The organism is Geodermatophilus sp. SYSU D00879, assembly GCF_054050375.1.
Genome location: NZ_JBJGZF010000010.1, coordinates 1 through 56,261 on the forward strand (window position 1 = coordinate 1; position 56,261 = coordinate 56,261).

57 protein-coding genes (1 of these 57 running past the window's edge) are annotated in these 56,261 nt (G+C 75.6%); 33 read left to right on the forward strand and 24 right to left on the reverse strand.

What is annotated here, in order from left to right; genetic code table 11:
* A partial coding sequence (locus ACI79B_RS13930) for a DUF349 domain-containing protein (protein ID WP_457000167.1) occupies positions 1–1,401 on the reverse strand: 1,401 nt, incomplete at its 3' end.
* Positions 1,402–1,441: 40 nt separating this feature from the next.
* Here ACI79B_RS13930 and ACI79B_RS13935 point away from each other — a divergent pair.
* The 3 genes from ACI79B_RS13935 to dapF are packed head-to-tail and all read left to right on the forward strand — an operon-like array spanning position 1,442 to position 3,947.
* Positions 1,442–2,146 carry a hypothetical protein gene (locus ACI79B_RS13935; protein WP_456928987.1) on the forward strand — a complete coding sequence of 235 codons (705 nt, stop codon included), beginning with the start codon at positions 1,442–1,444 and terminating at the stop codon, positions 2,144–2,146.
* A complete protein-coding gene (gene miaA / locus ACI79B_RS13940; protein ID WP_456928986.1) occupies positions 2,143–3,060 on the forward strand; it encodes a tRNA (adenosine(37)-N6)-dimethylallyltransferase MiaA in 918 nt (305 codons plus the stop codon). The genes ACI79B_RS13935 and miaA overlap by 4 nt, the downstream gene beginning before the upstream one ends.
* Positions 3,057–3,947: a diaminopimelate epimerase gene (gene dapF, locus ACI79B_RS13945; protein WP_456928985.1), complete on the forward strand. Its 891-nt coding sequence runs from the start codon at positions 3,057–3,059 to the stop codon at positions 3,945–3,947. The genes miaA and dapF overlap by 4 nt, the downstream gene beginning before the upstream one ends.
* On the opposite strand, the gene ACI79B_RS13950 is transcribed toward dapF, so the two are convergent.
* The gene (locus ACI79B_RS13950; protein WP_456928984.1) at positions 3,944–4,147 is read right to left on the reverse strand and encodes a hypothetical protein; all 204 of its coding nucleotides are present in this window, start codon (positions 4,145–4,147) and stop codon (positions 3,944–3,946) included. The two genes, dapF and ACI79B_RS13950, sit on opposite strands and share 4 nt — an antisense overlap.
* 152 nt (positions 4,148–4,299) lie before the next feature.
* Between ACI79B_RS13950 and hflX the strand changes: the two genes are divergently transcribed.
* The 3 genes from hflX (at position 4,300) to ACI79B_RS13965 (ending at position 7,666) form a co-directional block, all read left to right on the forward strand.
* On the forward strand, positions 4,300–5,763 hold the full coding sequence (gene hflX, locus ACI79B_RS13955; RefSeq protein ID WP_456928983.1) for a GTPase HflX: 1,464 nt from the start codon (positions 4,300–4,302) through the stop codon (positions 5,761–5,763).
* A 114-nt stretch (positions 5,764–5,877) separates the two neighbouring features.
* Positions 5,878–6,624, forward strand: coding sequence for a phosphatase PAP2 family protein (locus ACI79B_RS13960; protein ID WP_456928982.1), 747 nt, complete (start codon positions 5,878–5,880; stop codon positions 6,622–6,624).
* Positions 6,596–7,666, forward strand: coding sequence for a hypothetical protein (locus ACI79B_RS13965; RefSeq protein WP_456928981.1), 1,071 nt, complete (start codon positions 6,596–6,598; stop codon positions 7,664–7,666). The genes ACI79B_RS13960 and ACI79B_RS13965 overlap by 29 nt, the downstream gene beginning before the upstream one ends.
* A 28-nt stretch (positions 7,667–7,694) precedes the next feature.
* Here the strand turns inward: ACI79B_RS13965 and lexA are convergent, their stop codons facing one another.
* Entirely contained in the window at positions 7,695–8,474 is a 780-nt protein-coding gene (gene lexA, locus ACI79B_RS13970; RefSeq protein WP_456928980.1) for a transcriptional repressor LexA, read from the reverse strand.
* A 235-nt stretch (positions 8,475–8,709) separates the two neighbouring features.
* Here lexA and ACI79B_RS13975 point away from each other — a divergent pair, with 235 nt between their 5' ends.
* The 5 genes from ACI79B_RS13975 to ACI79B_RS13995 all read left to right on the forward strand — a co-directional run bounded on the left by ACI79B_RS13975 (position 8,710) and on the right by ACI79B_RS13995 (position 15,931).
* On the forward strand, positions 8,710–9,345 hold the full coding sequence (locus tag ACI79B_RS13975) for a LysM peptidoglycan-binding domain-containing protein (protein ID WP_456928979.1): 636 nt from the start codon (positions 8,710–8,712) through the stop codon (positions 9,343–9,345).
* 118 nt (positions 9,346–9,463) lie between these two features.
* Positions 9,464–10,039 (forward strand): hypothetical protein, encoded by a 576-nt coding sequence (locus ACI79B_RS13980; RefSeq protein ID WP_456928978.1) that lies wholly within the window; start codon positions 9,464–9,466, stop codon positions 10,037–10,039.
* A gap of 511 nt (positions 10,040–10,550) precedes the next feature.
* The gene (gene nrdR / locus ACI79B_RS13985; protein ID WP_456928977.1) at positions 10,551–11,096 is read left to right on the forward strand and encodes a transcriptional regulator NrdR; all 546 of its coding nucleotides are present in this window, start codon (positions 10,551–10,553) and stop codon (positions 11,094–11,096) included.
* A 136-nt stretch (positions 11,097–11,232) separates the two neighbouring features.
* The gene (locus tag ACI79B_RS13990) at positions 11,233–14,100 is read left to right on the forward strand and encodes a vitamin B12-dependent ribonucleotide reductase (RefSeq protein ID WP_456928976.1); all 2,868 of its coding nucleotides are present in this window, start codon (positions 11,233–11,235) and stop codon (positions 14,098–14,100) included.
* Positions 14,101–14,476: 376 nt separating this feature from the next.
* Positions 14,477–15,931, forward strand: coding sequence for an FAD-binding oxidoreductase (locus ACI79B_RS13995; protein ID WP_456928975.1), 1,455 nt, complete (start codon positions 14,477–14,479; stop codon positions 15,929–15,931).
* An 86-nt stretch (positions 15,932–16,017) separates the two neighbouring features.
* Here ACI79B_RS13995 and ACI79B_RS14000 read toward each other — a convergent pair whose 3' ends face one another.
* Positions 16,018–16,290 (reverse strand): hypothetical protein, encoded by a 273-nt coding sequence (locus tag ACI79B_RS14000; protein WP_456928974.1) that lies wholly within the window; start codon positions 16,288–16,290, stop codon positions 16,018–16,020.
* 137 nt (positions 16,291–16,427) lie between these two features.
* Positions 16,428–16,733 carry a hypothetical protein gene (locus ACI79B_RS14005; RefSeq protein WP_456928973.1) on the reverse strand — a complete coding sequence of 102 codons (306 nt, stop codon included), beginning with the start codon at positions 16,731–16,733 and terminating at the stop codon, positions 16,428–16,430.
* Between the two features lie 223 nt (positions 16,734–16,956).
* Here ACI79B_RS14005 and ACI79B_RS14010 point away from each other — a divergent pair, with 223 nt between their 5' ends.
* The 5 genes from ACI79B_RS14010 to ACI79B_RS14030 all read left to right on the forward strand — a co-directional run bounded on the left by ACI79B_RS14010 (position 16,957) and on the right by ACI79B_RS14030 (position 23,587).
* Positions 16,957–18,756 carry a multicopper oxidase domain-containing protein gene (locus tag ACI79B_RS14010; protein ID WP_456928972.1) on the forward strand — a complete coding sequence of 600 codons (1,800 nt, stop codon included), beginning with the start codon at positions 16,957–16,959 and terminating at the stop codon, positions 18,754–18,756.
* On the forward strand, positions 18,753–19,868 hold the full coding sequence (locus tag ACI79B_RS14015) for a flavin-containing monooxygenase (protein WP_456928971.1): 1,116 nt from the start codon (positions 18,753–18,755) through the stop codon (positions 19,866–19,868). The genes ACI79B_RS14010 and ACI79B_RS14015 overlap by 4 nt, the downstream gene beginning before the upstream one ends.
* A gap of 26 nt (positions 19,869–19,894) precedes the next feature.
* On the forward strand, positions 19,895–21,262 hold the full coding sequence (locus ACI79B_RS14020; RefSeq protein WP_456928970.1) for a DJ-1/PfpI family protein: 1,368 nt from the start codon (positions 19,895–19,897) through the stop codon (positions 21,260–21,262).
* A 42-nt stretch (positions 21,263–21,304) separates the two neighbouring features.
* Positions 21,305–21,763: a hypothetical protein gene (locus ACI79B_RS14025; protein ID WP_456928969.1), complete on the forward strand. Its 459-nt coding sequence runs from the start codon at positions 21,305–21,307 to the stop codon at positions 21,761–21,763.
* 66 nt (positions 21,764–21,829) lie between these two features.
* Complete coding sequence (locus ACI79B_RS14030; RefSeq protein ID WP_456928968.1) at positions 21,830–23,587, forward strand: MFS transporter; 1,758 nt, start codon at positions 21,830–21,832, stop codon at positions 23,585–23,587.
* A gap of 72 nt (positions 23,588–23,659) precedes the next feature.
* Here the strand turns inward: ACI79B_RS14030 and ACI79B_RS14035 are convergent, their stop codons facing one another.
* A complete protein-coding gene (locus ACI79B_RS14035) occupies positions 23,660–24,244 on the reverse strand; it encodes a cytochrome d ubiquinol oxidase subunit II (protein WP_457000171.1) in 585 nt (194 codons plus the stop codon).
* Here ACI79B_RS14035 and ACI79B_RS14040 point away from each other — a divergent pair.
* Positions 24,183–24,857: an ATP-binding cassette domain-containing protein gene (locus tag ACI79B_RS14040; protein ID WP_456928967.1), complete on the forward strand. Its 675-nt coding sequence runs from the start codon at positions 24,183–24,185 to the stop codon at positions 24,855–24,857. The genes ACI79B_RS14035 and ACI79B_RS14040 overlap by 62 nt on opposite strands.
* A 69-nt stretch (positions 24,858–24,926) precedes the next feature.
* On the opposite strand, the gene ACI79B_RS14045 is transcribed toward ACI79B_RS14040, so the two are convergent.
* A complete protein-coding gene (locus ACI79B_RS14045; protein WP_456928966.1) occupies positions 24,927–25,139 on the reverse strand; it encodes a hypothetical protein in 213 nt (70 codons plus the stop codon).
* Positions 25,140–25,306: 167 nt separating this feature from the next.
* Between ACI79B_RS14045 and ACI79B_RS14050 the strand changes: the two genes are divergently transcribed.
* The gene (locus ACI79B_RS14050) at positions 25,307–25,504 is read left to right on the forward strand and encodes a hypothetical protein (protein ID WP_456928965.1); all 198 of its coding nucleotides are present in this window, start codon (positions 25,307–25,309) and stop codon (positions 25,502–25,504) included.
* Between the two features lie 13 nt (positions 25,505–25,517).
* Here the strand turns inward: ACI79B_RS14050 and ACI79B_RS14055 are convergent, their stop codons facing one another.
* On the reverse strand, positions 25,518–25,991 hold the full coding sequence (locus ACI79B_RS14055; protein WP_456928964.1) for a hypothetical protein: 474 nt from the start codon (positions 25,989–25,991) through the stop codon (positions 25,518–25,520).
* A 237-nt stretch (positions 25,992–26,228) separates the two neighbouring features.
* Here ACI79B_RS14055 and ACI79B_RS14060 point away from each other — a divergent pair, with 237 nt between their 5' ends.
* From ACI79B_RS14060 to ACI79B_RS14090, 7 genes are all read left to right on the forward strand, one after another.
* On the forward strand, positions 26,229–26,924 hold the full coding sequence (locus tag ACI79B_RS14060) for a SemiSWEET transporter (protein WP_456928963.1): 696 nt from the start codon (positions 26,229–26,231) through the stop codon (positions 26,922–26,924).
* A 55-nt stretch (positions 26,925–26,979) separates the two neighbouring features.
* The gene (locus tag ACI79B_RS14065; protein ID WP_456928962.1) at positions 26,980–27,825 is read left to right on the forward strand and encodes an SDR family oxidoreductase; all 846 of its coding nucleotides are present in this window, start codon (positions 26,980–26,982) and stop codon (positions 27,823–27,825) included.
* Positions 27,822–28,688: an alpha/beta hydrolase fold domain-containing protein gene (locus ACI79B_RS14070; RefSeq protein ID WP_456928961.1), complete on the forward strand. Its 867-nt coding sequence runs from the start codon at positions 27,822–27,824 to the stop codon at positions 28,686–28,688. Before ACI79B_RS14065 ends, ACI79B_RS14070 begins: the two co-directional genes overlap by 4 nt.
* 33 nt (positions 28,689–28,721) lie before the next feature.
* Positions 28,722–29,432 carry an ATP-dependent Clp protease proteolytic subunit gene (locus ACI79B_RS14075; RefSeq protein ID WP_456928960.1) on the forward strand — a complete coding sequence of 237 codons (711 nt, stop codon included), beginning with the start codon at positions 28,722–28,724 and terminating at the stop codon, positions 29,430–29,432.
* A complete protein-coding gene (locus tag ACI79B_RS14080; protein ID WP_456928959.1) occupies positions 29,429–29,671 on the forward strand; it encodes a hypothetical protein in 243 nt (80 codons plus the stop codon). Before ACI79B_RS14075 ends, ACI79B_RS14080 begins: the two co-directional genes overlap by 4 nt.
* Positions 29,672–29,733: 62 nt before the next feature.
* On the forward strand, positions 29,734–31,725 hold the full coding sequence (locus ACI79B_RS14085; RefSeq protein WP_456928958.1) for a DUF222 domain-containing protein: 1,992 nt from the start codon (positions 29,734–29,736) through the stop codon (positions 31,723–31,725).
* Positions 31,726–31,936: 211 nt separating this feature from the next.
* Positions 31,937–32,914, forward strand: coding sequence for an NAD-dependent epimerase/dehydratase family protein (locus ACI79B_RS14090; protein WP_456928957.1), 978 nt, complete (start codon positions 31,937–31,939; stop codon positions 32,912–32,914).
* A gap of 78 nt (positions 32,915–32,992) precedes the next feature.
* Here ACI79B_RS14090 and ACI79B_RS14095 read toward each other — a convergent pair whose 3' ends face one another.
* The 4 genes from ACI79B_RS14095 to ACI79B_RS14110 all read right to left on the reverse strand — a co-directional run bounded on the left by ACI79B_RS14095 (position 32,993) and on the right by ACI79B_RS14110 (position 39,010).
* Positions 32,993–35,080 carry a M14 family metallopeptidase gene (locus tag ACI79B_RS14095; RefSeq protein WP_456928956.1) on the reverse strand — a complete coding sequence of 696 codons (2,088 nt, stop codon included), beginning with the start codon at positions 35,078–35,080 and terminating at the stop codon, positions 32,993–32,995.
* Between the two features lie 160 nt (positions 35,081–35,240).
* Complete coding sequence (locus tag ACI79B_RS14100; RefSeq protein WP_456928955.1) at positions 35,241–37,358, reverse strand: phosphotransferase; 2,118 nt, start codon at positions 37,356–37,358, stop codon at positions 35,241–35,243.
* Entirely contained in the window at positions 37,355–38,149 is a 795-nt protein-coding gene (locus ACI79B_RS14105) for an SDR family oxidoreductase (protein WP_456928954.1), read from the reverse strand. The genes ACI79B_RS14100 and ACI79B_RS14105 overlap by 4 nt, the downstream gene beginning before the upstream one ends.
* Before the next feature lie 45 nt (positions 38,150–38,194).
* Positions 38,195–39,010, reverse strand: a complete 816-nt coding sequence (locus ACI79B_RS14110) for an alpha/beta fold hydrolase (RefSeq protein WP_456928953.1) — start codon at positions 39,008–39,010, stop codon at positions 38,195–38,197.
* 162 nt (positions 39,011–39,172) lie between these two features.
* Here ACI79B_RS14110 and mgrA point away from each other — a divergent pair, with 162 nt between their 5' ends.
* Both mgrA and ACI79B_RS14120 read left to right on the forward strand, forming a co-directional pair.
* Positions 39,173–40,204, forward strand: a complete 1,032-nt coding sequence (mgrA, locus tag ACI79B_RS14115) for an L-glyceraldehyde 3-phosphate reductase (RefSeq protein ID WP_456928952.1) — start codon at positions 39,173–39,175, stop codon at positions 40,202–40,204.
* 31 nt (positions 40,205–40,235) lie between these two features.
* Positions 40,236–40,796, forward strand: a complete 561-nt coding sequence (locus tag ACI79B_RS14120; protein ID WP_456928951.1) for a putative glycolipid-binding domain-containing protein — start codon at positions 40,236–40,238, stop codon at positions 40,794–40,796.
* A 6-nt stretch (positions 40,797–40,802) separates the two neighbouring features.
* Here the strand turns inward: ACI79B_RS14120 and ACI79B_RS14125 are convergent, their stop codons facing one another.
* Both ACI79B_RS14125 and ACI79B_RS14130 read right to left on the reverse strand, forming a co-directional pair.
* Positions 40,803–41,138, reverse strand: coding sequence for a VOC family protein (locus ACI79B_RS14125; RefSeq protein WP_456928950.1), 336 nt, complete (start codon positions 41,136–41,138; stop codon positions 40,803–40,805).
* Positions 41,139–41,205: 67 nt separating this feature from the next.
* Entirely contained in the window at positions 41,206–41,712 is a 507-nt protein-coding gene (locus ACI79B_RS14130; protein WP_456928949.1) for a MarR family winged helix-turn-helix transcriptional regulator, read from the reverse strand.
* Between the two features lie 88 nt (positions 41,713–41,800).
* On the opposite strand from ACI79B_RS14130, the gene ACI79B_RS14135 reads away from it, so the two are divergent.
* Positions 41,801–42,493, forward strand: a complete 693-nt coding sequence (locus ACI79B_RS14135; protein ID WP_456928948.1) for a GTP cyclohydrolase II — start codon at positions 41,801–41,803, stop codon at positions 42,491–42,493.
* Positions 42,494–42,496: 3 nt separating this feature from the next.
* Complete coding sequence (locus ACI79B_RS14140; protein WP_456928947.1) at positions 42,497–43,378, forward strand: dioxygenase family protein; 882 nt, start codon at positions 42,497–42,499, stop codon at positions 43,376–43,378.
* A 67-nt stretch (positions 43,379–43,445) separates the two neighbouring features.
* Here the strand turns inward: ACI79B_RS14140 and ACI79B_RS14145 are convergent, their stop codons facing one another.
* Genes ACI79B_RS14145 through ACI79B_RS14170 form a run of 6 tightly spaced genes read right to left on the reverse strand, consistent with a single transcriptional unit; the run spans position 43,446 to position 49,496 of the window.
* Positions 43,446–44,630, reverse strand: coding sequence for an alpha/beta hydrolase family protein (locus ACI79B_RS14145; RefSeq protein WP_456928946.1), 1,185 nt, complete (start codon positions 44,628–44,630; stop codon positions 43,446–43,448).
* A gap of 15 nt (positions 44,631–44,645) precedes the next feature.
* Positions 44,646–45,395, reverse strand: coding sequence for an SDR family NAD(P)-dependent oxidoreductase (locus ACI79B_RS14150; protein ID WP_456928945.1), 750 nt, complete (start codon positions 45,393–45,395; stop codon positions 44,646–44,648).
* On the reverse strand, positions 45,392–46,354 hold the full coding sequence (locus tag ACI79B_RS14155) for a fumarylacetoacetate hydrolase family protein (protein WP_456928944.1): 963 nt from the start codon (positions 46,352–46,354) through the stop codon (positions 45,392–45,394). Before ACI79B_RS14155 ends, ACI79B_RS14150 begins: the two co-directional genes overlap by 4 nt.
* Positions 46,354–47,292, reverse strand: coding sequence for a VOC family protein (locus tag ACI79B_RS14160; protein ID WP_456928943.1), 939 nt, complete (start codon positions 47,290–47,292; stop codon positions 46,354–46,356). The genes ACI79B_RS14155 and ACI79B_RS14160 overlap by 1 nt, the downstream gene beginning before the upstream one ends.
* Positions 47,293–47,346: 54 nt before the next feature.
* Positions 47,347–48,477 (reverse strand): FAD-dependent oxidoreductase, encoded by a 1,131-nt coding sequence (locus ACI79B_RS14165; RefSeq protein ID WP_456928942.1) that lies wholly within the window; start codon positions 48,475–48,477, stop codon positions 47,347–47,349.
* 20 nt (positions 48,478–48,497) lie between these two features.
* A complete protein-coding gene (locus tag ACI79B_RS14170; RefSeq protein ID WP_456928941.1) occupies positions 48,498–49,496 on the reverse strand; it encodes a cyclase family protein in 999 nt (332 codons plus the stop codon).
* Positions 49,497–49,581: 85 nt separating this feature from the next.
* On the opposite strand from ACI79B_RS14170, the gene ACI79B_RS14175 reads away from it, so the two are divergent.
* From ACI79B_RS14175 to ACI79B_RS14185, 3 genes are all read left to right on the forward strand, one after another.
* Positions 49,582–50,541 carry a LysR family transcriptional regulator gene (locus ACI79B_RS14175; protein WP_456928940.1) on the forward strand — a complete coding sequence of 320 codons (960 nt, stop codon included), beginning with the start codon at positions 49,582–49,584 and terminating at the stop codon, positions 50,539–50,541.
* An 85-nt stretch (positions 50,542–50,626) separates the two neighbouring features.
* Positions 50,627–51,874, forward strand: a complete 1,248-nt coding sequence (locus ACI79B_RS14180) for an MFS transporter (RefSeq protein WP_456928939.1) — start codon at positions 50,627–50,629, stop codon at positions 51,872–51,874.
* A gap of 85 nt (positions 51,875–51,959) precedes the next feature.
* A complete protein-coding gene (locus tag ACI79B_RS14185) occupies positions 51,960–52,331 on the forward strand; it encodes a VOC family protein (protein WP_456928938.1) in 372 nt (123 codons plus the stop codon).
* Positions 52,332–52,334: 3 nt separating this feature from the next.
* On the opposite strand, the gene ACI79B_RS14190 is transcribed toward ACI79B_RS14185, so the two are convergent.
* The gene (locus ACI79B_RS14190) at positions 52,335–52,490 is read right to left on the reverse strand and encodes a hypothetical protein (RefSeq protein WP_456928937.1); all 156 of its coding nucleotides are present in this window, start codon (positions 52,488–52,490) and stop codon (positions 52,335–52,337) included.
* 62 nt (positions 52,491–52,552) lie between these two features.
* Between ACI79B_RS14190 and ACI79B_RS14195 the strand changes: the two genes are divergently transcribed.
* The gene (locus ACI79B_RS14195; protein ID WP_456928936.1) at positions 52,553–52,942 is read left to right on the forward strand and encodes a hypothetical protein; all 390 of its coding nucleotides are present in this window, start codon (positions 52,553–52,555) and stop codon (positions 52,940–52,942) included.
* Between the two features lie 39 nt (positions 52,943–52,981).
* On the opposite strand, the gene ACI79B_RS14200 is transcribed toward ACI79B_RS14195, so the two are convergent.
* The 3 genes from ACI79B_RS14200 to ACI79B_RS14210 all read right to left on the reverse strand — a co-directional run.
* On the reverse strand, positions 52,982–54,448 hold the full coding sequence (locus ACI79B_RS14200; RefSeq protein WP_456928935.1) for a hypothetical protein: 1,467 nt from the start codon (positions 54,446–54,448) through the stop codon (positions 52,982–52,984).
* Positions 54,449–54,529: 81 nt separating this feature from the next.
* Positions 54,530–56,101, reverse strand: a complete 1,572-nt coding sequence (locus ACI79B_RS14205) for a Na+/H+ antiporter (protein ID WP_456928934.1) — start codon at positions 56,099–56,101, stop codon at positions 54,530–54,532.
* Positions 56,101–56,261, reverse strand: the 3' portion of a protein-coding gene (locus tag ACI79B_RS14210; protein WP_456928933.1) for a ubiquitin carboxyl-terminal hydrolase 14. 97 nt of this gene lie beyond the right edge of the window; the window shows 161 of its 258 coding nt (coding positions 98–258); its start codon lies beyond the right edge, outside the window — the gene reads right to left on this strand; the stop codon is at positions 56,101–56,103. Before ACI79B_RS14210 ends, ACI79B_RS14205 begins: the two co-directional genes overlap by 1 nt.

A 56,261-nucleotide genomic window follows, 5' to 3' on the forward strand; every position in this document is an offset into this window, starting at 1 on the left:
GTGGGTCTTGTAGACCGCTTCCCCCAAGTCGGAAACGTGCGGGTTCGCCGGCCCCGACCCCCCCCCCCCGCCGCCCCCCCCCCCCCCCCCCCGCTGCTCGACGGCTTGCATGCGGTCCTCCAGCGAGCGCATCGCGCCGCGCGGCACGTGGCCGATGGCGTCGTAGCGCTCCTGGATCCGGCGCAGTGCGGCCTGGGCGCCGCGCAGGTCGGTCGACGGGTCGAGCTTCTCGGCCTCGGCCAACAGCTCCTCCTTCGCCTGCTGGTTGGCCAGCTGCTCGGAGTTGCGCGCCTTGTCCGACTCGGCCCGGGCGGTGAAGAAGACGTCCTGCGCGGCCCGGAACTGCTTCCACAGGTCGTCGTCGCCGTCGCGGCCGGTGCGCGGCACCGCCTTCCAGCGGTCCATGAGCGAGCGCATCGCGGCGCTGGTCGGGCCCCAGTCGGTCGACGTCGACAGCCGCTGCGCCTCGGCGATGAGCTCCTGCTTGGCCGCGCGGGCCTCGCCGCGCTGGGCGTCGAGCGCCGCGAAGTGCGCGCCGCGGCGGCGGCCGAAGGCGTCCCGGGCGGCGGCGAAGCGCGACCACAGCGCCTCGTCGGTCTTCCGGTCGATCCCGCGGATCGTCTTCCACTCCTCGACGATCGCCTTGAGCCGGTCGCCGGCGGCCTTCCACGACGTCGACTCCGCGGCGATCTGCTCCGCCTCGGCGGCCAGCGCCTCCTTGCGGGCTACCTGCGCGGCGCGGGCCGCGGCCTTCTCGGCGCGCGACTCGGCGGCGGCGGAGTCGGCGGTGCCGACCATCGCGCGGGCGCGGGCGGCCAGCCCGTCGAGGTCGCCGACCGCGGTGGCGGTGGGGATGGTGTCGGCCAGCGCCTGCGCCTTGGCCTTGATCTCGTTCGGGTTGCCGGTGTGCGCCTTCAGCCGCGCCTCGAGCAGCCCGACCTCGGTGGCCAGGTCGTCGTAGCGGCGGGCGAAGTGCGCCAGGCCCGCGGCCGGGTCGCCGGCCTGCCAGGAGCCGACCGCGCGCTCGCCGTCGGCGGTGCGCACGTAGACGGTGCCGTCCTCGTCGACCCGGCCCCACTGCGCGGGGTCCGACGCCGCCTCGGCGGCCGGCGCGGTCACCACCCCGGCGGGCGGCGCGGCCTCGGGGGTCACCGCCTGGGGGATCACGGCCTCGTCGGTGGCGGTCTCCGGGGCGGCGGTCTCCGGGGCGGCGGTCTCCGGGGTGGCGGTCTCCGCGGCGGGGGTCTCGGGAGCGGCCTCCGCCGTCGGGTCGGCCAGCGCCGCCTCGTCGGGGGTGGGCGCGGCGGGGGTCCCGGCCTCCGGGGTGACCGCGTCGGGACCCGCCGTCTCGGGCGTGGGGACCTGCTGCGACCCGTCTCCGGGGTTCGTCGTGCTCGACACGCACCGCAGTGTCCCACGCCGCATCGGCGAGACTGCTCCGGTGAGCAGCAGTCCCGCCGCAGCCGTCCCGGTCGCCTTCTGCCCGTGCCCCCCGCTGCTGCTCCCCGAGGTCGCCGGACGGGCCGCCGCGGACACCGCCGCGCTGCGCGCCGCGTGCACCGACGCCGTCGCCGCGCTGGTGGCGGCCGCGCCGGGACCGGTGGTCGTCGTCGGCCCCGACGCGGAGGGCCGGCACGGCCCGGGCGACGCCGGGGACCTGCGCGGGTTCGGCGTGGACGTCGAGGTGCCGCTGGACGGGCAGGCGCGGCCGGGGGGCCGCCGGCTGCCGCTGTCGCTGACCGTCGGCGCGTGGCTGCTGCGCGGTGCGGGGCACACCGGCCCGCGGGTCGGCGTCGGCCCCGGCGACCTCGCCGCCGTCGTCGCGGAGCTGCCCGGTGCCGGCCTGCTGGTCATGGGCGACGGCTCGGCGCGCCGCAGCGAGAAGGCGCCCGGCCACCTCGACCCGGCCGCCGCGCCCTTCGACGCCGCCGTCGCCGCGGCCCTGGCCGCCGGGGACGCCGCCGCGCTCGCCGCGCTGGACCCGGCCGAGGGGCAGCGCCTGCTGGCGGCCGGCGTGCCGGCCTGGCGGGCGGCCGGTGCGCTGCTGGCCGGCCGGGACGTCACCGCCGAGCTGCGGTTCGACGACGCCCCCTTCGGCGTCGGCTACCTCGTGGCGTCCTGGACGGCCGCCGGGACCGTCCCGTGACGCCGCCCGTCGTCGCCGTCGTGGGGCCGACGGCGACCGGCAAGACCGCGCTGGCGGTGACCCTCGCCCAGCGGCTCGGCGGGGAGGTGGTCAACGCCGACTCCATGCAGCTCTACCGCGGCATGGACATCGGCACCGCCAAGCCGGACCCCGCCGAGCGGCAGGGCGTGCCGCACCACCTGCTCGACGTCTGGTCCGTGCGGCAGGCGGCGTCGGTGGCCGAGTACGCGCGGCTGGCGCGCGCCGAGGTGGACCGGCTGCGGGCGCGCGGGGTGCTGCCGCTGCTGGTCGGCGGGTCGGGGCTGTACGTGCGGGCCGTCCTCGACGACCTGGACATCCCCGGCACCGACCCCGCGGTGCGGGCCCGGCTGCAGGCCGAGCTGGAGGAGTCCGGCCCGGCCGCGCTGCACGCCCGGCTGGCCGCGGTCGACCCCGCCGCGGCGGCCGCGGTCCTGCCGTCGAACGGACGGCGGATCGTGCGCGCGCTGGAGGTCGTGGAGATCACCGGCCGGCCGTTCCGCGCGACGCTGCCCGAGCCGCGGCCGCACTACCCGGCGGTGGTCGTCGGCCTGGACCGCGAGCCCGCCGAGCTCGACGAGCGGGTCGCCGCCCGGGTGGATCGGATGTGGGCCGCCGGGTTCGTCGCCGAGGTCGAGGCGCTGGTGGCCGAGGGCCTGCGCGAGGGGCCCACCGCCTCCCGGGCGCTCGGCTACGCGCAGGTGCTCGCCCAGCTCGACGGCGAGCTCACGCCCGCCGAGGCGCGCGAGCGGACGGTCGGCACCACCCGCCGCTTCGTCCGCCGGCAGCGCTCCTGGTTCCGCCGGGACACGACGACGACGTGGTTCGACGCCGCCCGCCCCGACCTCGCCGACGCCGTCGGGGCGCTGCTGGCCGGCCGTACGATCGGGCGGTGAGCGACCGGTTCCTCCTCGGGCACGGCACCGAGAACGACTTCGTCGTCCTGCCCGACCCCGACGGGGACCGCTGGCCCGAGGACCGCCTCGACGCCGCCCTCGTGCAGCGGCTCTGCGAGCGCCGCGCGGGCCTCGGCGGCGACGGTGTGCTGCGGGTGGTGCGCAGCCGGCACGTGCCCGACGCGCCCGCCGTCCTCGGCGACGCGCTCGAGGCCTGCGAGTGGTTCATGGACCACCGCAACGCCGACGGCTCGCACGCGGAGATGTGCGGCAACGGCATCCGCCTGTTCCTGCACGCGCTGGTCACCGAGGGCCTGCTCGACCGCGCCGCCTGCGCCGACGGCGTGCTGGTCGGCACCCGGGGCGGCCCGCGGCGGGTCGGGGCCGGCGCCGACGGCGGCTACTGGGTCGACATGGGCCCGGCCCGGCCGTTCGGCCGCGGCGAGGCCACCGTCGGCGGGCAGGCGTTCCCCGGGCAGGCGGTGTCGATGGGCAACCCGCACCTGGTGTGCCTGACCGACGCCGACCTCGACGCCCTGGACCTCACCGCCCAGCCCGGCTTCAACCCGGGCCTGTTCCCCGAGGGCGTCAACGTCGAGTTCGTGCGGGTGCTCGCCGGCCCGGCCGAGGGCGCCGACGCGCACGTGCGGCTGCGGGTGCACGAGCGCGGCGTGGGGGAGACCCGCTCCTGCGGCACCGGCGCCTGCGCCACGGCGTACGCGGCGCTGGCGGCCGGCGCGGACGGGCCCGCGGTGCGCGGCACCGTCGTGGTCGACGTCCCCGGCGGCCGGCTCACGGTGGACGTCTCCCCGGAGACGACGGTGCTGCGCGGTCCCGCCGTCGTCGTCGCCGCCGGGGAGCTGACCCGGGAGTGGCTCGCCGGCTAGGGGTTGTCCGGGGTGTCCGCGCGGGTCTCGGGCTCGTCGGTGGGCGCCTCGGGCTTGTCGGCCGGGCCGGTGTTGCCGGTGCCGCGCGGCTCGCCGCGGCCGGTGTCCTGGTCGGCGCCCCCGAACGGGTTGCGCGGCGGGGTCAGGCCGGCCGGGTCGCGGCCGGGGTCGTCGGTGCCGGCGTCGCTGCTGGTGCTCACGGGGGTCCCTCCTCGACTGTGGTGTCCGTCCCGCCCTACCCGCCTCCCGGCGGGATGCACCTGACCCGTTCCGGTGTTGTAGGGGGCGTATGACGACTGCAGAGACGACAACCCAGGTGACCGGCGTGGCCTCGCGTGTCACGCTGGACGTGATGACGACCGCCCCCGAGAGCACCCCGCTCGACGACGACACGCTCGTCGAGACCCGTCCCGCGCCGGCCGGCCAGTGGGACGAGGACGACGACACGACCGGCTCCTACACGCTCGAGGCCCGTGGCGCACTGCGCCGCGTCGCCGGGCTGTCCACCGAGCTCGCCGACGTCACCGAGGTCGAGTACCGGCAGCTGCGCCTCGAGCGCGTCGTGCTCGTCGGTGTGTGGACCGAGGGCACCCAGGCCGACGCCGACCGCTCGCTGGCCGAGCTGGCCGCGCTCGCCGAGACCGCGGGCTCCCAGGTCCTCGAGGCCGTGAGCCAGCGGCGGGACAAGCCCGACGCCGGCACCTACGTGGGCTCGGGCAAGGCCAACGAGATCCGCGACATCGTGGCCGCGACCGGCGCGGACACCGTGATCTGCGACGGCGAGCTGACCCCCGGCCAGCTCAACGCGCTGGAGAAGATCCTCAAGGTCAAGGTGGTCGACCGGACCGCGCTGATCCTCGACATCTTCGCCCAGCACGCCACCAGCCGGGAGGGCAAGGCCCAGGTCGAGCTCGCCCAGATGCAGTACATGCTGCCGCGGCTGCGCGGCTGGGGTGAGTCGCTGTCCCGGCAGGCCGGTGGCCGCGTCGCCGGCGGTGGCGGCATCGGTACCCGCGGTCCCGGTGAGACGAAGATCGAGACCGACCGGCGGCGGATCCGGTCGCGGGTGAGCAAGCTGCGCCGCGAGATCGCCGGCATGGCGACCGCCCGGGCCACCCAGCGCTCGGGCCGCGACCGCAACGCCGTCCCCGGCGTGGCGATCGCCGGCTACACCAACGCCGGCAAGTCCAGCCTGCTCAACCGGCTGACCGGCGCGGGCGTGCTGGTGGAGAACGCGCTGTTCGCCACCCTCGACCCGACGGTGCGCCGGGCCCAGTCGCCCGACGGCCGCGAGTACACGCTCACCGACACCGTCGGCTTCGTGCGGCACCTGCCGCACCAGCTCGTCGACGCGTTCCGCTCCACGCTGGAGGAGGTGGCCGGCGCAGACCTGCTGCTGCACGTCGTCGACGGCTCCGACCCCGACCCGCTCGGCCAGATCGACGCGGTGCACGTGGTGCTGCGGGAGATCGACGCGGCGGCGGTGCCCGAGCTGATCGTCGTCAACAAGGTCGACGCCATGACCGAGGACGACGTGCTGACCCTGCGCCGGGCGCTGCCCGGTGCGGTGTGGGTCTCCGCGCGCACCGGCGAGGGCATCGAGCAGCTGCGCGAGGTCGTGGCCGCCCGGCTGCCGCACCCGGACGTCGAGGTCGAGGTGCTCGTGCCCTACGACCGCGGCGACCTGGTCGCGCGCGTGCACCGCGACGGCGAGGTGCTCAGCGAGGAGCACGAGGCCGCCGGCACCCGGCTGACCGCCCGCGTCGACGGCGGCCTGGCCGCCGCGCTCGAGCGGTTCGCCGTCCCGGTCGGCTGACCGCCCCCTCCACCCCGGACCGCCCGGGTGCCCGGCTCCGCGCCGGGTGCCCGGGCGGCTCGCCGTTCCGGCCCGTGAGGTCACGGGCGGGTCACGGCCCGGTACCGTGACCCGGTGACCAGCGGCGTGGTGCGGCGCACCTCCGGCGCGCCGGCCGGGCGCCCGGAGCGGGCCGCCCGGCCGCCCGCCGTGGTCGGTGCCGGCCGCCCGCCGTGGTGGCTGCTGGTCCTCGCGTTCGCGGTCACCGTCGGGGTCACCGTCGACCTGCTCAGCCGCGGGGTGCTCGAGCGGCTGGACCTCGAGGTCTCCGAGGTGGTCAGCGCCTGGGACCTGCGCGACTCCCCGGCGTACTGGCCGGTGTGGGCGGTCACCCAGATCGGCGGCCGCGGCACCATCCTCATCGTGCTGGCCGCCCTGGTCGGCTGGCTGTGCCTGCGGGAACGGACGCTGCTGCCCCTGCTGCGGGTGGTCACCGCGCTGGCCCTGCTCACCGTCGTCGTCTACGCGTTCAAATTCGGTACCGGCCGCACCGCGCCCGCCTATCCCGGCTCGTTCTTCCACCGCGACGGCGCCAGCTACCCCTCCGGGCACGTGGCCAACGCCGTGCTCATGTGGGGCGTGGCGCGCTGGCAGGCGGTCGAGTACGGGCTCGGTCCCCGGGTGCAGCGCACGCTGTGGTGGCTGGCCGTCGTCGGGCCGGTGGCCACGGGGATCGCGATGGTCTCGCTGGACTTCCACTGGGTCACCGACGCGGTGGTGGGCGCGGCCGTCGGCCTCCTGCTGCTGGGCGTGGTTCACGCACTCGACGCGCTGGTGCTGTCACGCTGGGCGAGTGCCCGAGCCGGCCGCCCGTCCGCGTAGCGCCGCCCGGCGGGTCCCGGCCGTCCTGCTGACGACGGTCCTGCTCGGCCTCCCGGTGGCCCCGGCCGCCGCCGAGGAGCCGGCCGCCCCCTCGGTCCGCTGCCAGGTGACCGATCCCCGGCTGGCCGAGCTCTCCGGCCTCGTCGACGTCGGCGACCGCGTGCTCGCCATGGTCGACGGCGGCGACCAGGTCGCCGTGTACGTGCTCGACGGCGCCTGCCAGGTGGTCGACGTGACCACCGCGCCGGTGGACCCCTACGACCCCGAGGACCTCGGCGTCGGCCCGGACGGCACGGTGTGGCTGGCCGACACCGGCGACAACACCACGGTCCGGACGACGGTCGCGCTCGTCGCGCTGCGGCCCGACGGCGGGACGGCGCTGTACCGGCTGACCTATCCCGACGGCCCGCGCGACGCCGAGGCGCTGCTGCTCGCCCCCGACGGCACGCCGTACGTGGTGACCAAGGAGGTGCTCGGGGCCAGCCACGTCTACCGGCCGGCCGCGCCGCTGGTCGACGGCGGCACGGTCGCGCTGGCCGACGTCGGCACGGTGGCGTTCACGCTCACCGGCACGCCCGGCGGTCCCGTGGGCCGGGCGGGGCAGCTGATGGTCACCGGCGGGGCGGTGGCCCGCGACGGCAGCCGGATCGCGCTGCGCACCTACACCGACGCCTACGTCTGGCCGCTGACCGGCGCCGACGTCCCGGGAGCGCTGGCCGGGGAGCCGGTGCGGATCGCGCTGCCCGAGGCGCCTCAGGGGGAGGCGGTGTCGTTCACCGCGGACGGGAGCGCGCTGCTGGTGGCCGGCGAGGGCGTGCCCGGGGACGTCACCACGGTGCCGGTCCCGGTGGGGTCCGCGCCGCCCGCGCCGGCGGGGTCCGACCCGGTCGACCCGTCACCGTCGGCGCTGCTCGGCGGGGACTCCGCGGGCCTGTCGCCGGTGACCGCGGGGGTGGCCGCGGCCGTCGTCGCGACCGCGCTGGTGTGGCTCGGCGGACGGCTGCGCCGCCGCCGGTCCGGCGGTCCGCCCGCCGGCGCCTGAGCTCCGGCGCCGGCGGGGGACCTGCGGCTCAGACCCGCCGCAGGACCGTGACGACGCGGCCAAGGATGGTGGCCTCGTCGCCGGGGATCGGCTCGTAGGCCGGGTTGTGCGGCAGCAGCCAGACGTGCCCGTCCCGGCGCTTGTAGGTCTTGACCGTGGCCTCGCCGTCGAGCATCGCGGCGACGATCTCGCCGTTCTCGGCGGTGGGCTGCTGGCGGACGACGACCCAGTCGCCGTCGCAGATCGCCGCGTCGACCATCGAGTCACCGGCGACGCGCAGCATGAACAGCGTGCCCTCGCCGACGAGCTCGCGGGGGAGCGGGAAGACGTCCTCGACGGCCTGTTCGGCGAGCACCGGGCCACCGGCCGCGATCCGCCCGACCAGCGGCACGTAGGTGGGCGCGGTCGAGCCGTCGGCGGCCGCGGCGGGCGCGGCCGGGGCGGCGTCGCCCGCGGTCTCACCGGGCAGCCGCACGTCGAGCGCGCGGGGCCGGTTGGGGTCGCGCCGCAGCCAGCCCTTCTTCTGCAGCACCGACAGCTGGTGGGCGACCGACGACGCCGACGACAGGCCGACCGCCTCGCCGATCTCGCGCACCGAGGGCGGGTAGCCGCGCCGCTCGATCGAGTCGCGGATGACCTCGAGGACCCGGCGCTGCCGCTGGGTCAGGCCGTCGCCGGCCTCGCCGCGGTCGGGGAAGGTGCGCACGGCGCCCGCGCCCTCCGCGCCGGCGCCGCGCTCCGCGGCCGGACGGCGGGTCGTCGTGCCGCCGCCCCGGGTGCCCTGGCCGGTCCCGCTCGTGCCCGCCACGTCTCCTCCTCGCCGGCCGCGTCCCGCGGCCCGTCCGTCGCCCTCCCGGCCCCAGGCCGGTCGGCGGGCGGTGCGCCCGCACGGACCGTAGCGCGCCGGCGCCGCAGGTTCAAACGTGTGTTCGAAGGACACGCCGCGCCGCTCTCGCACTCGTCGGACCCGTGCGGTAGACATCCGATCAGACGTTCGATCGAACACGCGTTCGATGCGGTCGACCCGATCAGGAGGAGCGGTCATGGGCAGCGTGCGGCAGGCAGTGCTCGAGTTCGACGCGGCGGTCCGGGTCCCGTGGCGGCCGCCGCTCCGCGGGGAGGGCGCGACGGCGGCCGCCGGTGCGGCCCGCTCCGCGTCACCGGCTCGCACCGACCGGCCGGCGCCGCGCGCCGCCCTGCCGGGCTCGGGTCCCCGGGTCACGGGGCACCTGCGGCCGGTGCCCGACCTCCCCGCCGCGGCGCCCACGCGCGCCGCCGGGCCCGCCGCCGAGGGGCCGCGCACCCGCCGCGACCCGGCCCGCCCGAGCGGTCGGCCGGTGCGCTCGGAGCCCGCCCGGGCCGCCGTCCGCGCGCGGTGCGCGCCGGCCCCGGCGCCGGTGCGGCTGACCCGCCGTGGGCGCCGCCTGGTCGCCGTGCTGGTCCTCGCCACCGGCGTCGGCGGCGCCGCCCTCGGCCGGGAGTTCCTCGCCCCCCAGGACGGCCTGCGCCTGGCCGGCGAGAGCAGCGTCGTGGTCGAGAGCGGGGACACGGTGTGGTCGATCGCCGCGGAGGTGGCCGGCGCCGACCAGGACGTGCGCGCGGTGGTCGACGCGATCGAGGCGCTCAACGACCTGGAGGGGGCGGTCGTCGTCCCCGGCCAGGTGCTCCGCGTGCCCTAGGCGTCCCGCCCGGCGTCGTCACCGCGGAGATGTGACGAGACCGCGCCGGTGAGTTCGTCAACCATGCAGGCGCCGTCGTTTACGGTCCGGAGTCGTCAGAACACTTACGGTCAGGAGCGTGTCAGCAGCCGTGAACAGCACCGCAGCGGTGACCTTCCGGTCCCCGCAGGACGTCGAGGTCCTCGTGGACGGCGCCTGGATGCCGGGCGCCATGCTCGGCTGGCGCCACGACGCGACCGGCGGCTGTGAGGCCCGCGTCCGGCTGCGCGACGCCGCGGGAGCGGACAGCTGGGTGGACCTCACCCTCGTGCGGCTGCCCGAGCGGCACCTGACGCTGGCCTCCGGCCCCGGGAACGGGGTCGCCGACCCGGCGGGGACCGTCGGGTTGCCGGCAGTGGACCGGCACGCGGGCGTCCCGGGTGCCCACGCCGCCTGGCGGGGCACCCGCCGGCACGGCGGGGACGTCACCGCCGAGCAGCCCGCCGTCCGCCCCGCCGCGGCCGGGCGGCACCGCGCGCCCGCCGGCTCCGGCCGGCACCGGGCGGCGACCGCCGAGATGCCGGTCGTCAGCTGCCCGGCTCCGGCCGGCGGTGCGGTCGCGGAGGAGTCGGACATGCTGACCCGCCCCATCCGCCTCGGCGACCTGGTGCCGCACCCCCGCGGTGGCCGCCCCGCCGTCCGCCCCACCGCCTGACCCCACCGCCTGACCCCATCGCCGGGGCGGGTCCCCGGCGGTCCTCCGTCACCTCCGCCGGCGTGCCGCCGGGTGTCCCGGAGAGGCGCCTGCGCGCCGTCCGGGCGTCCGTGCGTGCCCCGGCTCGCGGTGGCCGGTTACACCCGGACGTCCCTCCCCGCGCGCCGACACGCGCGGGGCCCGGCGTGTCGTGTGACGGGAGGGAGTCCTGCTCGCGCCTGGTCACCACGGGGTCACGACCGGGTCTCGGCGGAAGAGACACGCGGGCTCTCGTCTTGCAGATGTAGTGGAGCGCGGCCTACTGTCCCCCTACATCTAGTAGTTGCACCGATGGAAGTCCTCCACAGGCCGTCCTCAGGACCTCCACGGGGTGTCCACCGGATGTCCCCAGAGGGGTCCACAGACAACGCAGACGGGCGGGTCCGCCAGGACCGGACGAGCCCGCCGGCACCAGCCGCCCGAGCCGGGTCCCCGGTCCGCGCGGGTCATCCGCGGAGGGAGGTGAACCGCAGTGCGCTGCCCGTTCTGCCACAACCCCGACAGCCGGGTGATCGACTCGCGCGAGGCCGACGAGGGTGCCACCACCCGTCGCCGCCGCTCGTGCCCGGCCTGTGGTCGCCGGTTCACCACCGTCGAGGAGGCGGTGCTCGCCGTCATCAAGCGCAGCGGGGTGAGCGAGCCGTTCAACCGGACCAAGGTCGTCGCCGGCGTGCGGCGCGCCTGCCAGGGCCGGCCGGTCGACGAGGACCAGCTCCAGCAGCTGGCCCAGCAGGTCGAGGACGCCATCCGCGCCAGCGGGGTGGCCGAGGTCCCCAGCCACGAGGTGGGGCTGGCCATCCTGCAGCCGCTGCGCGAGCTCGACGAGGTCGCCTACCTGCGCTTCGCCAGCGTCTACCGCGCCTTCACCTCGGTCGAGGACTTCGAGAAGGAGATCACCGAGCTGCGGGCCCGGCACCACCGCGGCGGCACCCCGCCGCTGCCCGGGCTGCAGATCGAGCCGCCGGCGCCGCGCCGCCGGGGCTCCGCCCGCAGCCCCTCCACCACCCGCGACGGCTGACCGCCGCCCGCGCGACCAGACGTGCGCCGGCAGCGTCGCCGGCCCTCTCAGCACCACCGGAACCGTCAGCAGGACCAGATAGGAACAGGGTGGCTCTCTTCCCCAGCCGCCCGCACCACTCACCGAGGGAGAGCTCGTGACCGAGATCGAGGACCGCCCGGCAAGCCGTACGCGCCGGGCCGCCAAGGCGCCGACCAGGGGGAAGGGCCTGAAGGTCAAGCGGGTCTACACGACCGCCGGCGTCCACCCGTACGACGAGGTGACGTGGGAGCGTCGCGACGTCGTCATGACCAACTGGCGTGACGGCTCGATCAACTTCGAGCAGCGCGGCGTCGAGTTCCCCTCCGAGTGGAGCATCAACGCCACCAACATCGTCACCACGAAGTACTTCCGCGGCGCCGTCGGCACCCCGCAGCGGGAGAGCAGCCTGCGTCAGCTCATCGACCGGGTGGTGCTCACCTACGGCGCGGCCGGCCGCGAGCACGGCTACTTCGCCACCGAGGGCGACGCCGAGGTCTTCGAGCACGAGCTGACCTGGATGCTGCTGCACCAGGTATTCAGCTTCAACAGCCCGGTCTGGTTCAACGTCGGCACGAGCGCGCCGCAGCAGGTCAGCGCCTGCTTCATCCTCGCCGTCGACGACACGATGGACTCGATCCTCAACTGGTACCGGGAGGAGGGGCTGATCTTCAAGGGCGGCTCCGGCGCCGGCCTGAACCTCTCCCGCATCCGCTCGTCCAAGGAGCTGCTGTCCTCCGGGGGCACCGCCTCCGGCCCGGTCAGCTTCATGCGCGGCGCCGACGCCTCCGCCGGGACCATCAAGTCCGGTGGCGCCACCCGCCGCGCGGCCAAGATGGTCGTCCTCGACATCGACCACCCCGACATCGAGGAGTTCATCGAGACCAAGGCGCGCGAGGAGGACAAGATCCGCGCGCTGCGGGACGCCGGGTACGACATGGACCTCGGCGGCAAGGACATCACCAGCGTCCAGTACCAGAACGCCAACAACTCGGTCCGCGTCTCCGACGAGTTCATGCGCGCGGTGGAGGACGGCACCGAGTTCGGCCTGCGCGCCCGCCTCGACGGGTCGGTCATCGAGCACGTCGACGCCCGGGACCTGTTCCGCAAGGTCACCCAGGCCGCGTGGGAGTGCGCCGACCCCGGCATCCAGTACGACGACACGATCAACGACTGGCACACCAACCCCGAGACGGGCCGGATCAACGCGTCCAACCCCTGCTCGGAGTACATGAGCCTGGACAACAGCTCGTGCAACCTGGCGTCGCTCAACCTCATGAAGTTCCTGAAGGACGACGGCACCTTCGACGCCAGGACCTTCGTCAAGGCCGTCGAGCTGATCATCACGGCGATGGACATCTCGATCTGCTTCGCCGACTTCCCGACCGAGCCGATCGGTGAGACCACCCGCGCCTACCGGCAGCTGGGCATCGGCTACGCCAACCTCGGCGCGCTGCTGATGGCCACCGGCCACGCGTACGACTCGCGGGGCGGCCAGACCCTGGCCGCGGCCATCACCTCGCTGATGACCGGCACCGCCTACCGCCGCTCGGCCGAGCTCGCCGGCATCGTCGGCGCGTACGACGGCTTCGCCCGCAACGCCGACGCGCACGCCCGCGTCATGCGCAAGCACGCCGCGGCCAACGACGCCATCCGCCCGGTCGGCGCCGACGACGCCGACGTGCTGCGGGCCGCCACCGCCCAGTGGCAGGAGTGCCTGGAGATCGGCGCGGAGAACGGCTGGCGCAACGCGCAGGCCTCGGTCCTCGCCCCCACCGGGACCATCGGCTTCATGATGGACTGCGACACGACCGGCATCGAGCCGGACTTCTCGCTGGTCAAGTACAAGAAGCTGGTCGGCGGCGGGTCCATGCAGATCGTCAACCAGACGGTCCCGCGGGCGCTGAAGAGCCTCGGCTACCAGGACGAGCAGGTCGAGGCGATCGTCGAGTTCATCGCCGAGCACGGCCACGTCGTCGACGCCCCGAGCCTGCGCCCGGAGCACTACGAGGTGTTCGACTGCGCCATGGGCGAGCGGGCCATCTCCCCGATGGGCCACGTCCGCATGATGGCCGCGGTGCAGCCGTTCATCTCCGGCGCGATCAGCAAGACGGTCAACATGCCGGAGACGGCGACCGTCGAGGACGTCGAGAACATCTACTTCCAGGGCTGGAAGCTCGGCCTCAAGGCGCTGGCGATCTACCGCGACAACTGCAAGGTCGGCCAGCCGCTGTCCGACGCCAAGGCCAAGAAGACCGAGGCCAAGGTCGAGGTCGAGGTCGCTCCGGTCGCCGCGACGTCGCACCCGGTCCGCCGCCGGCTGCCGAAGAAGCGGCAGAGCATGACGACGTCGTTCAGCGTCGCCGGCGCCGAGGGCTACATGACCGCCGGGATGTACGAGGACGGCAGCCTCGGCGAGGTGTTCCTCAAGCTCGGCAAGCAGGGCTCGACCCTGGCCGGTGTCATGGACGCCTTCTCGATCGGCATCTCGATCGCGCTGCAGCACGGTGTGCCGCTGGAGACCTACATCCAGAAGTTCACCAACATGCGCTTCGAGCCGGCCGGCATGACCGACGACCCGGACATCCGGATCGCCCAGTCGGTGATGGACTACATCTTCCGTCGCCTGGCGCTGGACCACCTGCCGGTCGAGACCCGCGCGACCCTCGGCATCTTCACCGCCGAGGAGCGGGCGGCGCAGGTGTCGGGCACGTACGGCGGCTCGGCCTCGACGGCGGAGGTCGTCGAGGAGGAGGAGGTCGACGTCGAGGCGCTGCGCGGCTCGGTGCCGACCGAGGCGCCCACCAAGCCGGAGCCGGCCGCCGACAAGCCGGTCAAGGAGGCCCACTCCTCGGCCGAGCTGCTCGAGCTGGTCACGGGCAACGTCACCGACGCGCCGCTGTGCATGACCTGCGGCACGAAGATGCGCCCCGCCGGCAGCTGCTACGTCTGCGAGGGCTGCGGCTCCACCAGCGGCTGCAGCTGACCTGACCGGTCAGGGACGTCCCTGACCACCGAGGTCGCCACCGGCCCGGTCCCCTCGCGGGGCCGGGCCGGTGGCGTTCCGCGGGGCAGAGGACCGGTGGCGGCGAGGTGCCCCGGGTGCTCCGGCCCGCTCGGCTGACAGGGCGAGCGGGCCGGGGGACCCCGCACGGACGCCACCCACCGCACGGCAGGTACCCGGCACGACCCGGCGGCGCGCTGGGTCAGCCCCGGGTCACCACACGCCGGGACCCGCCGGTCGACCGGGGATCCGGGCAACGGGCACGGGTGTCCGGCCACGGATGAGGTGCGATGGTGCCGCATCGCTTCCCAGCGGTCACGGACCGCCGGAGGCGAGCTCGAGTCCGCAGGGAGTCGTCATGCCGCTCGATCGCGCTGTCCTCACCCGTCTCGCCCGGTCCGTCGCCGGTCAGGTGCTGCAACCGGCCGACCCGGGGTTCGCCGCGGCACGGGCCGGGGCCGTCTGGAACGGCGCCATCACGCGCCGGCCGGCGCTGATCGTGCGGCCCGGGTCGGCGGAGGAGGTGGCACGGACCCTCGCCGTCGTGCGCGAGGAGGGGGCGGACCTGACCGTGCGCGGGGGCGGTCACAGCGGAGCCGGGAACGCCGTGGCAGAGGACGCCGTCATGATCGACCTGTCCCGGATCGCCGGCGTCCGGGTGGACCCGGCGGCCCGCCGGGTCCACGTGGGAGGCGGCGCGACGCTGGCCGCCGTCGACGCCGCGACCGCGCCGCTCGGACTGGCCGTGGCCGGCGGCACGGTCAGCCACACGGGCGTCTCGGGCCTCACGCTCAGCGGCGGCCTGGGCTGGCTGACGTCCCGGCAGGGGCTGGCGTGCGACAACCTGGTGGCCGCCACCCTGGTCACCGCCGACGGGCGCACCGTGACCGCCTCCGAGGACACCGAACCCGAGCTCTTCTGGGCGCTGCGCGGCGCCGGCACCAACTTCGGGATCGTGACCGAACTCGTGTTCGCCCCGCACGAGCTCGACCCGCTGGCGAACGTGGGCATGTTCTTCTGGCGACCTGACGACGCCCTCGAGCCGCTCCGCTTCGTCCGTGAGTACCTGTTCGACCTCCCGGCCGGGGTCACCGGGGCCGTGGTCGGGATGTCCGCGCCGCCGGAGCCGTTCGTGCCCGAGGAGCACCGCGGAGCGCGGGGCGTCGCGGTCATGGTCGCCGGCTGGGGCAGCGCCGAGGAGCACGCCGCCGCGATCCGGCCGCTGCGCGAGCGCCACCCGCTGTTCGAGATGGTCACCCCGATCCCGCACGTGGCGCTGCAGCAGATGCTCGACGACGCCAACCCGTGGGGCATCCGCGCCTACGACAAGGGGCTGAACCTCGACCACCTGGGCGACGAGGCACTCGCGGTCGTCCTCGAGCGGCTCCCCCTCATGCGCTCGCCGCTCTCCTACGTGCCCATGTTCCCGCTCACCGGCAGGTACAGCGAGATCTCCGACGACGCGACGGCGTGGGGCAGTCCCCGGCGTCCGCACTGGGCGCTGGCCCTCCTCGCCCTCGCTGCCGACGACCAGACCTACGAGGCCGACCGCGGGTGGGTCCGTGACCTGTGGAACGCCTTGCGCCCCTACGCCCCCGACGACGGGACGTACCTGAACTTCGAGGCCGACACCGACGAGCGGCGGGTGCGCGCCTCCTACGGCGAGAGCAAGTACCGCCGCCTCGCCGAACTCAAGAGCGCGTGGGACCCGGAGAACGTCTTCCGGCACAACCCCAACATCCCGCCCGCCCCGGCCGGCGTCCCCGCGCCCCGTGAGCCCGTGCCGGCCCCGGCAGACGAGGTCGTCCGCTGACCCCGCGCACCTCCCCGCCGCGACCGTGGACCCGCGATGCGGCCACCGGGTCGCCGCCCGCCCGGAGCAGGCGGGCGGCGCGGAGGTCAGACGGCGGCCGGCTGGCCCGCGACGATCACGGAGTGCTCACTGACCTCGAACACGTCGTTGATCGCGTTGTCACCGACGAGCTGGTCGAGGACGCCCTCGAGTACCTCGCGGCTCGGCACACGCCACAGGCACAGGGCCCGGGCGTCGTCCGTCGAGGTGCAGGTCGACATGAGGTCGACGCCCTCGGGCAGGGTGCCGAGGTCGGCGGTCTCGATCATGTGCTCCCACCGGCCAGCGTCCCGGATGGTGTGGATGACTCCGAAGTACACGGCTGCCTCCCTGGTGCCGGATGGCTGTGGAACGCAGCACAGGGTGCGCGTGGAACCGGTCCGCGGACAGGGCCGTGGGGCTCTGCTGCGGGCCCCCCACCCGGGGGATCGGTCCGGGCGACGACCTGGGCCGCGGGTCAGGGCAGCCGCGCGAGCAGCGCCCGGGCGAGCGCCGCGGCCGCCGGGTCGGGCGGCCGGGACGTCGCCGCGGCGCGCAGCCAGCCCGCCAGCGGCGCGGCCAGCGCGGGGGAGAGGGCCGCGATCCACGCACCGGTGCCGGCCCGCGCCTCGGCCACGTGCTCGGTGCTCCCGTCGGGGAGGTGCGCGACCACCTCGGGGCGGGTCGCCAGCAGCCCTCCGGTCCGCCAGTCGCCGGGAGTCGTCCGGGCGGCGAGCGCCTCGAGTCGGTCGGCCGCCGTCCGCAGCAGCTGCTCGGGGTCCACGGCCGGATGGTGCCCGACGGGCCGCACCGTCGCGGAGCGTCTGGACAGCCCGCACCCGGCGGCGGTGGACTACCAGTCCGCACAGGAGGCGCCATGACCGCGGAGCACGTCGTCGAGCCTGCCCGCGCCGGTGCGCGCGGCGCCGCGGACTCCCTCGGATCCCCTCACGTCGCCGGCGGCACCCGGAGCTGAGACTCCACGCTCACCGACAGGAGGACGTCCCGTGGACACCTTCCTCTCCACCGACCTCACCGGCCTGCCCGAGGCCGTCGCGCCCGAGGTGATCGAGCTGCGCAACGGCGAGGAGCTGCGGTTGCGCCCAGCTCCGGTCGCCAAGCGGATCGGGGACAGCACGGTGCGGATGCTGGCCTACAACGGGTCGATCCCCGGCCCCACGCTGCGGGTCCAGCAGGGGTCGGAGGTCGTCGTGCACGTCACCAACGGCACCGACCTCGACACCACCGTGCACTGGCACGGGCTGCGTCTGGAGAACCGCTACGACGGCGTGCCGCACGAGACGCAGGCACCGATCCCGCCGGGCGGGGAGTTCACCTACCGCATCCAGTTCCCCGACCCGGGCGTGTACTGGTACCACCCGCACGTCCGTGAGGACGTCACCCAGGAGCTGGGCCTCTACGGCAGCATCCTGGTCACCCCGGACGAGCCGGACTACTGGCCGCCGGCGCACCGCGACGTGGTGCTGACCCTCGACGACCTGCTGCTCGAGGACGGCGCCATCGCCCCGTTCAGCCGCACCGAGACCAACTACGCGGCGATGGGCCGCTACGGCAACGTGATGCTCACCGGCGGGGAGACCGCCCCCGCGTTCACCGCGCGGACCGGCGAGGTCGCCCGGCTGTGGCTGACGAACACCGCCAACAGCCGCGTCTTCCGGGTGGCCGTGCCCGGTGTCCGGATGAAGCTCGTCGGCGGCGACAGCGGCCGGGTGGAGCACGAGGAGTTCGTCCCGGACGTGGTGCTGGCCCCGTCGGAGCGGGCGGTCGTGGACGTGCTGTTCGACCGGGCGGGCGAGTTCGCGCTGGAGCACCGCACCCCCCACCGGACCTACCGGCTGGCGGCGTTCACCGTCACCGGTGAGGTCGCCGAGCCGCCGCTGGCCGACCGGTTCGAGTCGCTGCGCACCGCTCCGGAGCTGGAGGCCGAGCGGGAGCGGCTGGGCGCGTGGCTGGCCGCGGAACCCGACGAGGTCCTCGGGATCGTCGCCGAGATGGACGACCCGGCCGCGCCCGCGGCGGCGGGACCGGCGACCTACGCCTGCCCGATGCACCCGGAGGTGGTCAGCGACGAGCCGGGGCGCTGCCCGAAGTGCGGCATGAAGCTCATGGCGACCACACCTCCCGTGACGTACGCGTGCCCGATGCACCCCGAGGTGGTGAGCGACGAGCCGGGGCGCTGCCCGAAGTGCGGCATGAAGCTGATGGCGACCGCCCCGGCCGGGGCGGCCGCCGCCGGTCACGACCCGGGCCACGGTCACGACCCGGGCCACGGTCACGACCCGGGCCACGGCACGGACGCCCCGGAGGCGTCAGCGACCGGTCACGACGCCGCGCACGCGCACGCCCACCACCACGGTCCCGCCACCGCCGACGGGATCGAGTGGGAGGACGAGATGGTCGAGACGAACCGGGCCACCACCACGGAGACGATGCGCTGGAAGCTGCTGGACCGCAGCGCCGGCCGCGACGGGCTCCCCGTCCACTGGCACTTCACCGCCGGTCAGCGGGTCAAGATCCGGCTGGTCAACGAGATGGACTCCGACCACCCGATGCACCACCCGTTCCACGTCCACGGTGCCGGCCGCTTCCTCGTCCTCGCCCGGGACGGGACCGTCGAGCCGAACCTGGTGTGGAAGGACACCGTGCTCATCCCGACCGGGCAGATCGTCGACATCCTGCTCGACGTCACCAACCCCGGCCTGTGGATGGCGCACTGTCACATCGCCGAGCACATGCACGCCGGGATGATGTTCAGCTTCACCGTGGACCGGGGAGCGACGCCGTGACCGCCCCGGCCGAGCCGTTCGACGTCGTCGTCGTGGGCGGCGGGCAGGCCGGCCTGGCCGCCGCCTGGCACCTGCGCGAGCGGGGGCTGCGCTTCCTGGTCCTGGAGGCCGCGGCGGAGCTCGGGCACACCTGGCGCACGCGCTGGGAGTCGCTGCGGCTGTTCACCCCGGCCGAGCACGACGCGCTGCCCGGCCTGCCGTTCCCGGCGCCGGCCGGCACCTACCCGGGCAAGGAGGCGGTCGCCGACTACCTGCGCGACTACGCCGCCGCCTTCGACCTGCCGGTGCAGCTAGAGGCGCGGGTCACCCGGCTCGAACGCACCGACGCCGGTTTCCGGATCGGCACCGCCGACCGGACGTACCCCGCCCGGCAGGTGATCGTGGCCACAGGGCCGTTCCAGACCCCGTTCGTCCCGCCGCTCGCCGCCGGGCTGGACGCCTCGGTGACCCAGGTGCACAGCTCCGGGTACCGCAGCCCCGACGCCCTGCCCCAGGGGCCGACGCTGGTCGTCGGCGGCGGGAACTCCGGCTTCCAGATCGCCGAGGAGCTCGCCGCCACCCGGCCGGTGGAGCTGTCGGTCGGCTCGACCTACGCCGCGCTGCCGCAGCGGCTGCTCGGCCGCGACCTGTTCTGGTGGTTGACCCGACTGCGGCTGATGCGGGTGCCCGCCGGCTCCCGGCTCGGCCGCCGGATGCAGTCCCGCGGCGAGTTCCTCATCGGCAGCAGCCGGCGCGCCCTGCAACGGGCCGGCGTGAGATTCCGACCCCGGCTGGTCGACGCCGCCGGCCGCAGGGTCCGGTTCGCCGACGGCAGCAGCCGCGAGGTCGCCGCCGTCGTCTGGGCCACCGGCTACCGGCCCGACCACTCGTGGATCGCCATCCCGGGCGTGATCCGCGACGGCCGGATCGTCCACACCCGTGGCGTCACCGAGATCCCCGGCCTGTACTTCCTCGGCCTGTCCTGGCAGCACACCCGCGGCTCGGCGCTGCTGGGCTTCGTCACCGACGACGCCGCCCACGTCGTCGACGCCGCCGCGAGGAGCAGCGGCCGCGTACCCGGACCGCGCGGCGCACCCGATGCACTGGCGGCCCCGCACCGGGTCCGGCACTGATCGCCGAGCACCGGAAGGAGACCACCATGCCCAGCACCGAGAAGGTCCTCGCGTTCCCGATCTACCCCGGCGTGACGCCGCTGGACCTGATCGGCCCGCTCACCGTGCTGATGGGCCCCGGCATCGGCGGCATGCGGTACCGCACCGTCGTGGTCGGCGAGCGGGCCGATCAGCTGGCCACCGACACGCCGCTGCAGCTCGTGCCGGCTGCCACCTTCGCCGACGTCCCCGACCCCTGGGCCGTCATCGTGCCCGGCGGCGGCGCGAGCACCCTTACCGCGATGGAGGACGAGCCGCTGCTGTCCTACGTCCGCTCGGCCGCCAACGGGGCGGAGGTGGTGGGCTCCACCGGCAACGGGGCTCTCGTGCTGGCCGCGGCCGACCTGCTGCACGGCCGGCGGGCGGCCGTCCACTGGGCCTTCCGCGAGCCGCTGGAGAAGCTGGGCGCGATCCCCGCCGCCGAGCGGTGGCGGGCCGACGGCCGGTTGCACACCGCCGCCGGCGGCACGGCCGGCATCGACCTGGCGCTGACCCTGCTGGCCCGGATGCGCGGCACGACCATCGCCCGGCTGACCCAGCTGTCCGCGGAGTACGACCCGCAACCGCCGTTCGGCCGGGTGGGGCCGGACCCCGCCGACGACGAGCTCGCCGGGACGCTGCGCGATCCCGACAGAGCGCCGATCGCCGGTCGTGGGGCAGGCGACGAGCGGCTCATCGCCTTCGTGCTCTACCCGGGGCTGACCGTGCTCGACCTCGTCGGCCCGCTGCAGGTACTGACGGCGATGCAGCGGTTCGCGCCGGGCTACCGCACGGTGACCGTGTGGGCCCGCCGCGAGCCCGTACCCACCGACGTGGGCGTGCCGATGGTCCCCGACCGGACGTTCGACGAGGTCCCGCACCCGGCGATCGTGCTCGTGCCCGGCGGGGCGATCCCCACCATCCGCGCGATGACGGACCCGCTGGTCCGCGACTACGTGCGGTCCGCCGCCGCCACGGCCGAGCTGACCACCTCGGTGTGCACCGGCTCCCTCATCCTCGGCGCGGTCGGGCTGCTGGAGGGACGTGACGCCACGACCAACTGGTTCTACTCGGGGATCCTCGAGAACCTGGGCGCCACCTACCACCAGCGCCGATGGGTCGAGGACGGCGACCTGGTCACGTCCGCGGGCGTCTCCGCCGGCATCGACATGGCGCTGCACCTCGCCGCCCGGCTGACCGACGAGGCCACCGCCCGCCGGGTGCAACGGGCCCTCGACTACGACCCGCAGCCGCCCTGGGGCGGCATCGACTACGACCGGATCCCGCCGCTGCCGCGGGCCCTGCGCGGCGCGATCGGGCTGACCGCGCCGGTGGTCGCCGGGCGCGCCAGGCGGCTCACCCGGGCCGGACGCTGACCCGCGGCCGGACCGGCGGCGCACCGGGGAGGGGAGGAGGACGTGACCGCCTCCGAGAGCGCGCAGCGCCGCGACGCGACGGCCGCCGGGGTGCGCGGCCTGCGCACCCCGATCGCCTGGGGCGTGGTCTGGGGCGTCCTGCAGGCCGCGTCGCCGCTGGCCTTCCCCTGGCTCGACGACGCCACCGTCTACGCGCTGGGGATCGTCCTGATCGCCGCGGTCTACATCGGGTTCGGCGTGGCGGACGGACGCGGCAGGGTCGTCGCCGTCGAGACCGTCGTCGCCGCCGTCTTCGTCGTCGTCGCCGCGGCGGGGGTGACCGGTTCGGCCTGGCTGCTCGTGGCCGGCCTGGCCGGCCACGCCCTGAAGGACCTCTGGCAGCACCGCACCGGGTTCGTGGCGAACACCCGCTGGTGGCCGCCGTTCTGCGCCGCCGTCGACGTCGTCGCCGCCGCGCTGATCGCCGTCCTGATCGTGGCCGACGTCCACCTCGGGCGGTGAGCGGCGGGCGGCGGTCGTCCGATCGGGACGATGCCCCGGAGCGCGCCGCGGGCGGAGCCTTCGGCGGTGGTCGTCGCGCCCGAACCGGAGGTCAGGACCGCGCCCCGGCGGGCCGGGCTGGTCCTCACGGCACTGGTCCTCGTCGCTGCCGTGGCCAACCTGAACCTGTCGGTGGCGAACGTGGCGCTGCCGCAGATCGGGCGGAGCTTCGACTCCGGCCAGACGGCGCTGGACCTGGTCGCGGTCGGCTACTCCCTGGGCCTGGCCTGCTCGGTGCTGTGGCTGGGCGCCCTGGGCGACCGGTACGGGCGCAAGCTCATGCTGCTCGGCGGCACCGTCCTCGCCGTCCCGATGTCCCTGCTGGCCGCCTACGCGCCGAGCGACACCGTGCTCTTCCTCGCCCGGGTGGGCGGCGGCCTCGCCGCCGGCATGGCCTACCCGACGACGCTGGCGCTGATCACCGCGCTGTGGGCCGGCCCCGGCCGGACGAGGGCGATCGCCCTGTGGTCCGGCCTCGGTGGCGCCATCGCCGCGCTCGGCCCGGTCCTCTCCGGGCTGGTGCTGCGCCAGTTCTGGTGGGGGTCGGTGTTCCTGCTGACCCTGCCGCTGGCCGTGCTGGCGCTGGTCCTGGCCTGGGTGTTCGTCCCCGCCCACGTCAACGAGTCGACCGGCGGGATCGACAACTGGGGCGGGCTGCTCTCCCTGGTGCTCGTCGGCTCGCTCATCCTGTCGATCAACTTCGCGCCGGTGCCGGGCCGGACGGCGCTGACCCTGGTCCTCGCCGCCGTCGCGGTGCTCGCCCTCGCCGCCTTCGCCCTCCGGCAGCGCCGCGCCCGCGACCCGCTCTACGACCTGGAGGTGGCCGCGCGGCCGACGTTCTGGGTCGCCGCGTGCGCGGGTGTGATCGTGTTCGGTTCCCTGATGGGCGCGATGTTCGTCGGCCAGCAGTACCTGCAGAACGTGCTCGGCTACTCGACCCTCGAGGCCGGCCTGGCGATCCTGCCCGCCGCGGCGCTCATGGTGCTGGTCGCACCGCGCTCCGCGGCGATCGTCGAGGCCCGCGGCGCGCGGGTCACGCTGCTGTACGGCTACGCGTTCGTGCTGCTCGGTTTCCTGACGATGCTGCTGCTGTGGACCGAGGGCGCCGGGTACTGGCGGGTCGGCCTCGGTTACGCCCTCGTCGGCATCGGCGTGGGCCTGGCCGGGACACCGGCGTCGCACTCGCTGACCGGGTCGGTGCCGGTGCGCCGGGTGGGCATGGCGTCGGGCACCGCGGACCTGCAGCGCGACCTCGGCGGCGCGGTCATGCAGTCGGTGTTCGGGGCGCTGCTCACCGCCGGCTACGCGTCCGCGGCCGGCGCGGCGATCAGCGCCTCGGGCAGCGACGTCACCAGCAGCGTGCAGAGCGAGCTGACCAAGTCGTTCTCCAGCGCCGTGGACACCGCGCAGCGCTACCCCGAGCAGGCCGACCAGATCGTGGCCGCGGCCCGGACCGCGTTCCTGCAGGGCGACCAGTGGGCCTACCTGGCCGGCATCGTCGCCGTGCTGCTCGGGGCGGTGCTGGTCTTCGCCCGGTTCCCCCGACGGGACGAGGAGCGGTCGCTGCTCGCCCGGTACCGCACCGATGACAGCGCACCGCCCGACGGTCCGCCCTCCGGCGTCCCGACCTCCGCAGCGGCTCCGGAGGAGTCCCCGGCCGCGGGCCCGGACGTCCCCGCGCCCCGCCCGTCCGCCGAACCCCGGACCGGTGAGCACGGTGCGGACGAGCGTCTCCCGGACGGTGCTCCGGCCGAGTCGCGCCGGCGCCGGGACCGGGACCGGTAGCGGGTCTCCCCGGGGGTGGCGGCGGCGGCTCTCCGAGCAGGTGGTCGCGGCGCGCGGGGACCGGTGGCCAGGTCAGGACCGGGGTGCGGGTGGTGGCCGGTGCGGTGCGACCGCCGGGGCGGACCGGCCGTCGTCCTGCTCCGCCGCCCGCCGGCCCGGGCCGCGCTGGGTGGGGATGTGCACCCCGGGGCCGGCGGTGGCCGCCGGCCCCAGCCGCTGCCGGAAGACGTGGTAGGTCCACCACTGGTAGCCCAGCACCACGGGCAGCAGGATCGCCGCCACCCACGTCATGACGGTCAGCGAGTAGGACGCCGCGGCCGTGTTCTCGATGGTCAGGTCGTTCGCCTCCCCCAGGGAGGACACCATCACCCGGGGGTACAGGGTGACGAACACCGTCGCCACGGTGGCGGCCGGCGCACGCGGCGGCGACCCCCGCCGCGGCGACCGCGACGGCGGCGACCACCCACGCGGCGACCCCCGGTCGGCCGTTACCTGCGTCCACACGGCGAACCCGGCGACGACGGCCGCCGTCGCCGGGCCCAGGACGCGCGCGGTGCGGGCCGCGCGGCCGCGCACCTCCCCGCGGGTCCGGAGGGTGGCGAACACGGCGCCGTGCAGCAGGCACAGCAGCACGAGGGGGAGGCCGGGACGGGTCACCCTGGGCGGGAGGGACGTCCGGGAGTACCGGTCCGACGACGTCCGCCACCGCGTCGGTGACTGTCCCGCCGACCCGCACGTCTTCGCCGGGACGCTCCTGGACAACCTGCGGCTGGCCCGCCCCGGCGCCGGCCTCGCGGAGGTCGAGGCGGCAGCCGGGGCGGTCGGGCTGCTCGACTGGGTCCGGTCCCTCCCCGAGGGCTGGGCGACCCGCGTCGGCCAGCGCGGGGCACGGATCTCCGGTGGGGAGCGGCAGCGGCTGGCGCTGGCGCGGACGGTGCTCGCCGATCCGGAGGTGGTCGTCCTCGACGAGCCGACAGCCCACCTCGACCCCGACGCGCGGGCGGCGGTCACCTCGGCCGTCCTCCGGGTGACGCGCGGGCGGACCACCGTCCTGGTGACCCACGACCTGGCCGCCCTCCCGGAGATGGACGAGGTCGTGGTCCTCGACGCCGGTCGCGTGGTGCAGCGCGGCACCCACGCCGACCTGCTCGACCGGCCCGGCGTCTACCGGCAGATGTGGGACGTCGACCCGCCCGCCGGCGGGCTCGGTCACCGGCGGAGCGAGCTCGCCCCGACCCCCCTGCCGGCGGCGCGTGGGGGAGGGGAGTGACGGGGCGCGGGTCCCGTCAGGGGTGCGGACCGCGTCTCTCCCACGGGGACGGCCCCGGAGCGACCGTCCTCAGGCCGCGGTCGGCGCCACCCGGGCCAGTGCGGTGGTGAGGGTCAGCCGGAGGTCGAGCAGGTCGTCGAGCGCCTGCTGGGCCGCCTGGCACAGGGTGAAGCCCTCGCCGCTCGGTGCGGTGCGGAACCCGTCGCGGGCGGTGCCGAGCTCCTGGTAGGCGACCGCGATGCGGCGGTCGACGTCGGGGACCTGGGGACGAGGGAGCGACACGTCGCCTCCTCCTGCGGATCGGTGATGCCGGGAGGGGGTTCCCGGTCGTCCGTGCGGCGCTCTACCCACCCGGGGCCGTGCGCACGCACGTTCCGCCGCGCGGGCACGGGCACCCGGACGGGGGAACGCCGCCGGGGAGTGTCGGTGCCGTCCCTACGGTGAGGACCGTGACCCGTCGCACCGCCCCGTCCTGCCCCGCCTGCGCCGGGGCCCCGCGCGCGGTCCCGCTCGTGTTCGGGCTGCCCTCCGCGGAGGCGTTCGACGCGCGCGACCGCGGTGAGGTCGTGCTGGGCGGGTGCCTGCTGACGGAGGGCGAGCCGCTGCCCGACCGGGCCTGCCCGGAGTGCCGGCAGCCGCTGCGCTGATCCCGCGCGGGGGTCAGCCGATCCCGCACTCGTCGCGCAGGTAGGCCTCGACGTTCTCGCTCGCCGTGTCCAGCCCGCTCCCGGCCTCCTCGAGCGCGGCGACCGAGTCCCCGTCGGTGAGGTCGAGGTCGGCCACCGCGTCCGCCATCCGGTCCAGGCCGGCCGTCATGGTCTCCCAGTCGGCGGCGACCTCCTCCGGTGGGTCGACGTCCCGCATCTCATCCCCGAGCTGACGGAAGACCTCGGGGAGCGAGGCGTCGCCCTCGACCTCCGCGAGGGCGTCCTCCACCCGCTGGTCGAGGTCGGCGGCCCGGGCGCAGAAGTCCTCCCCGGCCGCCGTGTCCTCCGCGGGGGAGCTGGTCGCCGGGGTGTCGGCCGCCGAGCCGCCGTCGCCCGAGCCGCCGTCGTCACCGGAGCACGAGGCGAGCAGGACGACGCCGAGGACCGCGGCCACCCCGGCCCGGACGGGACGCAGCTGCTGGCGCATGGACCGACCGTCCCGCGACCGGCGACCCGGGGGCAGGGTCGAAGGGCCGCCCCGGGGCGAGCGAGGTCACAGGAGGATCACGGTCGATCGGGTTCCGTTGCCGACGGTGAGCGCCGATGACACCTGCGGTCACCCGGGGATCCGCTCAGTGACGAGGGACCCGAGCCGGTGGAGCGCCGTCTCCCGGCCGGTGGCCGCGCCCCTCGCTCACCCTCCCGAACGGATCCCCGCACCACCATGCCCGCCGTCCTCGGCATCGTCGCGTCCACCCTCAGCATCGCCGTCGTCTGGCCCCAGGTCTGGCTCTCCTGCCGGCACGGCCGCACCCGGGGGCTGTCGCCCACGGGCAGCTGGCTGGCCGTCGCGCTGAACCTGGCCTGGCTGACCTTCGGCCTGCTGGAGCACGACCCGGCCCAGGTGGTCACCAACGCCGTCGTCGGCGCGGGCAACGCCGCGGTGCTCGCCGCCCTGCTGCTCACCCAGCCGGCGCTGCGCACCCGGCGGGTCCTGGCCCGCACCGCCTCCGGCGCCGCCGCGCTGGCCGCCCTGGCCGGGAGCTGCCTGATCGCGGTGGACCTCGGCGCCGCGCCGGCCGCGGCCGCCGCCGTCCTCGCCGCCGTGGCCGCGGTCGTCGGCGCCGCCGCCGCGGTGCCGCAGCCGCTGGGCCTGCTGCGCGACCGCACGCAGGACGTCTCCGGGCTCTCGCCGGTGCGGTGGTGGCTCGGCGCCGGGTCCTGCGCCGCCTGGACCGGGTACGGCCTGGCGGTGGGGCAGCAGGCGATGGCGCTGTCGGCCGCGGTGGGGCTCGCGTGCGCGCTCGCCACCTGCGCGGTGCTCGCCGCCCGCCGGACGCCGGCGCCGGTCGTCCCGCTGCCGGTCCGCCGCCCGGTCCGCCCCGCCGAGCCGCGCCCGGTGCTGGCCGCCGCGGCCTGAGGACGCCGCCCGGGCGAGGATCGGGCGTCGTCCGCACCCACGCCGAGGAGTCGCGTTGAGCCCGAGCCCCGTCGCCGTCACCGGCTCCACCGGACAGGTCGGGGGCCGGGTCGCCCGCCGGCTGTCCGCCGCCGGCGTCCCGCAGCGCCTGCTGGTCCGTGACCCGTCCCGCGCGCCCCGGCTGCCGGGCGCGACCGCCGTCGTCGCGCCGTACGCCGACGGCGACGCCGTCCGCCGGGCCCTGGAGGGCGTGGGGACGGTGTTCATGGTGTCGGCGTCCGAGTCCGCCGACCGGGTCGACCAGCACCGCGCCTTCGTCGACGCCGCCGCGGCCGCCGGCGTGCGGCACCTGGTCTACCTGTCGTTCCAGGGCGCCGCCCCGGACGCGACCTTCACCCTCGCCCGCGACCACTGGGCCACCGAGGAGCACGTCCGCGCCCGCGGGCTGCGGTCCACGTTCCTGCGCGACGCGCTCTACGCCGACTTCCTGCCCCGGCTGGTGGGGGAGGACGGCGTGATCCGCGGCCCGGCCGGCGACGGGCGGGTCGCCGCGGTCGCCCAGGACGACGTCGCCGACGCCGCGGTCGCCGTCCTCCGCGACCCCGCCGCGCACGCCGGGCGCACGTACGACCTCACCGGGCCGGAGGCGCTGACGCTGACCGAGGTCGCGGAGACGATCACCGCCGTCACCGGCCGCCCGGTCCGCTACCACGCGGAGACCGTCGAGGAGGCCTTCGCCTCGCGCGCCTCCTACGGCGCCCCCGGCTGGCAGGTCGAGGCCTGGGTGTCGACGTACACCGCGATCGCGGCTGGTGAGATGGCCGCCGTGAGCAGCGCCGTCCCCGACCTGACCGGCTCCCCGGCCACCGCCTTCGAGCAGCTGCTGCGGGCCACCGCGTGAGCCTGGCGATGCGCGCGGTGGCCGGTTACCTGCGGCTGACCGCCAAGCCGCGGATGGCGACCGCCGAGCGCGCCCGGCAGCGGATGGCCGACCCCGGCGCGCCCGCCCCGCTGCCCGACGCGCTGCGCCGCCGGCACGAGGTGGCCACCCGGCTCGTCGAGGACCGCGAGGTGCACACGGTGGCCCCGCGCGGCGGCGGGTCCGGTCGGGTCGCCCTCTACCTGCACGGCGGCGCCTACGTCGCCGGGATGGCGCCGCAGCACTGGGCGCTGGTCGGGCGGCTGGCCGACGCCGGCGTCCGGGTGGTGGTGCCCGACTACGGCCTCGCGCCGCGGTGCACGTACCGCGACGCGTACCGCCTGCTCGACGCCGTGTACCGCGACCTGGGCGACGACGTCGTCCTCGCCGGTGACTCCGCGGGCGGCGGGCTGGCCCTCGGCTTCGCCCAGACGCTGCTCGGCAGCGGCCTGCCGCAGCCGCGGCGGCTGGCGCTGATCGCGCCGTGGCTGGACCTCGCGCTCACCGGCCAAGGCGTGGCCGCGGCCGAGGCCCGGGACCCCTGGCTGTCCAGCGCCGGTCTGGCCGAGGCCGGCCGCGCGTGGGCCGGCGGCGACGACCCGGCCGACCCGCGGCTCAGCCCGGTGCACGGCCCGCTCGCGGGGCTCCCGCCGGTGCGGGTCTGGATCGGCACCCGCGACCTGCTCCACCCCGACGTGATGCGCCTGCGGGACCGGGCCGCCGCCGAGGGGGCGCAGGTGGACGTGACGGTCCGCCCGGGCGCCGTCCACGTCTACCCGCTGACGCCGACCCCCGAGGGCCGGGCCGGGGCGCGGGAGGTCGTCGCGACGGTGGCCGGGGACTGAGCCGCCCGCGCCGTTCTGCCGACAGCCGAACAATTGCGCGAACGGCGAAAGGGGTCCTTTCGGGGGCGCATTCCTGCCGCGTCCCCGATTGACTGCGGCCGTCCGATCCCGGCGGCCCAGGAGGTCCCGACCGTGCAGACCCCGACCGGCTCCCCGTCCCTGCTCGACGCCGTCGCCGACCGCCTGCTGCGCGAGCGCATCGTCGTGCTCGGCAGCGAGGTGGACGACGACGTCGCCAACCGCCTGTGCGCGCAGATGCTGCTGCTCGCGGCCGACGATCCGCGCCGCGACGTCCACCTCTACGTCAACTCACCCGGCGGCTCGGTGACCGCCGGGATGGCCGTCTTCGACACGATGCAGGCGATCGGCTGTGACGTCGCCACCTACGCGTTCGGGACGGCGGCCTCGATGGGGCAGTTCCTGCTCACCGCCGGCACGCCGGGCAAGCGGTTCACGCTGCCGCACACCCGGATCCTCGTGCACCAGCCCTCGGGCGGGCTCGGCGGCACGCAGTCCGACGTCGCCGTCCAGGCCGAGGCGCTGCGCCGGCTGAAGCGGGACGTCGACGAACTGCAGGCGCTGCACACCGGGCAGACCGTCGAGCAGATCGAGCGGGACTCCGACCGGGACCGCTGGTTCACCGCGCAGGAGGCCGTGGCCTACGGGCTGGTCGACCACGTCGTCGCCTCGGCCGCGGCGCTGCCCGGCCCGGCACTGGTCCCCGCCGGCTGGGGCGCGCCGTGACCGACTGGCTCACCGCGACCCTCGACGACGCCCGCGCGGCCGAGCTCCGGCGGTCTGTGCGGCACCACCGCCGGGTCGCCGCGGCGGCCCGGCGACGCCGCGCCCGCCGGCTGGCCACCCGCGCGGCCGCCCTCGCCGAGCGCTCCGCCGTCCTCGCCGCCCGGGCGGCGCTGCTGTCGCCGGGACCCCGCGCGGAGGTGACGTCGGACGCCGGGGCGGACAGGCGGGCACCCGTCTGACCTGCACCTTCCTCGTCCACAGGGCTTGCCGCTCGGTTGTGTTCGAACATATGATCGATCCTGTGGACGACGTGCTGACCGCTCCGGTGCCGGGGGCGCCGCCGGTCGGGATGTCGTCGGGGCCGCTGGGTGCGGTGCAGGCCGCGGACCGGGAGATCGCCCGCCAGACCGCGCTGCGGGCGCGGGCGGTGGCGGCGTTCGCCGCTATCCGTCCGGCCTCGGCGGATCGTCCGCAGGGTGCGCCGGGGGCGATGTCGGCGGCGCGGTGGGCGGTTCGGCCGGAGGTGCTGCGGCCGGTGAGCGAGTGGGCGACGCAGGAGCTGGCGGTGGCCCTGGCGCTGTCCTCGGAGGCGGCGCAGGCGCTGCTGGAGCGGTCACTCACGCTGGTGCACCGCCTGCCGCTGACGCTGGCCGCACTGGAGGCCGGGGCGCTGCACCCGGGGCACCTGTGGGCGCTGCTGGACGAGGTCGCGCCGATCACCGACGACACGGTGCGCGCCGGCCTGGAGCGGGACCTGCTGGCCTGGGCGGCGGGGCGGGTGACCACGCCGGCGCAGCTGGGCGACAAGGCCCGGCGGGAGGTGCTCACGCGCGGCGCCCGCGCCGCCGCCGACCGGCTGGCGCAGGCCGTCCGCGAGCGCGGCGTGAGCGCCCGGCCGGACCGGGTGGACGGGATGAGTGTGGTCGGTGCACTGCTCACCACCCCGGAGGCGGCGGCGCTGGTCGAGGCGCTGGGCGCCTACGCCGATGCGCTGCCCGAGGACGGCCGCACCCGTGGGGAGAGGATGGCCGACTGCCTGCTGGACCGGGTGCTGCGGCCGGGTGAGCACGGCCTGCCGCCGGTGCAGGTGCGCCTCGATGTCGTGGCGCCGGTCGGGGCGCTGTTGGGTGGGGACCAGCCGTGCGAGATCGACGGGCAGGTGGTGCCGGCGGAGGTGGTCCGCGCCCTGCTCGCCGCCCTCACCGGCACCCCGCTGGTCACCGGCACCGAGCCCGAGGTCATCGAGTCCGAGATCAGCGCTCCGAAGGCCACCGCCCCGACCGCGGACGTCGGAGTCGACAACTCGACAAGCGGCTCCTCGGCGGCCGCCCCTACGTCGGTCGGTACCGCACCGGTCGAGTTGGCCATCGACGCCGACGCCGATGACTGGCCGCTGCTCGGTCTCACCGCGGCCGACATCGCCCACTACGAGGCCGAGGCCGACGAGCTCTCCGCCTGGTGGGACCGGATGGAGGCCCGGGTGCTGGCCGGGGAGTTCGACGACCGGCCGGTGTCCTGTCCCGTCGACGAGGAACCACCCCCCGGCCTCGTCCCGCCGCCGGACGAACCGCCACCGCCCGATGACCCAGCGCCTGCGCCGACCGACTTCCCACCGGGTGCGACCGTGCCCGAGGGCTGGTGGGCGCGGGCCGACCGCGCCGTCGACGACGCCGGCGACGCACTGCTCGCCGCGCAGCGGGCGCTGGGCCACGCCGCCCGGATGGTCGCCAGCGCCGAGCGCGCCGACACCGCCGACGAGACCGCCTGGGCCGCCGGTCCGGCCGGGCGGGTCAGCACCGCCGGGGATGCGCTCACCGCGCTCGCCGCCGCGGACCAGCAGGCCCGGGCGGTACTGGCGGACCTGCTGCGGCGCACCGCCGGCGGCGGCCTGACCGACCGGCCCCGCCTGGTGCTCACCGACGCCCTCACCGGAGCACTGCTCACCCTCACCGACCTCCCGGCCCTGCACCGCGCGGACGAGACCGGCACCGGCCTGGCGGTGCCCGGACCGTCCGCCGGCTACCACCCCGGCGCGGCGCTGGACCGGCACGGCCGTGCCCGGGACCGGCGCTGCCGGTTCCCCGGCTGCCGCCGCCGCACCGGCCACCTCGACCACGCGATCCCCTGGCCGGCCGGTCCGACCGCCGCGCCCAACCTGGCCGGCTACTGCGCCGGCCACCACCGCGGCAAGCACCAGGCACCCGGCTGGCGGCACCACCTGGCCCCCGACGGCACCCTGACCGTCACCACGCCCACCGGCCTCACCGCGACGACCACCCCGCCGCCCTACTGAAGCGGAGCCGGGAATGTCCCGGCGGACGGTGCGTTGGAGCAGGTGCCGGTCCGGTCCATGCCCCCGGGCCTCACCTCCTGCCGCTGCGAGCGGCCACTCGCCGAGAGGCGGCTGTCGGGCCGGCGCTGCACGACCCGGCCGCCCGGTCCACCAGGACCGGGCGGCCCGTCCGTGTCCGGGGACCGGCCGAGGACGTGCCAGGGTGGCGGGCGTGCGTGTTCTCGTCACCGGCAGCTCCGGCCACCTGGGCGAGGCACTGGTCCGCGTGCTGCGCGACGCCGGTGACGACGTCACCGGCCTGGACCTGCTGCCCTCGCCGTGGACCGACGTCGTCGCCTCCGTCACAAACCGTGCCGCGGTCCGGGACGCCCTCGCCGGCGCCGACGCCGTGCTGCACACCGCCACGCTGCACAAGCCGCACGTCGGCACGCACGGCCGGCAGGAGTTCGTCGACACCAACGTCACCGGCACCCTCGCCGTCCTGGAGGAGGCGGCGGCCGCCGGGGTCGGGCGTGTGGTGGTCACCAGCACGACCAGCGCCTTCGGCCGCGCGCTGACCCCCGCGCCCGGCGAGCCCGCCGCGTGGGTCACCGAGGCCGTGCCGCCGCGGGTGCGCAACGTCTACGGCGCCACCAAGGTCGCCGCCGAGGACCTGTGCGAGCTCGTCGCCCGCGACACCGGCCTGCCCGTCGTCGTCCTGCGGACCGCGCGGTTCTTCCCCGAGGGCGACGACCGCGACGACGTCCGCACCGCCTACGCCGACGACAACGTCAAGGTGAACGAGCTGCTGTACCGGCGGGTGGACCTCGCCGACGTCGTCTCCGCCCACCGCGCCGCCCTCGACCGGGCGCCGGCGCTGGGGTCCGGCCGGTACGTCGTCAGCGCCACCACGCCGTTCGGCCGGGACGACCTCGCGCAGCTGCGCGCGGACGCCCCGGCCGTCGTCGCACGGCTGTTCCCCGACGCCCCCGCGCTGTACGAGCGGCTGGGCTGGCGGCTGTTCCCCTCGATCGACCGGGTGTACGTCAACGCCGCCGCCCGCGCCGACCTGGGTTGGACACCGGAGTGGGACTTCCGCGCCGCCCTCGACGCGCTCGCCGCCGGGCGCCCGCCGCGCAGCGAGCTGGCCCGGACGATCGGCGCGAAGGGCTACCACGCCGTCCCGACCGGCCCCTACACCGTCGGCTGACGTCGCGGTGCAGGCGACGCCGGAGGCCCGGGACCGCAGCGGTCCCGGGCCTCCGGTCTGCCGTGTGCTCCGGTGGGGTCAGCGGCGCCCGCAGGCCCGCAGGTCCACCCGCAGCTCCTGGCCGCGGTCGACCACGACCGGCACCGTCTGGCGCACCTGTCCACCGACCTCGCAGGTCAGCGTCCAGGTCTCCACCAGGCCCGGCACCGTCGACTGCGTGGCGTTGAACAGCGAGGCGGTCAACGTCCAGCTCGGCGACAGCGAGGCGAAGTTGACCACCCGCAGCACGTAGGTGCCCTGCGCCGGGTCCTGCAGCAGCACCCGCTCCTTCTCGCCGACGGAGTTGCCCGAGCTGCCCACCGGGGTCAGCGACCCGTCGGCGCCCTTGCGGTACACCTCCAGGTCCAGGTCGTCCGGCGTCGGCCAGTCGAGCGTCACCTCGAACAGGTCGGCGTCCCGGTCGACGGTGAACTCCCGGTCGGCGGACTGCAGCGGCGCCGTCGTGCCGGTGAACGCCTGCTGCGCAACCGGGTCGCCGCCGAGCGTCTCGACCTGACGGTCCATCACCACCGGGCGGGTCGAGGGGTTGACGTGCCAGGTGTAGCGGCCGTCCGGCCCGACGGTCGTCGTGGTGTCGAGGGTGTCCTGGATCGAGCCCTCCCACGTCGGGGTGGCGAAGGTCTTTCGCAGCCGGAGGGTGGCACCGGCCGGCGCCCGACCGCTGAGCACCGAGTGCATCTCCGGGTCGACGGCGTTCTGCAGCGCCAGCAGGTAGGCCTCGCGGTTGCCCCGCCCGGCGTACGGCCCGGCGCCCAGGTACTCGTCGACCACCTCGGGGAAGGGCGGGTGGAACTCGTCGGGGCCGATCTCGAAGGTGTAGCCGAAGCCGCCGGTGGCGTTGTACGACCAGTCCTCGGTGGAGCCGGTGGTGTCGTAGAGCTCCCACGCGTGCTGGCTGGCGTAGCCGTTCTGCGCGGCCATCGCGTCGCCGAGCTCCCGCATCGCCGCCTCGTCGAACGCCTCACCGAGCGGGATGCCCTCGCTCGGGGCGACCGCGTCAGGCGCGACGCCGGCGGGGCGCAGCACCAGGTTCGAGAACGTGTGGTTGGTGATCAGCGTGGTCACCTGTCGGCCGCTGACCAGCTCGCGGATGTTCTGCGTCTCCGGCTCGGAGAACGCCGCCGGGCCGCGGTAGGTCGGGTCGGCGGCGGTCGCCGAGGCGCCCGGGCCGCCCCAGTAGCCGCCGTAGTTGCGGTTGAGGTCGACGCCGACGCCGTAGCCGCCGTTGCTGGTCGCCGCCAGCGCGCAGGTGCCGTCGGGGGTGTCCAGCCCGTCGACCAGACGGCAGTTCTTGCGCTTGTAGGCGTTGCCGGGGGTGCCGAGGATGGTCGCCGTCCCGCCGCCGTCGACCGCGCGCAGGTCGACCAGGCCGCCGTCGGTGCGGGAGAGGTGGAACCCGTCGGGGTTCACCACGGGAACGACGACGACCCGCGAGCGGTCCACCAGGTCGGTGATCCGCGGGTCGCTGCCGTAGTTCTCCACCAGGTCCACCGCGAACTCCATCGCGTGCTCGCCCGAGGGCCACTCCCGGGCGTGGTGCACGCCGAGCATGAGGAACACCGGCAGCCCGCGGTCCGGGCCGCGCACGTCGCGGCCGATCTCCACGCCGTACACCGGCCGGCCGTCGAGCGTCCGGTGCGGCAGCTCGAACCGCTCGACCAGACCGGGGTGGTCGCGCTCCAGTGCCGCCATGTCGGCCTCGTAGTCGGCCAACGTGCGGTAGGCGTCCCGCCCCGAGGGCAGCGGCGAGGTCGTGGTGGCCGCGGCGTAGGCCGCGTCGACCCGGTTGTTCTCCGCCTCGCGGGCCAGCAGGTCGGGGATGCGGACGTCGAAGTCCAGCCCGGCGCCCAGCAGTGCGGCGACGTCGGCCGGGGTGTGCAGCACGACCTCGACGTAATCGTGGCCGGCGTGTTCGGTGAGGTCGAGGCCCAGGGTCTGCAGCAGGTCCTTGTCGGCGCTGGTCGGGGTGTCGACGGTGACCAGCTGCGGCCGGAACGGGTCCTCCGCCGCGGCGGGGGTCGGGGCGCCGGCAGTGGTGACGGCGACGAGCGTGGCCGTGACCACCGCCCACAGGCTGGTGCGGGGACGAAGGCGGGACAGGGTCATGCGCAGCTCCGGTCGGGTCCGCAGGAGTCGGGTGCCGGACCAACGAGCGGACGTCGCTCAGGTCACGTCCGACCCGGGACCGAGGCGCGCTGCGGCCGGGAACCGGCCGTGCCCGCGGTCGGCCGCCGCACGGTCAGCAGGCCGTCGAGGAGGACCCGGCTCACCCGCGCGGCGGGACGTCGAGCACCACGACGTCGTCCTCGTGCAGGCCCGCAGCGACCAGCGTCCCGTCGCGCTCGGCGACCGCGGTGACGAAGCCGTAGCCGGCGTCGGTGGCGCGCAGGTCGTGCACCCGGCGCCCGTCGGCCGGGTCGAACGCCATCACCCAGGCGATCGGCGTCGCCTCCGGCCGCACCCGCTCCGGCACGTTCCACAGCAGCAGCCGCAGCACGCCCGGCAGCGGCAGCAGCCGGTCCAGCAGCGCGTTGCGCGGCGCGGCGATCGCCACCCACAGCAACCCGTCGCTGCCGAGCGACGCGTTGTCGGGGAACCCGGGCAGGTTCTCCACCAGCGGCTCGGTGATCCCCGCCCGCTCGCCGGTGAGCCAGTGCCGCAGCACCCGGTAGCGGGCCGTCTCGGCCAGCAGCAGGTGCGACCCGTCGGGTGCCAGGACCAGCCCGTTGGCGAAGCCGAGCCCGGAGAGCACCGTGCTCACCGTGCCGTCGGGGTCCCGCCGCACCAGCCGCCCGGTGGCCGAGTGCTCGAACACGTCCCCGAGGTGGTGCTCGACGTCCCACCGGCTGGTCGACGTCGTGAACCACACCGTGCCGTCCGGCGCCGCGACGACGTTGCTCGCGAACGTCACCGGCTCCCCGTCGACCTCGGAGACCAGCACGTCGACGCCGCCGTCGGGGAACACCCGCAGCAGCCCGCGGTCGTGGTCGCAGACGAGCACGCTGCCGTCGGCGCACGGCTCCACCCCGAGCGGCCGGCCGCCGGTGCGCCCGACCAGGGTGCGCTTGCCGGTGACCGGGTCGATCCGCACGACGCTGCCGTCGCGCAACCCGGTGACGAGCAGGCCGGCGTCGTCGAAGAGCACGTCCTCGGGGCCGGAGTCGCCGGTCGGCAGCCGGCGGCCGACGCGGAACGGCGCGGTCGGCCCGGGGTCGGCGAACGCCGGCGGGGTCCAGCGGCGTGGCCGGATGCGGCGGCGGGTGAGCAGCGGGCTGCCGACCTGCGCCGCGGCGCGGTCGGGGGTGAGCCGGCCGGCCCGCCGGATGACCGCCAGGCAGCGCCGCTCGAGCAGCCGGACGGCGAGGCCGAAGGAGCGGAACGCCGGGTTCGTCGTCTGCCCCGCCCGGTAGCGCGCCCACACCTGCTGGGCTATGACCGCGACGCGGAACAGGCCGAACACCTCGTACCAGGCCCACTCGGCGTTGGTGACCCGCTGCCCGGTCCGCGCGCTGTAGTACGCGACGACCTGCTCGCGGGTCATCATCCCGGGCAGCGTCGTGGGCTGGCGGCTGAACCGGCGCATCAGCGGGCCGTCGTCGGCCTGGATCCAGTAGCCGAGCGCGCTCGCGAGGTCCACCAGCGGGTCGCCGACGGTGGCCAGCTCCCAGTCCAGCAGCCCGACCGGGCGGGTGGGGTCGGCGGGGTCGAGGACGACGTTGTCGAACCGGAAGTCGTTGTGCACCAGCGTGTGCGCCCGGTCGGCGGGCTGGTGCTCGGCCAGCCACGCGGTCACCCGCGCGAAGGCGGGCACGTCCCGCGTGCGGGCCCGCGCGTAGCGCTTCGTCCAGTTCTCCACCTGGCGGCGCACGTAACCGGGGCCGCGGTCGAGGTCGGCCAGGCCGGCGGCCCGCACGTCCACCGCGTGCAGGTCGACCAGCAGGTCGACGACGTTGCGGCACAGCCGCGCGACCTGCTCGCGGTCCAGGTCCACGCCCGGCGGCAGCGAGCGGCGGGGGATCGGCCCCTCGACCCGCCGGACGACGGAGAACGGCGTCCCGACGACGGCGGTGTCCTCGCACAGCGCGACCGTGCGCGGCACGTGGGGGAGGACCCGGCCCAGCGCGTCCTGGATGCGGTACTCGCGGGCGACGTCGTGCGCGGTGCCGGTGTGCTCCCCGCGCGGCGGGCGGCGCAGCACCAGGTCGCCGTCGGGGTAGTGCAGCAGGTAGGTCAGGTTGGAGACGCCGCCGGCGAACTGGCGCACCTCGGGGACGGCGGACAGGTCGACGCCGGCCCGCGCGGGGTCGGCGTGCGCGGCCAGCCAGGCGGCGACGGCGGCGACGTCGAAGGCGTCCTCGGCCCGGACCGGGCGGGCGTCGGTCACGAGAGCCGCCGCACGACCGACAGCGGCAGCACCCGCATCGCGACGCCGATCGGCACCCACGGCCAGGAGGGCACGTACGCCTTGGCCTTCCGCGCCTCGATCGCCTCGACCATCGCCCGGACACCGGTCTCGGTGTCCACCATGAACCGGGTGGCCTGCTGCACGTGCTCGTTCATCTCCGACCGGATGTAGCCGGGGTAGACCACCGACACGTCGACGCCGGGGATGCGCTCCGACCGCAGCCCCTCGGCGAGCGCGGCGACGCCGGCCTTGGTCGCCGCGTAGGTGGTCATGCTCCGGCGCATCCCGCGCAGCGCGGACATCGACGAGACCAGCACCAGGTGGCCGCGGCGCTGGCGGCGGAACACCTCCAGCGCCGCCTCGCACTGCGCCAGCGCGCCGACGAAGTTGGTCATCGCCGTCTCGCGGTTGGCGTCGGCGCGGCCGGTGCCGAGCGGGGCGCCCTTGCCCAGGCCCGCGTTGACGACCACCCGGTCGAGCCCGCCGAACGCCTCGTCGAAGCGGCGGAACACCGCGGGGACGGCGTCGGCGTCGGTGACGTCGAGCGCCGCCGTCTCCACCCGCCGGCCGGTCGCCGTCCGGATCCCGTCCGCGAGGGTGTCCAGCCGGTCGGTCCGGCGGGCGCACAGCGCGAGGTCCCAGCCGCGGGCGGCGAACTGGCGCGCCATCTCCGCGCCCAGCCCGGAGCTGGCCCCGGTGACCACGACGACGCCCGGAGCCGAGCGGGCCTGGGGGGAGGACGGGGCGGGGCCGGGGGAGGAGGAGGGCACCCGGGCACGCTAGATCCGGCCGGTACCGGTCCGGTGCCCGGGGGCTCAGGTGCGGACGGCGGGGCGCACCTGCGCCAGCACGAACCCGGCGACGACGTCGTGCACGGCGTCGCGGTCGTGCTCGTTGAGGACGTCGTGCAGGTCGCCGGGGAAGGTGCGCAGGGTGGCCCGCGGCAGCCGCGCGACCAGGGCGCGGGAGTTCTCCAGCGGCACCACCGGGTCGGCCTCGCCGTGCAGGACCAGCGTCGGGACGTCGGGCCTGCCCGCAGCGAGCCCGTCGGCCACCGCGGACCAGGAGCGGACCACCGCCTCCAGGGTCTGCCGGGGCACCGGCCCGCGGTTCACCAGCGGGTCGGTGCGCAGCGCCTCCAGGTAACCGGGGTGGGTGCTGAACACCTCCGCCGGGTCCGGCGGCTCGACCTCCGCGACGTCGTCGGCGAGCATCGCCTCGATCACCGGCACCGGGGAGGCCGGCGGGTCGGAGACGACCAGCGCCTCCGCCACGTCCGGGGACCGCTGGGCCAGCAGCAGCGCGGCCACGCCCCCGCCGGAGTGCCCCATGAGCACCAGCGGCCGGCCGGGGTGCCGGGCCCGGGCGATCGCGGTCAGCGTGCGGAGGTCGTCGGCCTGGTCGTCCCGGCTGAGCATGAGGTCGCGCTGGCCGTCGCTGCGGCCGTGGCCGCTCGCGTCCAGGGCGTGCACGGCGATCCCGTCGGCGGCCAGCCGCCGGCCGAGGGGCGCGTAGAGGCCCAGGTGCTCGCCGAAGTCGCCGTGGTGGAGGACGACGACCGCGAGGGCCTCGCCGTCGGGGAGCCAGGCGTCGTGGTGCACGCGGCCCCGGGTGCCGTCGAAGAAGGGCATCGCCCCTCCCTCCGGGTCGGGCGGACGGGCCCCCGCGCCGGCGATCGTCCCCGCCGTCGCCCGCGGTGCAGCGGGGTCCCGCCCCCGGCCCGGCGAGGGGGCGGCGCTGCGTCACCCGGGGCGCCCGGTTCGACTCCGCGCGTGCCGGGCAGGATCGTCGTCATGACGTATGCCGCAGCCGAGGGCCGTTACGACTCGATGACCTACCGCCGGACCGGCCGCAGCGGCCTGGACCTCCCGGCGATCAGCCTGGGGCTGTGGCACAACTTCGGCGACGACGTGCCGCTGGACCGCCAGCGCGCCATCCTCCGCCGGGCCTTCGACCTGGGCATCACGCACTTCGACCTGGCCAACAACTACGGCCCGCCCTACGGCAGCGCGGAGACCAACTTCGGCCGCCACCTGCGCGACGACTTCCGCCCCTACCGCGACGAGCTGGTGCTCTCCACCAAGGCCGGCTGGGACATGTGGCCCGGCCCCTACGGGCAGGGTGGCGGCTCGCGGAAGTACGTGCTCGCCAGCCTCGACCAGTCGCTGCGGCGGATGGGCGTGGACTACGTCGACGTCTTCTACTCGCACCGGCCCGACCCCACGACGCCGCTCGAGGAGACGATGGGCGCGCTGGACACCGCCGTCCGGTCGGGGAGGGCGCTCTACGCCGGCATCTCCTCGTACTCGCCGGAGGACACCGCGAAGGCCGCGGCGATCCTCGCCGACCTCGGCACGCCGCTGCTGATCCACCAGCCCAGCTACTCGATGCTCAACCGCTGGATCGAGACCGAGGGCCTGCTCGACACCCTCGCCGACGTCGGCGCCGGCTGCATCGCGTTCTCGCCGCTGGCGCAGGGGATGCTCACCGACAAGTACCTCGGCGGGATCCCCGAGGGCTCGCGCGCCAGCCAGGGCAAGTCGCTCTCGCCCGACCTGCTCACCGACGAGGCGATCACGCACGTCCGCGCGCTGGGGGAGCTGGCGGCCGAGCGCGGGCAGTCGCTGGCGCAGATGGCGCTGGCCTGGGCGCTGCGCGACCCGCGGGTGACCAGCGTGCTCATCGGCGCCAGCAGCGTCGCCCAGCTCGAGCAGAACGTCGGCGCGCTGGAGCGGCTGGACTTCAGCGACGAGGAGCTCGCCCGCATCGACCGGCACGCCGTCGACGCCGGCATCGATCTGTGGGAGGGCGCCCGCACCGCCTGAGACCGTCGCCGGCCGCGCCTAGCCTCCGCGCATGGACACCCGGGTGGTGGCGTGGCGGCGGACCGACGAGGACGCCGGGCACAGCCTGGCCCGCGTCGGGCGGCACGACGGCGGCTGGCTGGCCCACGGCACCGAGGTGCTGGCCGGCCCGGGGACCCTGCTCGCCTGCACGTTCCGCGTGCGGCTCGACGCGGCGTGGGCGACCCGCGCGGTCGAGGTCTCGTCGGTGTCCGCCGCCGGGGAGCGCCGCCTGGCCCTGTCGGCGGACGACCGCCGCCGGTGGACCGTCGACGGCGGGCGCGCCCCGGAGCTCGACGGGTGCGTGGACGTCGACGTCGCCGCCACCCCGCTGACCAACACCTTCCCGATCCGGCGGCTGGCGGGCCTCGCCGTGGGCGAGGAGGTCACCACGCCGGTGGCCTGGGTCGACGTGCCGGCGCTCGGGGTGACGCGGGTCGACCAGACCTACCGCCGGCTGGGCCCGCTGCGGTGGCGGTACGCCGACGACGCGCACGGCGCCTTCGAGCTCACCGTCGACGGCGACGGCCTGGTCGTCGACTACACCGGCATGGCCACGCGCGTCGCCGGCTGACCGCGCTCAGGCGCCGGTCAGGACGACGCGGTTGCCGTCGGGGTCGCGCAGCCGCACGACGCGGCTGCCGCCACCGGGCTCGGGGCCGTCGTGCGCGACGCCGGCGGCGGTGAGGTCCCGCGCGGTCGCGTCGAGGTCGGCGGCGCCGATCACCATCGTCGAGCGGCCGCTGCGCTCCGGCTCGCGCCACAGCTGGACGCCGGCGGAGTCGGTCAGGTGCCACTCGAGCAGGCCGTCCATCGGGCGGCTGTCGGGGGCGCGGCCGAACAGCGCGGCGTACCAGCGCTCGGCGCGGTCGAGGTCGACGACGGTGGCGTGGGCGAGCACGCTGGTGGCGTGCATGGGGACCTCCTCGGGGTCGGTTCCCCAGGGGAGACCCGCCGGCGGCCGCCGGCTCATCGGTCCGGCGTCACCGGTCCCGGCCGCGCGCCTCCGCCGCCGCCAGCCCCGTGGCCAGGCGGCCGTCGGGGTCGAGCCGTTCCAGCAGCGCCCCGGCGACGTCGGCGAGCTGGCCCACCTGCTCCGGCGTCAGCGCGTCGATCACGTGCTCGCGCACGGTGGCCAGGTGCCCGGGCGCGGTCTCGCGCACCTTGGCCCAGCCGGCGTCGGTGAGCCGGGCGTTGGTGGCCCGCCCGTCGTAAGGGCACGGCGCGCGCTCGACCAGGCCGCGCTCCTCCAGCCGCCGCACGACGTGGGAGAGCCGGGGGAGGGTGGCGTTGGTCCGGGTGGCCAGCTCGGTCATGCGCAGCGTGCGCTCCGGCGCCTCGGACAGCATCGCGAGCACGTGGTAGTCGAAGTGGGTCAGCCCGGCGTCGCGGCGGAGCTGGCCGTCGAGGACGCCGGGCAGCAGCTCGACGACGGCGACCAGGCGCAGCCAGGCCCGCATCTCGTCGTCGTCCAGCCACCGAGGTTCCACGACGACATCGTCCCACTCGGGTGCTTGTCGCTTCAACCAATGCGGGCTAGGGTCATCGGTTGTAGGTACAAGTGACGTGGAGGCCGCAGTGACCCTCTCCCTCGACCCGGACATGGTGTCCCCGGTCCCCTCGGCGACGGTCCGCACCCGGGTGACCGTGCCGCTGCGCTTCGCCGACGGGTACGCCACGACGGCCGAGGTGGTGACCTTCGACGGGCTGGCCGACGGCCGCGAGCACCTGCTGCTCGGGCTCGGCGACTGGCGCGGCGCGCTGGCCCGCTCGGCGGCCGGCGGGCCGGCGCCGCTGGTGCGCCCGCACAGCGAGTGCCTCACCGGCGACGTCTTCGGGTCGGAGCGCTGCGACTGCGGCCCGCAGCTGCGCGAGGCGGCCGAGCGGATCGCGGACGAGGGCGGCTTCCTGCTCTACCTGCGCCAGGAGGGCCGCGGCATCGGCCTGTACGCCAAGCTCGACGCGTACGCACTGCAGGACGCGGGCCTGGACACCTACGAGGCCAACCGGGCGCTGGGCCACGGCGAGGACGAGCGCGACTACACCGCCGCCGCGCAGATGCTGCAGGCCCTCGGTGCCGACCGGGTCCGGCTGCTGCCGAACAACCCCGACAAGGCCGCCCAGCTGGAGCTGCTCGGCGTCGCGGTGACCGAGCGGGTGCCCACCGGCGTCCACCTGTCGGCGGCCAACGCCCGCTACCTCGCCGTCAAGCGCGACCACACCGACCACACCCTCGACCTGCCCACCCTCGACCTCCCGCTGGCGGGCTGAGCCGTGCACCCCACCACCGCCGCCGACGGGCTGATCGACCCCCGCCACCCGTTCGCCGCGCACCTGCGGCACGTCGCCGGGCTGGGGGAGCACCGGCCGTGGACGCCGGACGACGGCCCGCTGCCGGCGCTGTACCTCAGCCACGGCGCCCCGCCGCTGTTCGAGGACGCCGCCTGGATGCGCGAGCTGGCCGCCTGGGCCCGCGCGCTGCCCCGGCCGCGCGCGGTGCTCATCGTGAGCGCGCACTGGGAGTCGGACTCCCTCGGCATCACCAGCACCGTGCCCACCGAGCTGGTCTACGACTTCGGCGGCTTCGACCCGATGTACTCGCGGATGCGCTACGACACGCCGGGGTCCGGCGAGCTGGCGCGGCAGCTGCTCGCCGTCCTGCCGGAGACGGCGCACGTGTACGAGCACCGCGGCCGCGGCCTGGACCACGGCGCCTGGGTGCCGCTGAAGGTCATGTACCCGGAGGCCGACGTCCCGGTGCTGCAGCTGAGCCTGCCCACCCACGACACGGCGACGCTGCTGGCGCTGGGGGAGCGGCTGCGGCCGCTGCGCGAGCAGGGCGTGCTGGTGGTCGGGTCGGGCTTCATGACGCACGGCCTGCCGTACCTGACCCGGGAGATGCTCGGCGGCGCCGTCCCCGGCTGGTCGGCGGACTTCGACGCGTGGGCCGCCGACGCGCTCGACCGCGGCGACGTCGAGGAGCTCGCCCGCTTCCGGCTGCGGGCGCCGGGCCTGCGCTACGCCCACCCGACGGTCGAGCACTTCACGCCGCTGTTCGTCACCCTCGGCGCCGCGACCGACCCGACCGCCGGCGTCACCACCGCCATCGACGGCTTCTTCATCGGCCTCGCGAGGCGCTCGTTCCAGGTGGCCTGACCGCCCGGTGCCGACCTGCTGCCGTCTCCGCGCCCGGGAGGCAGCAGCAGGTCGACGAGCGGCGGGGTCAGGCGCGCTGCGCGCCCAGCTCGGCGAAGGTGTCGGCGACCCAGTCGGCGATGAAGGTGCTCACGAACGGCAGGTGGTCCAGGCCGATGTGCTCGGTCGCGCCCTCCTCGGGCGTGAACACCCGCAGCTCCCGCTTGGGGGAGTTCACGGCCTGGGAGTGGGAGCGGTGCGCCATCTCCAGCGGGATCTGCCGGTCGTTGGCCCCGTGCGCGATCAGGAAGGGCACCCGGATCCGCTCGACGACGCCCTCGAGGGTCACCTGGTCGGCGAAGTCGAGGAACGCGTCCAGGTCGTTCTCGTCGCCGGGCTGGCCCCACACCCACAGCACGTGCTCCCAGTAGTGCGGCACCGGCCGCTCGCCCTCGCGCTGCCGGCGGCGCCGCTGCACCGCGCCCCAGTCGTGGTTGGCGCCCCACGCCACGCAGAGCGCGAACCGCGGCTCGAACGCCGCCGCGCGCGGGGCGTAGTAGCCGCCCAGCGACCAGCCGACGATGCCGATCCGCGAGGCGTCGACGTCGGACCGCTGCTCCAGCCAGTCGACGGCGGCGCCGGCCCACGCCTCGGTGTCGACGCGCGCGGTCAACCCCTGCAGCCGCAGCGCCTCGCCGGTGCCGGGCTGGTCGAGCATCAGGCAGGAGATGCCGCGCGCGGCCAGCTCCTCCCAGTGGTTCGAGGCGTACATGTGCTCCTTGGTGGAGTCCAGCCCGTTGACCAGCACCACTACCGGCACCGGGCCGTCGTCCGCGGCCGGCGCCTGGGAGAAGTAGGCCGGCAGCGTCGTGCCCTCGTAGGGGACCGCGACCCGGGACACGCGCGGGCTGTGCGTGTCGAACGCCTTCTGCGCGATCTCGAGCATCCGCCGGTAGGTGGGCACCCGGTTCGGGTCGGAGTGGGCGAGCATCCGCTCGGCCTGCGCGAGGTAGTTGCTGGCGCGGAACCACAGCTGCCCGGCGGTGCGCACGTGCCCGGCCTTCTCGGCCGCCTCGGCCTGGCCGACGAGCTGGTCGGTCAGCGCGGTCCAGGCGCGCAGGAAGTCCGGCGTCCCGGCGTCCTCGCCGGCGTTCGCGGCGTCCTTGATCGGCCGGCAGGCGCGGTCGACCTCGTCGATGAGCCCGCCGGAGTTCAGCGTGGCGACGACGGACAGGTTCCAGGTGTAGGGGCCGGTGGGGAAGTACTCGAACACGGGGTGGTTCCTCTCTCAGGCGGTGCGGACGGCGTCGCTGATCGACTTCACGCCGCCGTGGGCGGTCATCCCGCCGTCGACGGGGATCTCGGCGCCGGTGATGAACGAGGCGCCGTCGCCGAGCAGGAAGGCGACCAGCGGCGCCACCTCGTCGACGGTGCCGGTGCGGCCGAGCGGGGTCTCGGCGACGTTGGCGGCGCGGAACGCCGGCGCCGCCGAGGCGGTCATCGGCGTCTCGACGTAGCCGGGGTGGATCGTGTTGACCCGGATGCCTCGCGGGCCGAGCTCCAGGCAGGCGGCCTTGGCCAGCCCGCGCAGCGCCCACTTCGACGCGGTGTAGGCGACCGGGAAGTGCCCGGTCAGGGCGGCGACCGAGCCGACGACGACCACCGAGCCGCCGTCGGTCATGAGCGGGGTGAGCGCCTGGATCCCGAGCAGGGTGCCGGTGACGTTGACCTCCCCGACCCGCGCGAGGTCGGCGGGGTCGAGGTCGGCCAGCCGGGCCCGCCAGGTGATCCCGGCGTTGGCGACCAGCCCGTGCACCCGCCCGTGCCGGGCGCGGAGGTCGTCGGCGAGCGCGGCCCAGCCGGCGGCGTCGGTGACGTCGAGCCGCCGGTAGGTCGCCCCGCCGAGGTCCTCGGCGGGGGCGTCCTGCACGTCGGTGGCCACGACGGTCGCGCCCTCGGCGGCCAGCAGCCGGGCCTCCGCCGCACCCTGCCCCTGGGCCGCGCCGGTGACCACGACGACCCGGCCGGTCAGGCTCACGCCGGGCGCTTGCGCGTGCGCGGCCGCGGCCGGGCGGCCCGCACCGGCGGCAGGTCGACGCCGGCGACGACGCGGTTGCGGATCGTGCCGATGCCCTCGACGGTCATCTCCACGACGTCGCCGGGCCGCAGCGGATCGGGTGCGGCCTCGCCGCGGCGGCCCCACAGCTCGGCCAGGCAGCCGCCGTTGCCGCAGGTGCCCGAGCCGAGCACGTCCCCGGCGCGGACCTCGGTGCCGCGGGAGGCGTAGGCGACGAGCTCCTCGAACGGCCAGCCCATGTTGCTCAGCAGGTCCTGGCCGACCTCGGTGCCGTTCACCGACACCCGCATGTCCAGCGCGAGGAAGCCCTCGGCGTCCCGGTACGGCTCGAGCTCGTCGGCGGTGACCAGCCACGGGCCGAGGGTGGTGGCGGAGTCCTTGCCCTTGGCCGGGCCGAGCTTGACCGCCATCTCGCGGAACTGGAGGTCGCGTGCCGACCAGTCGTTGAGGACCGTGTACCCGAACACGTGGTCACGGGCCTGCTCGGGCGTGAGCGAGGCGCCGTCGCGCCCGACCACGACGGCGACCTCGAGCTCGAAGTCGAAGCGCCGGGAGCCCGGCGGTACCGCGACGTCGTCGTGCGCGCCGACGAGCGCGTACGGGTTGGTGAAGTAGAACGTCGGCGCCTGGTACCACTCCGGCGCGACCGCCTCGCCGCTCGGCGCCACCATGCCCTCGACGTGCTCCTCGAAGGCGACAAAGTCGCGCACGGTCGGGGCCTGCAGCGGCGGCAGCAGCCGGACCGACTCCAGCGGCACGGCCGGCCCGCGCAGCGCCTCCTCCCCGGCCGACAGCGCGGCGGGCAGGCCCGCGCGGACCAGGTCGAGGACCGTCGTCCCGGCCGGGAGCGCGTGCAGCCCGGCGTTCCCGACCACGCCGGCGGACACGACCCCGCCGGCCTCCCAGGTGGCGAACCGCATCAGACCGGCGGGGCCACGAACAGGCCCTTGTCCGGGTCGTTGAACGACTTCTGCGCGACGAACTCGTTCATCGCGTTGGCGGTGCCCCACTGGTCGGAGACCTCGGGGTTGCTGATGTCGTAGAGGTGCGGGTGCCAGGTGTCCTCGTCGAGGGTCTCCAGCTCGGTCGTGTACTCGACGGTGTTGCCGTGCGGGTCGAGGAAGTAGCTGAAGGTGTTGTTGCCGGCCAGGTGCCGGCCCGGCCCCCAGACCTTCTCGACGCCGGCGCGCAGCAGGCGGCCGGTACCCCGCATGTACTCGTCGAGACCGCGCATCTCGAACGAGGCGTGGTGCAGCGACGGGTGCGGACCCCGGGCGATCGCCATGCTGTGGTGCCACGCGTTGGTGCGCAGGAACCACATCATGTTGCCCATCCGCGGGTGCATGAGCGTGTCCGACAGCGAGAAGCTCAGGTACTTGTCGTAGAACGCGACGGTGCCCTCGGGGTCGGCGGAGTTGATCACCACGTGCGACAGGCGCACCGGGATCGACTCGCCCTCCTCGATCGTGCGGTGCTGCCGTACCTCGACGTCGGAGCTGACCTCGATGGTCCGGCCCTCGTTGTCGAAGAAGCGGAAGCCGTAGCCGCCGCCGGGGGTGCGCAGGTCGGTCGGCTCGTGCACGAGCTGCACGCCGTCGGCGGCCAGCTGCCCGGCCAGGGTGTCGACGTCGGCGGCGTTCGCGGCCCCGAACGAGATGAGGTCGATCCGCTTGTCGGTGGCCTCGCGCAGCCGGACGATGTACTGCTCCGGCGACCCCTCGGCGGCGAGGAACGCCAGCCCGGTGTCGGTGTGCTCGGGCGTGAGGCCCCAGATCCCGGAGTAGAAGTCGAGCTGCTTGGCGAAGTCGGGCACGGCGAGGTCGACGTGCCGCAGGTGGGTGATCAGGCGCTGTGTCATGGGAGTCATCTCTCGAATGCGGGGCGAGCTCCATCGCGATGGAGCGCAGAGGGGCTAGGCGGGCTGGCTGGTGAGCATGGCGATCGAGCGCATCATCGAAGGGATGTCGCCCTGCACGTGGTCGAGCTGCCACTGGGCGAGCTGGTTCGACGCGTCGACGACGGTCTTGGCGCGCTGGTAGCGGCGGGCCGTGAAGGCGTCCCACAGGTCCTGGTCGAGCACGTCCCGCTCGACGAGGAGCTCGGCGAGGACGACGGCGTCCTCCAGGGCCATCGCGCCGCCCTGGGCGATGGTGGGCGGGCAGGTGTGCGCGGCGTCGCCGATCAGCACCACCCGGCCGCGGTTCCACGGCTCCTCGAGCACGTGGGTCTCGAACCAGGTGTAGTTCACCCGGCTCGGGTCGGTGAGCGACTCGCGGATCTCGTCCCACGGGCCGTGGTAGGCCAGGGACAGCTCCTTCATCGTCGCCAGCTGCTCGTCGGGCGTCAGGGCGCTGCGGTCCTGGGCGTCCTCGACGATGTAGGCGTAGAGGGAGTCCTCGCCCGTCGGGCAGTAGCCGGCGATGTAGGACGGACCGCCGTAGTAGAGGTCGGTGCGGGTGACGCTCGCCGGCCGCGGCCCGAAGGCCCGCCAGATGCCCATCCCGACCGACCGGGTCTCCAGGTTCACGCCCAGCGCGCGGCGGGTCCACGAGCGGATGCCGTCGGCGCCCACCACCAGGTCGTAGCGGCCGGTGGACCCGTCGGCGAAGGTCACGTCGACGCCGTCGGCGTCCTGGACCAGCGCGGTGTGGGTGGTGCCGAACCGCACCTTGACGCCGACCTCGGTGGCCCGGTCGACGAGGATGCGGGCGAGCTCCGGACGGGGCATGCCCATCGCGGCGGGCAGGTCCGGGCCGCCGGTCTTGGCGTCGGGGATCTCGGCGACCACCGTGCCGTGCGGGTCGGGGGCGCGGATGCCGGTGACGTCGAAGGCGTAGCCGGCCGCCTGCACCTGCTCCCACACGCCGAGGGACCGCAGCTCGCGCAGGGCGTTGCCCTGCAGCGTGATGCCGGACCCGAGCGCGGCGGTGTCGGGCTTGATCTCGACCAGGTCGACGGCGACGCCGGCCTGCGCGAGGTGGATCGCGGTCGCGGCGCCGGCCAGGCCGCCGCCCACCACGAGGACGCTGTTCACAGCGGGCATGTCGGGACTCCTTCGTCCGGCTACTTGACGGCGATCGGGTTGACCGGGGCGCCGACGGCGCCGGTCACGCGCAGGGGGGCCGCGGTGAGCCAGAAGTCGTAGCGGCCGTCCTCGGCGCAGTCGGCGGCGAGCGCGTCGAGGTCCCACATCTCGCCGATGAACAGGCCCATGTTCGGGATGGCGACCTGGTGCAGCGGCTGGAAGGCCACGTCGAACTCGTTGGGCCGGACCTCGAAGCCCCACGTGTCGGTGGCGACGCCGGCGACCTCGGAGGCGTGCAGCCAGTCGGCGGTGGTGAAGGACAGGCCGGGGGAGGCGCCGCCGGCGTAGTCGCCCCAGCCGCGCCCCTCGGCGATGTCCCGCCGCGCCCGCGTCAGCCGCCCGGTGCGCACCAGCAGGAGGTCGCCGCGGCCGACGGCCGACGACGCGCCCTGGGCGGCGATCGTCGCCTCGAGGTGCTCGGCGGTGATCGCGAAGCCGTCGGGCAGCTCCCCGTCGGTGCCGACCGCCCGGCCGACGTCGAGCAGCACCCCGCGACCGGCGATGAGGTCGGCGACGGTCTCGATGCCGGTCACCGAGTCGCCGAGGCTGGTCACGACGTCGCCCGCGCGGCGCCCGTTCCAGGCCATCCCGTGGTCGAAGATGTGCCCGAGGCCGTCCCACTGGGTGGAGGCCTGCAGCGGCATGGCGATGTAGTCGTCCGCGCCGCCGATGCCGTGCGGGAAGCCCTGCACGTTCCGCTCCGCATCGAGCCCGGTGTCGGTCATCGTGTGGACCGGGTTGTTCCGCCGCCGCCAGCCCTTCTGCGGGCCGTCCATGTCGAACGACTGCGAGAGCGAGAAGCTCGCCCCCCGGCGGACCAGCGCCGCACCCTCGCGCCGCTTGGCCTCGTCGAGGAAGTTCAGCGTGCCCAGGACGTCGTCCGCACCCCACCGGCCCCAGTTCGAGCAGCGCTTCGCGGCGGCGGCGATGGCGCCCTCGGGATCCGTGCGGTCGAGGTGGTCAGGGGTGTGGTGCATGCCTCGACAGTGGGCCAGCCCACAGGAGTGAGGGAAGACGGAATGTGTGATGACGGGCATCAGCGCCGTCGATACGGTGCGCCCCGTGAACCTCGCGAGCCTGGACCTCAACCTGCTCGTGTCCCTCGACGCCCTGCTCCAGCAGCGCAGCGTCACGCGGGCGGCGGCGCAGATGGGGCTGAGCCAGCCGGCGCTGTCGGCGTCGCTGGCCCGGCTGCGCCGCCACTTCGGCGACGAGCTGCTCTCCCGCGTCGGCAACGAGTACCGGCTGACGCCGCTGGCCGTCCAGCTCCGGGAGCTCGTGCGGATCGCCCTGTCGGGGGTGGAGCGGGTGTTCACCGCGCAGCCCGGCTTCGACCCGGCGTCCTCGACGCGCGAGTTCACCCTCCTGGTGAGCGATTACGTCGTCGCGGTGCTCGGCGACACCGTGGCGGGGCTGCTCGCGGAGGAGGCGCCGCACACCCGGCTGCGGCTGAGCGCGCACTCGCCGACGATCGTGGACCGGGCGGAGCAGGCGCTGCTGAGCGCCGACCTCCTGTTCCTGCGCCCGGGCTTCCTCACCGACCTGTCCCGGCGGGACCTGTACCGCGACGAGTGGGTCTGCGTGGTGGCCGCCGACAACCCGGTGGTGGACGCAGGCCTGACCGTCGGCGACCTCGAGACCCTCCCGTGGGTGGCCACCTACCACGGGCCGACGGCGTCGACCCCGGCTGCGCGCCAGATGCGCATGCTGGGGATCGAGCCGCACGTGCAGGTGGTCACCGAGAGCTTCCTGACCGTGCCCGCGCTGGTCTCCGGCAGCGACCGGATCGCGCTGCTGCAGCGCAAGCTCGTCGACCTGCTGCCCCTCGACTCCGGCATCCGGGCGCTGCCGTGCCCCTTCGACGCCGGCCCGCTCATCGAGGCGATGTGGTGGCACCCGGTGTTCGACGACGACCCCGAGCACGCCTGGCTCCGCGACCTGGTGACCCGGGCCGCCCGCCTGGCGGTGGGGGACCAGTCGACGGGTATCCACCCGGTCGATGGGGACCGTAACGACAAGTGATTTCCGCTCGCCGTCCGGCGTCCTGACACTCCATCGCCAGTGATGCCGGTCACCGGGACCGGCGCGCCCGTCGATGGAGACGCCCGTGTCGGAGAACGTCCTGGTCCCTGAGCGGCCGGCGGAGGAGCCGCTGGTCGGCGAGGTCGCCGTCGATCCCACCACGGGGCGGCCCGCCGGCCGGCCGCAGGCCCTGGTGCTGCTGCTGGCGAGCTGCCTGTCGGTGCTCGGCGCGGTCCTGCTGGCACCCGTCCTGCCCCGCATCCAGGACGCTTTCGCCGGCACCCCCGGCGTCGAGGCGCTGGCCCCGGTCGTGCTCACCGCGCCGGCCCTGGTCATCGGCCTCACCGCGATGGTCGCCGGCCGCATCGTCGACCGGGTGGGCCGCAAGCGCCTGCTCGTCGGCGCTCTCGTCGCCTACGCCTTCGTGGGGACCGCGCCGCTGTGGCTGCCCTCCCTGCAGCTCATCGTCGCCAGCCGCGTGCTGCTCGGCCTCACCGAGGCCGCGATCATGACCTGCTGCACGACCCTGCTGGCCGACTACTTCCACGGCTCGCAGCGGGAGCGGTACTTCGGCCTCCAGGTCGTGTTCACCACCGTCGCCGCGACGGTCTTCTTCGCGGTCGGCGGCGCGCTGGGCGCCGGCGACTGGCGGACGCCCTTCTGGCTGTACGCGCTCAGCCTGCCGCTCGCGCTCGCCGCCGCGAAGCTGATCTGGCAGCCGGCCCCGCAGGCACAGGCGGCGGCCCGCGCCGAGAAGCTGCCGGCCCTGCCGTGGCGCCGGCTCGCCGCCCCGATCGGCGTGTCCCTGGTCGGCGGGCTGGTCTTCTACGTCCTGATCGTCCAGCTGTCCTTCAAGCTCGACGACATCGGCGTGGAGTCCACGGCGGTCATCGGCGCCGCCAGCGCGGTCGCGTCGCTGGGCACCGCGGCCGGCGGGATCCTCTTCGGCCGCCTGGCTCATCGCGGTCCGGCGGTCCTCGTGCCGCTGGCCTTCGCCCTCTCCGGCGTGGGCATCATCGGACTCGGCCTGTCCTCGGCGGTTCCCGCGGTGATCGCGTTCGCCGTGGTCACCGGTCTCGGCAACGGCTTGATCCTGCCGTCCCTGCTCACCTGGGCCCTCGGTTCGCTGAGCTTCGAGCAGCGCGGCCGGGGCACCGGTGTCTGGACGTCGACCTTCTTCATCGGGCAGTTCTTCTGCCCGCTCGTCGTCCTCGCGCTCACCGGCGCCCTCGGTGGCCTCGGCGCCGCGCTGGCCCTGCTCGGCGGGATCAGCGTCGTCGCCGCCGTCGGCGTGCGGCTGCGCCGGCCGGCCGCGGTGGCCGCCGCGCACTGACCGGCCCACCCCGCACCGCCCCCGCACCCCTGGACCTCCGGGGTGCGGGGGCGGTGCACTGGGGCCCCGCTCCGAGGAGGTCCCCGTGGACGTCACCGTCGTCTCCGTCCCCGTCAGCGACCAGGACGCCGCGCTGCGCTTCTGGACCGCGCAGGTCGGCCTGCAGGTGCTGCGCGACGCGGAGTTCGCACCCGGCGCACGCTGGGTGCAGGTGGGCACGCCGGGCTCGGGCACCTCGCTGACGCTGGTCACCTGGTTCGACCGGATGCCGCCGGGCTCGCTGCAGGGCCTGGTGTTCGAGGTCGACGACGTCGACGCCGAGTACGCGCGGATGGCCGGCGCGGGCGTCCCGTTCGAGGGGCCGCTCACGACCGAGGCGTGGGGCCGGCAGGCGGTGTTCGCCGATCCGGACGGCAACCGGTTCGTGCTGAGCAGCCGCGCCCGGGTGCCGGCCTGAGGATCAGCGGCGGGGGCGCTCCCGCATGCCGAGGGCGGCGGTGACGAGCAGGAGCATCAGGCCGACGAGGACCAGCCAGAACATGCCCTCGACGACCCACCCGACGATCGTCACGGCCAGCCAGACGACCAGCAGCAGACCGATTAGACGCAGCAGCACGGGGACCTCCCGGGGGGACGGCTGCGGCCAGCCTAGGCCCGGTCCGGGGCAGGATGGCCGGGATGGACGACGACCCGTGGGACCTCCTGCTCGCCGGCCTGCCGCCCGCCACCGCCGACCTCGTCCGCGCCGCCGACGCGCTCGTCCGGGAGGCCGACCCCGGTGTCGTGCGGGTGGTGTGGCCGCACCAGCGCACCGTCGGCTACGGCGTGGGCCCGCGGAAGAACTCCGAGCACTACGCCTACCTCGACGTCTACGACCGGCACCTCAACCTCGGCTTCAACCGCGGCGCGGCGCTGGCCGGCGCGGGCCTCGACGGCGGGCTGCTCGAGGGCACCGGGAAGTCGTTCCGCAAGGTCGCCGTCCGCGGGCCCGCCGTCCTCGCCGACCCGCGGCTGCCCGGGCTGCTGCGCGCCGCCCGGGCGGAGCGGCTGACCGCGCTCGGCCGGTGAGTGCGGCCCGGCGGCGGGGCGCCGCCGGGCCGCACCGGCTCACCGGCCCGGGAAGGCGTAGGCCGCCTGGGTCGAGTCGCGCAGGGTCACCGACACCCGGTCGCGGACCGAGGAGAACGCCGGCACGTTGAGCACCTGCGGCTCGCCGCCGCCGCGCGGCCGGACCTCGATGCGGACCGTGCCCGCACCGTCGGACGCCGGCAGGAACACGTCGGCCGCGTTGAGGAACGTCAGCGTGCTGAACGGGAACAGGTCCCCCTTCGCGAGGTCGGTGACCCGGTCGCCGGGCGCGTAGAACGGGGGCCTCGTCGCGGTCGGGATCCGCCGGCCGACGTCGAACAGGTAGAGCGCGTTGACCTCGCCGGTGGCCTGCCCGGCCGGGCCGGTGCGCGGGGTCGTCGTCGGCGTGGACACCTGCAGCGGCGCCACCGCGTCCCCGAGGACGTCGACGGTGATCGAGTCCGAGTTGGCGCCCTGGTCGCCCCAGATCTCCCGCGCACGGATCAGCGACAGGTTGGTCTGCTGCGGCGCGGTGGCGACGTAGGCCTCCAGGCTGGTGCCCGGCCGCGAGCTGTTGAGCCGGACGAAGGAGTCGTCCCGGGTGAACGGCGACTGGAAGAAGTGGTGCACCGAGCCGTCCTCGCGGGTCAACGCGAACTCGTAGGTCTTCTGCCCGTTGACCCGCACCGGCCCGAAGTCGCCGGTCGCGCCGAGCACCCAGCTCTCCTGCGGCCGGGCGCCGACCCGCTGCCCGGTCGCCGGGTCGAGCTGCCACATCTGCAGGGTCGCGCCCGCGTAGCCCTGGTTCTGCGGGAACAGCACCGCGCGGCCGGCCACGGTGACCTGGCCGGGCGGCTCGGGCAGCACGTCGGTGGTGCGCGGGGCCGACCCGGTGAAGAACCGGTAGACCGCCGCGAAGGTGCGCGCCGACGACGCCGTCTCGGTGTGCCCCTGGTCGGGGTTGTACAGGTTCTCCGCCCCGCCGATGGCGCCGACCGTCCCGCGCCGCGGGGCCGGCGGGGAGTTCCACTCGCCCCAGACCGCCAGCGTCGGGACCCCGCCGGGCGGCGTGGCCGACGAGCGGCCGTCGAGGTTGACGTACCGCGCCACCTCCGCTGCGTGCGCCGGGTCGGCCAGGTAGGCGTGGCTGACCGTGGTGCCCCGCGAGTGCGCCGCGAGCAGCACCTGGTCGGCGCCGGTCTCCTCGAGCACCGCGTCGAGGAACGGGCCCAGCCCGGCGATCGCGGCGGTGTTGTCGGGGCCGCTGGTGTCGTACTCGTAGGCGAACAGCAGGTCCTGGTCCCAGCCGTTGCTGGTGAAGCGCTGGAACTGGCTCTCGAACTGCGCGGCCGAGCCGCTGTTGCCGTGCACGAACACGATCGGCAGCCGGTCGCTGTCGCCGCTCGGGGGCGCCGCCGCGGCGGTCCCGGGGACGACGGCGGCCGCGAGCGCGGCGCCGAGGAGGGTGACGGTCCAGCGGGACCGCCGGAGGGGACGGGACGTCATCGTCGGGCTCTCCGTTCCGGGCGCCAGGGTGGCGCTCCGGGCGGAGTGAAACAGATCACGTGATGTGCTCCACACGGAGGGTCACTCCCGGAGCAGCGTGACCTCCTCCAGGTCCATCTCGTGCTGCACCCGCCGGAACACCTCGTCGTCGATGCGCCGGGCGTCGCGGTAGCGGACGAACACCTCGCGCTCGGCCTCGAGCATGGCGCGGCGCATCCGCCGGTAGACCGCGCTCGGCGTCTCGCCGCCGCCGGCGACCGGGCCGCCGAGCCGCTCCCACGCCGCGTTGGTCCGCGCCTCCATCCGGTGGCGCAGCTCGGCGACGGTGGCGGCGTGCAGCGGGTCGCCGTCGTCGAGGCTGTCGAGCCGGGCCACGGCGGCCCGGCCGGCGTCGTTCTGCGCCTGCGCCTCGGCGAGGGCGTCGGCGGCCTCGTCCGAGGCCTGCACGCCCAGCCGCCGGATCACCGCCGGCAGCGTCAGCCCGTGCAGCAGCAGGGTGCCCACGGTGACCACGAAGGTCAGGTAGACGATCTCGTCCCGCCCGGGGAAGGGCGCGCCCGAGAGCGTGGTCAGCGGGATGCCGGCCGCCGCGGCGAGCGAGACCACGCCGCGCATCCCGGCCCAGGAGATGACGGCGGGGTACGTCCACGGCGGCGGGGCCCAGTCCTGGCGGCGGCGGGCCAGCGGCCGCAGGTAGGTGGTGGGGAAGACGAACACGACCCGGGCCGCCAGCGCGACGAGCACGAGGAACAGGCCGACCGCCGTCAGCGTGCCCACCGACGGCCCGACGCCGGTGACCACCGCGCGCAGCTGCAGGCCGATCAGCGCGAAGACCGTCGCCTCGAGGACGGTGTCGGCCGCCTGCCACACCGCGCGGTCCTGCAGCCGGGCGACCGGGTGCGCCGCGGGGGAGCGGTGCCCGAGGTAGAGGCCGGCGAGGACCACCGCGAGGACGCCGGAGGCGTGCACCTCCTCGGCGACGGTGAAGCCGACGAACGGGACGAGCAGGCCGAGCGCGCTCTCCAGCACGCCGTCGCGCAGCAGCAGGCGGATGCGGTGCACCAGCCAGCCCAGCGCCCAGCCGATCGCGGCGCCGCCGGCCGCGGCGAGGACGAACACGCCCACGCCCTCGGCGATGCCGTAGCCGGCGCCCGCGGCGACCGCGACGGCGACCCGGTAGACGGTGAGCGCGGTGGCGTCGTTGACCAGGCTCTCGCCGCCCAGGATGGTCATGACCTTCCGCGGCAGGCCCAGCCGGCGGCCGACCGAGGTGGCCGCGACGGCGTCCGGCGGGGCGACGACCGCGCCGAGCACCAGCGCCGAGACCAGCGGCAGGCCCGGCACCAGCCACCACGCGGCCAGCCCGACGGCGACCGTGGTGAGCAGCACCGCCCCGACCGCGAGCATGCCGATGGGGCGGAGGTTGGCGCGCAGCCGCAGGTAGGAGCTGTCCAGCGCCGCGGAGTACAGCAGCGGCGGCAGGACCAGCGTGAGGATCAGGTGCGGGTCCAGCGCGTAGTCGGGGACGCCCGGCAGGAAGGACACCGCGAGCCCGACCAGGACCAGGAGCAGCGGCGGGGAGACCCCCAGCCGCCGGGCCAGCGCACTGACGGCGAAGGAGCCGGCGAGCAGGCCGACGAGGGGCAGCTCCATCACACCAGCGCCTGGTCGACGTAGCACCAGCGCCAGTCCTCGCCCGGCTCGACCGACCGGACGATGGGGTGGCCGCTGGAGCGGGCGTGCGCGGTGGCGTGCCGGTTGGGGGAGGAGTCGCAGCAGGCCACGTGCCCGCAGGTCAGGCACATCCGCAGGT

What these genes read in the sequence shown, in the direction of transcription:
- hflX (WP_456928983.1), top strand. Translation starts at nt 4,300, where the DNA reads ATGACGACCGCCCCCGAGAGCACCCCGCTCGACGACGACACGCTCGTC.
- ACI79B_RS13975 (WP_456928979.1), top strand. Translation starts at nt 8,710, where the DNA reads ATGGGCAGCGTGCGGCAGGCAGTGCTCGAGTTCGACGCGGCGGTCCGG.
- ACI79B_RS13995 (WP_456928975.1), top strand. Translation starts at nt 14,477, where the DNA reads ATGCCGCTCGATCGCGCTGTCCTCACCCGTCTCGCCCGGTCCGTCGCC.
- ACI79B_RS14020 (WP_456928970.1), top strand. Translation starts at nt 19,895, where the DNA reads ATGCCCAGCACCGAGAAGGTCCTCGCGTTCCCGATCTACCCCGGCGTG.
- ACI79B_RS14055 (WP_456928964.1), bottom strand. Translation starts at nt 25,991, where the DNA reads ATGCGCCAGCAGCTGCGTCCCGTCCGGGCCGGGGTGGCCGCGGTCCTC.
- ACI79B_RS14060 (WP_456928963.1), top strand. Translation starts at nt 26,229, where the DNA reads ATGCCCGCCGTCCTCGGCATCGTCGCGTCCACCCTCAGCATCGCCGTC.
- ACI79B_RS14095 (WP_456928956.1), bottom strand. Translation starts at nt 35,080, where the DNA reads ATGACCCTGTCCCGCCTTCGTCCCCGCACCAGCCTGTGGGCGGTGGTC.
- ACI79B_RS14110 (WP_456928953.1), bottom strand. Translation starts at nt 39,010, where the DNA reads ATGCCCTTCTTCGACGGCACCCGGGGCCGCGTGCACCACGACGCCTGG.
- mgrA (WP_456928952.1), top strand. Translation starts at nt 39,173, where the DNA reads ATGACGTATGCCGCAGCCGAGGGCCGTTACGACTCGATGACCTACCGC.
- ACI79B_RS14120 (WP_456928951.1), top strand. Translation starts at nt 40,236, where the DNA reads ATGGACACCCGGGTGGTGGCGTGGCGGCGGACCGACGAGGACGCCGGG.
- ACI79B_RS14125 (WP_456928950.1), bottom strand. Translation starts at nt 41,138, where the DNA reads ATGCACGCCACCAGCGTGCTCGCCCACGCCACCGTCGTCGACCTCGAC.
- ACI79B_RS14155 (WP_456928944.1), bottom strand. Translation starts at nt 46,354, where the DNA reads ATGCGGTTCGCCACCTGGGAGGCCGGCGGGGTCGTGTCCGCCGGCGTG.
- ACI79B_RS14160 (WP_456928943.1), bottom strand. Translation starts at nt 47,292, where the DNA reads ATGACACAGCGCCTGATCACCCACCTGCGGCACGTCGACCTCGCCGTG.
- ACI79B_RS14165 (WP_456928942.1), bottom strand. Translation starts at nt 48,477, where the DNA reads ATGCCCGCTGTGAACAGCGTCCTCGTGGTGGGCGGCGGCCTGGCCGGC.
- ACI79B_RS14170 (WP_456928941.1), bottom strand. Translation starts at nt 49,496, where the DNA reads ATGCACCACACCCCTGACCACCTCGACCGCACGGATCCCGAGGGCGCC.
- ACI79B_RS14195 (WP_456928936.1), top strand. Translation starts at nt 52,553, where the DNA reads ATGGACGACGACCCGTGGGACCTCCTGCTCGCCGGCCTGCCGCCCGCC.
- ACI79B_RS14200 (WP_456928935.1), bottom strand. Translation starts at nt 54,448, where the DNA reads ATGACGTCCCGTCCCCTCCGGCGGTCCCGCTGGACCGTCACCCTCCTC.
- ACI79B_RS14205 (WP_456928934.1), bottom strand. Translation starts at nt 56,101, where the DNA reads ATGGAGCTGCCCCTCGTCGGCCTGCTCGCCGGCTCCTTCGCCGTCAGT.